We start from the raw sequence: 55994 nt of genomic DNA, 5'->3' as shown, positions 1-55994 counted from the left end.
CAAGCTGGCGCTGCACAAGGGAGCGTTGCGGCAATGCGGCATCCTGCGAAAGTGCCGCGATCAGCTTTTCCGTCTCCATGGTTCAATCCGCTTCCTGTGTTCTGAGCGCCGCAAGTTTGCGCAGCCCACGATGGAGCGCAACGCGCACGGCGCCCTCGCTCATCGACATCCGCCTGGCGACCTCGACAATCTCCTGGCCATCGAGACCGATGGCCTTGACTATCGCTCCCGGCTTGCCGCCCAGTCTTGAGACATAGCGTTCCAGGTCGGTTCGTGCTGTCGGGTCCTCGATCGTCGGCGCAGCGAGTGTTTCCGTAACGACGTCTATGTCCACCGACGCGCCGTGGCGTCCGCGACGCCTCATGACATCGACCGACTTGTAGCGCGATATCGCGCGTATCCACGGTCCGACCATTTCGGACTCACGCCAGGTGTGACGTTTGAGATGGATTGCGATCATCGTTTCCTGCACCACGTCCTCTACGTCCGACGGGCGGCCACCGACAGTTCTCACCACACCGTGGGCGATCTGCCTCAGGGCGGGAAGTAGCGTGCGATAGAAATCCGCGTATGCGGCAGCATCGCCGCGGTTTGCACGGCGCAGAAGATCTGCCAGGCGCGTCTCGTCCAAGGCCACCATTGCCTTCCTTTCGCTGCCGCGTACCGGATTGTTACATCCGCACCAGGCATCACTTGAAAAACACGAAGCCGTGAGCGCTGTAACACCGGCGCCATCTTCGACGAAAACGCAGATGTCGCGGGTTTGCCGCGTCGTTCGTTTCCGAAGGAGAGACCCGTGAAGCCAGATTATCGCATACTTGTCGCCGTTGGTTCGCTCACCGTCGCCATGGCACTTTCCGCCACGCCCAGCATGGCCCAGGAGGACATGGAGAAATGCTACGGCGTTTCGCTTGCTGGCGAGAACGACTGCGCCGCAGGACCGGGCACGACCTGCGCCGGCACCTCCACGACCGACTATCAGGGCAATGCGTGGACGCTGGTTCCGGCCGGCACCTGCGCCGATATCGAGACGCCACTTGGTATGGGCTCGCTCGAGCCGATCGAGCGGGACGCCTGACACGCGATCGGCAGGGGCCGCGTCGGCTTGCGCGTGGCCCCGCCCCATCGGGAGAATTGCATCATGATACCCGCTGCATTGCCGTTGGGCGTCGGTGTCGGCTTCAAGGCCCGACACTTCGCCGACATTATCGGGACGAGGCCCAACCTTGCCTTCGTCGAAGTGCACGCCGAGAACTTCTTGGGCGAGGGTGGACCGCCACACGCGCAACTATCGCGTCTGAGCGAAGACCTCGCTCTGTCGATCCACGGGGTGGGATTGAATATCGGTGCGCCGGCGCCTCTTGATCGTTCCCATCTCCAGCGTATCAAGCGTCTTTGCGATCGCTACCAGCCGGCGAGTTTTTCCGAGCACCTCGCCTGGTCCAGCCACGGCGAGAACCATTTTGCCGACCTGTTGCCCCTGCCTTATACGGCGGAAACCCTCGATTGGGTCTCGGCCCATATCGACGAGGTGCAGGATCTGCTCGGTCGCCAGATGCTCCTCGAGAATCCGTCGACATATCTCAGCTTCAACGACAGCACGATGACCGAAACCGATTTTCTCGGCGCGGTTGTCGAATGCACCGGCTGTGGATTGCTGCTTGATCTGAACAACGTTTTCGTCAGTGCCGTCAACCATGGCACAGCGGCGCGCGAGTATCTTTCCGCCATCCCGCTCCGCGCGGTGGGTGAGGTCCATCTTGGCGGACATCACGCCGATCGCCTGTCGGACGGCGCCACGCTTCTGATCGACTCGCATTCCGCTGCGGTTGCCGATCCGGTCTGGGACCTGTTCGAAACGATCATCGCGCAATGCGGAGCGCTGCCGACGCTTATCGAGTGGGACAACGACGTGCCCGAATGGCCGATCCTGTTCGGCGAGGCGCAACGGGCTGCCAACGTCATGGACCGGGCGGGACGTCATGCTGAAACGTCGAACAAGGTGGGTGAAACACATGCCGTCCTTTGCTGATGTTCAAGCAGCCTTCGCCGCGGCCGTCATTGGGCCGGACGTTGCATTGCCCGCAGGCGTTCTCGCCGACCCGGGCGGCCAGCAGGCGGAGCGTTTCGCGGTCCATCGAAACAACGTCGTCTCCGGACTGGTCGAACAGTTGGCGGCCAGCTTTCCTGTCGTTCGGCGATTGGTCGGCGCTGATTTCTTCCGCGCCATGGCACGCGCTTTCGTGCTCGCAACTCCGCCGCGGTCGCCGGCCCTGATGCGGTACGGTGATGGGTTTCCCGGATTCATCCAGCGATTTCCACCCGCATCGGCTCTCCCATATCTCGCGGATGTCGCGACGCTCGAAGTGCTGCGCGTTCACGCCTATCATGCAGCCGATGCCGTGCCTTTGACGTCTTCGGAAGCGATGCTGCATCTGGCCAAGGCCCGGCCCCGCCTGCGGCCCCACCCGGCTGCGATGGTGCTGCGCTCCCGCTTCCCCGTTTTCACCATCTGGCTTGCCAATCAGCCCGGTTCGTTGCCCGAGCGCATCCGCGCCACAAAGGCTGAGACCGTGCTGATCGCGCGGCCGGCGATGACCGTCAATCTCCACCTCATCGAAGAGGTCGTTGCCGATGTGTTCGACGCGCTGCCGCGCCGGGCTCTCAACGGCGAAGAGATCGGGGACGTTGCCGTGATCGGTCAACTCGCCAATTGGGGCGCGCTCATAAAGGACAGCCGGGAGACAAGGCAATGACGCAGTTGATTCCGACAGCCTCGGATTGGGGCTCGCGCATTCGCATGCTGTCCAGCCGGGGCCGCGGCGTTGCGCAAAGCGTACCCAGTTCCCTGCTATCGCTGGCAGCCCGGTTGGTTATCGCCTCGGTGTTCTGGGCGTCCGGCCGCACGAAGATCGATGGCCTGACGATCAAGCCGCAGACCTATTTCCTGTTCGAGCACGAATACGCGTTGCCGTTGATCGACCCTCGTTTGGCTGCCGTGATGGCGACCGTCGCAGAGCACTTCTTTCCGATCCTGCTCGTCATCGGCCTTGCCACGCGCCTTTCCGCGTTTGCCCTGCTTCTCATGACCCTGATCATTCAGGTCTTCGTCTACCCGGAAGCCTGGCAGATCCATGGGCTCTGGGCGGTGTGTCTCCTGCTGCTGATCAAGCACGGGCCCGGACGGTTTTCGATCGATCACGGGTTGTCGAGGCGAGGGACCGTTTAGGCGGGCAGGGCAGACGTCACATCAGATGCCCGCCAAGCCAAGTGATGAAGCGCGCTGGCTTGGCGGCGGGTGATCCTAGAACAATGTGCTCGGAAGCAGCATGCTGATGACCGGCACATAGGTCAAAATCGCGAGCGCGATCAGCATCAGGACGATTGTGGGCAGCGTGGCACGGAATACCTCGCCCAGTTTCATGTTCGCGACACCCATCGCGACGAAGAGATTGAGGCCGACCGGCGGTGTCAGCATCCCGACCGAAAGGTTCACCAGCATGATCACACCGAAATGTATCGGGTCGACGCCGACCTGCGATGCGATCGGCATCATCAGCGGGCCGAGAATGATGATGGCAGAGGCACTGTCCAGGAAACAGCCGGCAACCAGCAGGATCAGGTTGAAGAGCAGCAGGACCACAATGCCGTTGCTGGTATCGCTGAGAATAAAGCTGGCCAATTGCGAGGGTGCGCCCGTACTGGCAAGGAGCCAGGAGAAGGCTGAGGCGCCTGCAGTGATGAGGAGGAGGGGGCCTGAGATGAGCCCCGTGTTGCGCAGCACGGTCAGCGTGTCGCGAAATGAAATGCTGCGATAGACGACTGCGCCGACGAGCCAGCCGTAAAGACAGGCTGCTGCGGCGGACTCGGTTGGCGTGAAGACGCCCGAATAGATCCCGCCCAGCAGAATGACAGGCAGGCCGAGGCCCCAAGCCGCCTGCTTTACCGCGGTCACGACACTCGAGACGCTTGGCATGGCGTCACGAGGATATCCCTTCCGTGCGGAGTACCAGCTTGCATAGGTGATCAGGATGACGCCGATCAGCAGGGCGGGCAGCAAGCCTGCGGCGAAGAGTTGACCCACGGAGGTTCCGGTGACGGACCCGTATATGATGAGTGCGATCGAAGGCGGCACGATTGGCCCAAGCGTCCCGGCGGTCGTTATCAGCCCGATCGAGAAGTACTTGTCATAGCCCGCGTCCACCATTGCAGGGTAAAGGATCGATCCGATGGCGATCACGGTCGCGGGGCTTGAACCCGAGATGGATCCGAACATCAGGCAGGCGACGATTGCCGCTGCTGCCAGCCCCCCCGGCAGCCAGCCGACGACGGCCCGCGCAAGGTTGATGAGCCGCTCCGACAGGCCGCCAATACGCATGAGTTCGGCCGCCAGGATGAAGAACGGGATCGACATCAGCGAGAAATTGTTCATGCCCGAGAACATGCGCATCGGCACGAGGACGGGGTCGATGCCACCCCAGAAATAGAGCACGGCCGCCACTGACAGGGCCAGTGCTCCGAAGATCGGGAGGCCGAACAGAAGCAGGCCAAAGAATACGGGTACGAGTGCGCCTACCATGGAAGCATGCTCAGCTGGTTTTGATGTCGACTTGGGGTGGCGTGTAGCTGCGCCCTGCGATGAGTTCCTGAAGAACCAGCAGATAGCGCATGATCATCAACCCACCGGAGATGGGGATCACGGCATAGATATATCCGACCGGGATACGCAGTGCCGGCGAGAGCTGACCCATGCGGGCCGTATTCATGACCAGCTTGCTGCCGTACCACAGAAGAACGCCGGCAAAGACCAGACCGAGACAGGCCGCCCCGATCTGAAGGGCTCTCACAGCGCTCGGCGGTACGAAGGCATAGACCGCCTCAACGCTGATATGGGAGGCGTAGCGCACGCCCATTCCCATGGTCAGGAAGCTCATCGTGATGAAAGCGTAGAGGATGACCTCTTCCGACCAGTAGAGCGAGTTGTTGAAAACGTAGCGTGCGATGACTTGCGCGATTGCGACGAGAGTCGCGGTCAGTATCAATCCGGTGACGAGCGTGTTTTCGATCACGTCCACGATTTTATTCAGCCAGGTGATCATGTCCGCGCCCTCCTACGCTTATTCGCCGTTTGCCAGGGCGATCGCTTTGTCCATCAGCGCCGGCGTCACCTTCTCGCGGAACTCGTCGTAGATCGGCTTGGAGGCTTCGATGAAGGCCTCGCGACCTTCCGCCGAAAGCTCCTGGATCTCGATCTGATCCTCGATGTCCGCAAGGATCTTGGACTCGTCTTCCTGGGTGAACTTGCGGGCGGCGTCGCGGCCTACAATCATCGCGTCTTCAACGACGGTCTGTAGATCCTCGGGCAGACTGTCCCAAGCTTGCTTGTTCATGACCGCAGCGTAGGTGTGGTACGCGTGGCTAGTCAGCGTCATGTAATCTTGCACTTCGTAGAACTTCATCGAGGCGATGTTGGCCAGGGGATTTTCCTGCCCCTCGATGACGCCCTGCTGAAGGCCGTTGTAGACTTCGACATAGGCCATTGCGGTCGGGTTCGCGCCATAGGCTCGGTAGGTCGCCAGGATGGTCGGAGCCTGCAAGGTCCGCATCTTGATGCCGCTGAGGTCGTCCGGACCGTTGATCGGGCGAATGTTGTTGGTCATATGCCGAAATCCGGCGCCCCACATCGCGATGCCATGCAGGTTGTTTCCGTCAAGCGTCGCAAGCAGCTCGGTTCCGACTTCGCCGTCGAGAACCCGCTTCATGGCCGCTTCATCGCTGAGCAGGAACGGCAGATCGAACAGATACATCTGCTCGTTGAAGTTCGCGAGATTGCCCGTCGGCGGTATTGCTATATGGACGAGGCCCATCTGGGTCTGTTCGATGATCTCGACGTCCCCGCCCAGCTGAGCGGCCGGGCGAATATTGATCTCGATCCGACCATCGGAGTTCTCTTCGACTTCCTCCTTGAACACAACGGCCGCGCGGGCGTTGGGGGTGTCTTCAGTGAGGACGTGAGCGAAGGTGAAGCTGAAATCGGCGGCATGGGCCATGCCGCTGATCGAGGCGCCTACGGCCAGAATGATCGCTTTGCTGAAAAGTCTCATGGTCTCTCCTGTGGTTCTAGGGCTTCGAAGGGCGGATCAGGCCAAAGGCGCTTTCCCCAGTATCTCCGGACCGGATCCGATGACGTGTTCCATCGCCAGCGCAGCTGACAGAAGGCGGTGTTCCTGCTTGGGCGGTGCGATGACTTGCAGTCCGGACGGGATGCCAAAGGCGTCCAGCCCGGTGGGCAGCGTGACGGCGCACCATCCAAAAAGATTGACGAGGGCTGTGTTGCGCAGGGCCATCATGTTCGCCCGCTGATAGGTGTCCCGATCCGCGACATCGGCGATTGTCGGTGCGGTAATCGGGATTGTCGGGGAAACGAGCAGGTCGACCGTGTCGAAAACCTGCCCGGCCGTCCGGGCATACTGGGCCAGATTGACGATGCGCTGCAGATAATCGGAGGCCGTGATGCCATCCGCCGCTTCGACGCGTGCCAGCACCGATGGATCGAGCTGCTCGATCCGTTCGGGGAAATTGCGATCGAGAAACGCGCGAAGTTCAGGCGCCGCTAGGCCGCCTGCGCGAAAGATCGTCAGCGCCTCATCCACACACGCCAGCTTGGCCTTACTCAGATGCGCCCCTGCCTTCTCGACGAGTTGAAGCGATCGCTGGGTGTTCTCGGCAATCGAGGAATCGATATCATCCCAGACCATATTCTGAATGACGCCGATGCGAAGACCATGCATCTGGATAGGGGCGATGTCTGCCGCGCTCTCGACGTCGATCGCTGCGAAACCGTAGGCTAGATCCGCGATCGTTCGCGCCAGGAGCCCGGGCGTGTCCAACGACGGCGACAAGGGAATGATCCCTTGAAGCGACCAGCGACCATGCGTGACCTTCAACGCGGTCTGGCCGGTGAAGGACGCCGGAATGCGGACCGATCCCGCCGTGTCCGTCCCGAGCGCGAGCAGCGCGGAACCCTGCGCCAACGACACGCCGGCCCCGGCGCTTGATCCGCCGGGTATCCTCGGCGCATCGGGGGCTGACCACGGATTGACCGGAGTACCGGAATGCGGATTCGTGCCCAGACCACCGAAGGCGAATTCAACCGTGTGCGTCTTTCCAGTCACGATCCCCATTTGTGACTGGACGGCGCGAACCACCGGACCGGCGGCTTCCCATTCACGAGGAAAGGCCGCATTCGTGCCGGCGTAAGTCGAAAGGCCCGGCACGCCGAAGAGATCCTTGACCGAGATCGGAATGCCCATCAGCGGGCCGAGATCAATGCCCGACGCCACCAGCGTGTCCACGGCGATGGCCTGCTTTGCTGCGCGTTCGCCGGCCCAGGTCCGATAGGCGTTCAGCCTCCCCTCTGTCGCGTCGTAGCGCTCCGACGCGGCGCGCAACAAATCTGAAGGATTTGTGTCGCCGTCGCGAATCTCCGCTGCGATCTCCGACAGTGGTTTTGAGAACACTTCGCAGGCCCCTGATGCTGTGACACCGTTCTGTGACCATACGAGAATATTCCTGCCCTTCTACTGGCGAGCGCACGGAGGTGCGGCAACGATCAGGTGTACCATCGAACGCGGTTCCTCGTTTAGCCATTGTTTTTAAAGGGATATTTGTCATTCGTGGGTAGGGTCTCGAATAGCGAAGATGCCGGAAAGGCAACGCTGCGTTGCCCTTTGTGCGCTCGCCACAAGCGTCGGATTCCATAGGCTGCCGTCCTCACAACGCAAAAATGGGAGCCTAATCGATGCCGCATTCCACGGAAGCACGCCTCAAGGATATGGGGATCATTCTACCCCGCAGGCCGAAGCCGATCGGCAATTACGTTCCAGGGGTCGTGGTCGGGAACATTCTGTACACATCGGGAACGCTGGGCACTCAGCCCGACGAGAACGACAACGATGTGCTGCCATATGTGGGCAAGGTCGGATCGGACCTGACCATCGAAGAAGGGTATGCCTCCGCCCGCCTGATGGCGATCAATCACCTGGCGATGATGAAGGCGGTCCTCGGTGATCTCGACAGAGTGAAGAGGATCGTGAAGATGATCGGATACGTCTCTTGCGCTTCGGGTTTCACCGAACCGCACCGCGTGCTGAACGGCGCGTCCGATCTCTTCGTGGAGCTATGGGGAGAAGAAAATGGCAAGCACGCCCGCGCAGCGCTGACCCAGCACGAGCTAGGGCTGAACGCTCCTGTTGAAGCTGACATCACGATCGAGCTTCACGCCTGACGTGCCCGCAGACGTTCCAGCATGCTGGCATCCGAATTCTCGTACGTGGAGAAATTGGACGTCAGCATGTTGATGAAGGCGTCGCATGCAGGCGAGCGTCGCTGATCGCGGCGCACGATCGCATAGATGAATCGATGCTCGAAATCCGGGCAATCCAGGTTCAGCGGAACGAGTTCGCCTGCTTCCACCTCACGCAATGCGGCCTGAAGGGGAACGTAGACAATCGCGTTGGAACGTATCGCGTGGCGGATCAGAAAGTGCAGCTGATCCGCAACCATGATCGGCCTGGTTCGGCCTGCGAACTTCCGGAAGGCCCGGTTGAGCAGATGATGGATGCCGTAGCTGTCGTCGGGTATCACGCAATCGAAGCCGGCCAGGTCCGACAATTGCAAAGGTCTGCCGTCCGCAAGCGCATGAGAAGGAGGGACCAGGGCGAGAAGCGGTTGCCGCCACTGTCCCACGATCTCGATCATGGGATGCGAGAAGTGGTCGTAGACGAACCCGATCTGGCACATGTGTTTTTCGAGGGCCTCCAGAACGCGCTCACGCCCCCGGATGCGCATGCGAAAATCCACGGCCGGGAACTTCCTGCGAAATGCGAGGATCTGCTCCGACAAATAGGGGTCGGTGATTCCATCGACCGTCGCAATGGAGACGCTGCCGGATTTCAGCTTCCTCAGATCCGAGATTTCGCCCCTGATAAGATCGACCTGGTCGAGGATGGTCGCAAAATGGTTTGCCGCCAGTTTGCCCGCCTCGGTCAGCTGGACTCCGTTCGCGCGCCGATCGAGCAATGTGTCGCCGAACTCCCTCTCCAATTTTGCGATCTGTCTGCTGATTGCCGAGGGAGAAATATGCAGGCGATCCGCAGCAAGCCGGATGGATCCGAGGTGGAGCACCTCCAGAAAATATCTGCATGCGGTCAGGTTGATCATTCGGTGTCCAGGATGTGGGCTGCAATAAATGGCGCTTCAGGAGTAGATGAGCACACCGAGGGCGGCGAGCATACCCGCGGCGAGGACCGTGTATGCCGTGAACCGTCCATTCCAGCCATAGGCGAGCGCGCTCGAACTGCGGCCGATCAATCGGGACGAGACGAGCATGTTCGCGGTGAAAGGCGTGCCACACGCGGTGATCGTCCATCCCCAGCTCAACGCGATCGCCAGCCATATCTTGGCGCCTGGCGGCCAGATGGGATCGAGTATGCTCGCCGCGATGGTCACTGATGCCAGCGGATTGATGGCTGCGGTCCCACCGGCGAAAACGATGCCGGGCAGGAAGGATACGATGGCGGCGGCCTCTCCCGAACCCAGTGCCTGAACCACGCCGGACTGGTTCTGAACGAGATCGGCAGCGATCACGCCGATCATGGTGGCGCCACAGATGATGGCGAGCTCGTTCACCATGGCGCCAGCTGAAAGCGACAGTTCCCGCACGGTCGATCGCCGCTCGCCCTTTGTCAGCCATTCGGCCAGCCGCCAGGCAATGGTGAGGGTGAAGACTGCCAGAAAGATTCCCTCGATCAGTGGAAGGTCAAAGAGAGCGATCGCGACAACGGCGATGGCAAAAAGGAACAGGATGCGGGCCAGGACCCGCAGCAGTGCGCCGCGTTGGTTGCCGCTTGTCGCAGACGGCGGCGCAGTGCCTTGAGGCCCGCGCCTGTCGGCAAGATAGCCCGCCATGATGTAAAGCGCTGAGCCGGCAAGACCGAACGGCAGGATTTCCAAGAAGCTGATGCCGTCGATGTTCGAAAAGATCACCAGGATCGACATCGAAAGGGGCGACCACATCGCTGTGCAGGCGAAACCTCGCATGGCGGCGAGGGCGAGGGACCGCGTCAACGCCTCGCCGGCATCGCGAAAACGGCCCGCCAGCAGCGACATGACCAGCACCATGCTGCCGATCTGGAGGAAGAGCGCAAGCAGATGGGTCCCGAGAGAGACGAAGAGATAGCGCCGTCCCGGCGCGCGCGAAACGATGAACTGGGCGCCTTGGACCACGTCCGAAGATCGGCTTGCGATGCGGGCGAGGGACTGCAGCAGGACCAGTAGCGCGAAGAAGAACCCGGTCTGCTCGAATGCCGAATGTGGACGGAAATTGTTCAGGATGGCCGCCGCGCCGCCAGCCATCACCGCAATGGCGAGGATGACCGATCCGCTCTTTTTCAGCTCCCGCACATTCACGCTGAAATAGATGGCGAAAAGGCTTGGCCACACGATCTGAGGAGGCGACAGAGCAAGAATCTGCGCCAGAATAAGGACGAGTGCCGTGACGGCGATCATTCCGTTGATGATGGTTCTGGCCGCGCCAAGCGCGCTCGGGTCATTCATCGCTCGGAGATGGAGGGGTTGAAGAAGGAATTCAGCAGCGGTGGATAACTGTCCAGCGTCCGGCCGATGCGCGCCGCAGCGGTGCGCAATCCATCCAGTCGCCGTGCAACGATCTCGTCGATCGTCAGCCGCCCGGTGTACCCGGAGCTGTTGATCGCCGCGACAGTGCGGCCCAACCGGTCGCGCACCGGCACCGAAAGGGACGTGATGCCATAGTCGAGTTCGTCGCGGGCAGTCGCAAAGCCATCGGTACGCGCCGTGTCTACCGTTTCACGGAGCAATGCGTTGTCGCAGATCGTCCTGTCTGTCAGCGGACGCAGCACCACGCGGTCGAGATAGGCTGCGAGCGCCTCCCGGCTCAGCGACGCAAGCAAGACCTTGCCGAGCGACGTCGCGTAGGCGGGATAGACGGTGCCGACGGAGGCGATCATGCGGCTGGCGCGTTGTTCCGAATAGTGCGCGACGTAGAGAACGTCGTCTCCCTCGAGGACCGCGACGGAAGCGGCGTCGCCAAACGAGCCGACAAGCCGCCGCAGCTCTGGCAGCAGCAACTCCTCGATATTCGCTGCGTCGAGATAGGAGGCGGCGAGTTTGAGTACGCGAGCGCTCAACACGAATTTCCGCTGAACCTGACGCATATAGCCGAGCGTCACGAGTGTATGAAGGCTGCGGCGAGCGGCCGCCGGCGACATCCCGGTCGCGCGTGCGACTTCCGACAGGGTCATTTCGGGCCGCGCCCTGTCGAAAACTTCGAGAACGGAGAGGCCCTTGGCCAAGCCCTCGACAAAATCTCCACTCTTTTCCATCTACGGCCGTTCACCTGGAGCTATCGGACCTGAACCAGCATTCTCTCCCACGAGGTCGGCCACTGCAGTATCCTAAAGACCCATCTGGCGTATCGGCGCTCCGTCTCGCCATGCGCGGATCGCCTCTACCGTCTGGCGATAGAACAGGCTGAAGGTCTGTTCAGTGGTATAACCGAGATGGGGCGTGAGAATGAGCCGGCCGCTTTCGATGAGCGCTGGATCCAGGATCGGATGACCTTTCGGAAGGGGTTCCTCGTCGAAGACGTCCAGCGCGGCGAGCGCCGGGCGGCCGGCGCGCAGGCCATCAAGCAGCGCAGTCTGATCGATGATCGGACCGCGCGATGTGTTGACGAGAACGGCGCCGTCCTTGGCGGCGGCGAGCGCGTCACGGTCGATGAGCCCGCGGGTGCGGTCCGACAGAACGAGATGGATGGACACGGTGTCGCTGACGCGCATGAGCGTCGGGAGATCGGCGCAGCGCTCGACGCCGATGGCATCGCAGCGTTCCTGCGTGAGATTTTGAGACCAGGCGACGACCGACATGCCGAACCCGCGCGCGTGCGCCGCCATTTGCGCCCCGATCTTGCCGAGGCCGACGAGCCCGAGCGTCTGGCCCGCCAGATCGCGGCCGAGGCCCTTTTGCCAACCGCCCGCTCGAAGGCTGTCCGCCTCGGCAATGACCCTGCGGTTGGCAGCCAGGATCAGCGCCATCGCCAGTTCCGACGTGGCGTTTCCACGCAACTCGGTACCGCATACGATGACCCCCATCTCGGCGGCGGCGGCAAGATCGATGGAGAGGTTGCGCACGCCCGTACTGACAAGCAGCTTGAGGTTGGGCAACGCCTTGAGGACCGATGCCGGCATAGGCGTGCGCTCGCGCATCACGCAGATGACGTCAAATGGTCTCAGCCATTCGATCAGGCGCGCCTCGTCCTTGATCGTATCGTTGAAAACAGTGATGTCGCCGAGCCCTGACCAGTCCGCGAGTTGTTGCGAGACCCCGGCGTAGTCGTCGAGAACGGCGATGTTTAATCTATCAGGCACATTGCTATCAGCCATTTGCTTCAATCCCTCGTCGGATCGCTGGAACTCCAGTCGAGCGGGCCGTCGAAATAGCGCAATCCGCGGGCCTCAAGCTTCTCGCGCAGATTGATGATGTCGAGCGTGACATCGCCGGCCCGCAGCCGTTCGCGCATGGCATCTTCCTTTTCGACGCGCGCCCTGGCCGCGGCAAGCACGTCGTCGGCGCTCTGGCGGGGCACGATCACCACGCCGTCATCGTCGCCGACAACGACGTCGCCGGGTGTCACGAGGACGCCGCCGCACACGATCGGGACATTCACCGAGCCGACCGTTTCCTTGACCGTACCTTGCGCCGAAACGGCACGGGCAAAGACCGGCAGACCCTGCTTGCGCAGGACCGCAACGTCGCGCACGCCCGTGTCGAGCACCACGCCGACCCCGCCGCGCAGGCTGACGAATTCGGCCAGGATGTCGCCGAAATAGCCGTCATGGCATTCCGACGTGGGTGCGACGACCAGAACGTCACCGGGCTGCATCAGCTCGATTGCCACATGCAGCATCCAGTTGTCGCCGGGTGCGCAAAGCGCCGTCACAGCACTTCCGCCCATGGCGGCGCCCGGCACGATGGCGCCGATACGTGGCTTCATCAGCCCTGTGCGACCCTGTGCTTCATGCACCGTCGCCGTGCCCTGTTCGCCCAGCGCCCGCACCGTTTCAGCGGACGCCCGCTCGATCGTCCTGACCGCCTTGCCCATCATCTGTCTTTTCCCTGCGAGAGGTTCAGCCGCTTTCGGCCGAACTTGTTTCATTGAGCTTCGGCGTGCGAAGTGACGAAAATACCACCCAGGCGAGCATCGCCAGGGCAAAGAAGAGAAATACGGCGCTGATCGGGCGTTCGAGAAAAATCATGAAATCGCCTCGGCTGACCAAGAGGGCGCGGCGCATGTTCTCTTCCAGCAGCGGGCCGAGAATATAGCCGAGCAGCAAAGGCGCGGCCTCGAATCCTATGCGGATCATCAAGAATCCGACGAAGGCGAGTCCCGCCACGAGCATGACGTCGAAGGTGGATCTGTTCACGCTGTAGACGCCAACGGCGATGAGAAGGATGATCGAAGGGAACAGCACCTTGTAGGGTATCTGCAGGATGCGCACCCAGACCCTGATCAGCGGAATGTTCAGGATCAGCAGGAAGAAATTGCCGATCAGGAAGCTGACAACCAGTCCCCAGAACAGTTCCGGGCTTTCCGTCACGACGCGCGGACCCGGCTGGATGCCGTGGATCAAGAGGGCCCCGAGCATCAGCGCCATGATCGCATCGCCCGGGATGCCGAGCGTCAGCGTGGGGATGAAGGCAGACTGAGCGGCCGAATTGTTCGCCGCTTCGGGCGCCGAAACGCCCGCGATGCTGCCCTTGCCGAATTCCTCCGGCGTGCGCGAGACCCGTTTTTCGACCGCATAGGCCATGAAAGATGCCATTGACCCGCCGCCGGTTCCCGGAAGAACGCCGACACCGACGCCGATCCCCGAGCCGCGTAGCATGGGCCACCAACTCCGGCTCAGCTCATTGCGTGTCGGCATGAGCGAGCGGAACGACACGTCGTGCACCTTTGCGCCTTCGCCGGTGCGTCCAATGCTCGAGATGACCTCGACGACCCCGAACAGGGCCATGGCGATCACGATGATGCTGACGCCCTCGAAGAGCTCGGGAGTGCCGAAGGTGAAGCGCATGCTCCCGGTGTTGACGTCTATGCCCACAAGACCGATGGCGAGGCCGAGGATGACGCTGGCAAGACCCATCAGCGGTTTGCCCTGGCTGATCGAGCCGGCAGCGACCAGGCCGAGCACCATCATCGAGAAATAGTCGGCGGAATGGAAGGCGAGGGCCAGTTGCGCCAGCGGCGGTGCCATGAGGATGAGCACAACGATCGAAAGGCAGCTACCGAAGAAGGAGGCGATCGTCGTGATCATCAGCGCGGCGCCCGCGCGGCCTTTCTGCGCCATCGGATAACCATCGAGGCAGGCAACTGCTGACGAGGCCGTGCCGGGCAGGTTCAGGAGAATGGAAGCGATGGAACCGCCATACTGGGCCCCATAATAGATGCCCGCGAGAAGCACGAGCGAAGCCGTCGCCGGAACATGAAAGGTAAGCGGCATCAGGAGCGAGATTGCCGCGAGATGGCCGATACCTGGCAGGACGCCGACGATCATCCCCACCGTCACGCCGACGAAGCAGTAGGCGAGATTTTCGAGCGTCGCCGCCGTCAGCAGGCCGAGCTGGATGTTGGCCAGGACGTCCATCACAGATCCCATGCAACGAGAGGCAGGCGAACCGAAAGGCCCTGCGAGAACAATAGCCAGCAGCTGGTGACGACGACTGCAGCGACGATCAGCAATGTCGGAACCGACGACCGTCGGTCGGCAATCCCGGCCAGCACGACGGTAAACGCTCCGGCGGGCAAGAAGCCGACGCGCGGAAGAAGCAGGCCGAAAGAAAGGATGGCGAGCGGTATGATGATGAGCGCCCGCAGTCGGAAACCCTCCACGGGCTCGCGGGTATGTCGCGCGCCCCAGAGCAGGGCAAGCCCGATGAAGCCAAGCAATGCGCCAAGCCCGACGGGGAAGAAGCCCGACCCCATGCGTTGCGGCGTGCCGATACCGTAGTCGATACCGTGGATGATCAGAAACAGGCCGATGCCGATCGACACGACGCCGGCCAGGAAATCCTTCGACAGAACTGTGTGCAACGCCCGCTCCCGCTGGATGATTGACATTCGACCCGGCACAGCGCCGGGTCGAATGCTGCTCGAAGAGACAGGATCAGTTGGCGCGGATGTTGGCGTCCACGATGATCGTGGAGAACTGCTCGCGCAGATTGTCGAGCATGGCACCGAGTTCATCGGATTCCATGGGCACAACGATAGCCCCGCGTTCACCGAAGGTTTCGCGTGCTTCCTCCGAGTTCAAGAACTCCAGGGAATCGGCTGCGATCTTCTCGACGATCTCGTCCGGAACTTCGGCAGGTGCAAAGAGCGCAGCCCACTGGCCGGCCGCGACGTTCGGGATGCCGCTTTCGATAAGGGTCGGAATGTCGGGATGGGATTCGACGCGTTCCTCGCGCGCAAGGCCGAGAATCTTGAGTTCGCCGCTGTCGACGAACGGCCCGACCGATGACAAGGCAAGAACGCCCACCTCGGCTTCGCCCGATGCGATAGCCGTGGCTGCCGGGGCACCGCCACGATAGGGAATGTGTGCCGTGTCGAGCCCCATTTCCGCATTGATCCATTCCGGAACGATGTGGTTGAGCGAGCCAATGCCGGCCGAGCCGAAACTGAGTTCGCCGGGATTGGTCTTGGCGTATTCGACGTATTCGGCGGCGGTGTCGAAGGGGGTTTCGGAATTGGCGACGAGCACGAGCGGCGTGTCGCTGATCATGGTGATCGGCCGGAAATCCTCTGCCGGATCATAGGGTACGTCTTCGAACAGGTAGGGGTTGATGACATTGACCCCCATGTCCGAGACGAAGAGCGTGTAGCCATCGGGATCGGCATTGGCGACGGCCGTTGCGGCCACGAAGCCTGCGCCGCCGGTCCGGTTGTCGACGATCACCTCCTGATCCCACTTTTCGCTAAGGGCCTCGCCGAGGGTGCGCGCCGCAATGTCGGCGATACCACCTGCCGCATAGGGCACGATGATCGTCACCGTGCGATCGGGATATTCCTGGGCATGAGCCAACCCGGCGGCCGACGTCATCAGGGCGCAGAGCGCCACAGCAGCTACGTGCTTCATTGTTTCCTCCTCTCACGCGAGGAGCCTTGATCGCCGATAGGCGATGCCTCCTCGCTCTTCGCCGCCCTTCCGGCGACCTCCCATTTGTGCGGACACGCCGCACCCCTATTGGCTAAACCAAATCAAAATATGGGTCAACGCATTTGGCTTGATGTCCGAAAATCATGATGTTATGGCCAGTGACATTGGTCTCAATTGGTTCGATCAACGCATGGATGAGCATCACGGGGCATTGGTCCAGTTGCGGGCCTACCTTTCGCAACGCCAACTGAAGGTGAATTCGCGACTGCCGCCCGAGCGCGAGCTTAGTCAACTCGTCGGCGCCTCACGAGGAGAGTTGCGCAAGGCGCTCGCTATCCTCGAGGAAGAGGGGGCCGTCTGGCGCCATGTCGGCAAGGGCACCTTCGTCGGCGATGCGGTCATTACCGATACATACAATCTCGCCGCCGTGGCCCAGCGAACCAATCCGCAGGAGGTGATGCGCGCGCGCTTCGCCATCGAGCCGGTGCTGGCCGGCGAGGCGGCCCATCACAGCAGCCCGCTCGACATAGCCGCGCTGCAGAACTGCACCGCCAACAGCCGCGAGGCGGCAAGCTGGCGGCACTACGAGGCCTTCGACAACCGCTTTCACAAGCTCATCGCGGACGCAGCGAAGAACCAGGTGCTTTCCGCAATGTTCGACGTCCTGAGCGGCATCCGCCGCACGGTCGTCTGGGGTCTCGATCGAGAGGAGACAGACCGGCCGCCGCGCGATCACCATTCGTTCGACGAACACGATCGGATCGTCGAGGCGATCGAGAGGCGTGACCGGGCCGCCGCCGCCGCCGCCATGCTGCAGCATCTCGTATCGGTCGAGCGCTATCTTTTTGCGGCTTCGCGCGAGAAGGAATTCGCGATCCGGACCGCGCATGTCGGCGGGCCGGCCACCCATCTGTAACGCGCGCGCCGACCACGGCGCAGCATGAGAAGAACTGATACCGATTAAGGGAGGATCATCGTCATGACGGAACGCCAGAGGTTGCCGAAGGAAACGCTGGAGCGGTTCCGCGCCCTTTCCACCTCGACCGTATCTGATGCAATGGATCGGCTCGGCATCGCCGGCACCGTGGAGGGGCTCGGCCCGACGAACGAAGCGTCCAGCATTGCCGGTCAGGCCTTCACGCTCGCCTATCTGCCCGTTGGCGTCGATGGTGGCAGTGTCGGCGACTTCCTCGATCAGGTGGGTCCCGGTGATATCGTCGTCATTGACAATCGCGGCCGCACCGACTGCACGGTCTGGGGCAACATCATGACGGAGGTCGCCAAGATGCGGGGCGTGGAGGGCACGGTGATCGACGGCGTCAACCGCGACCTGGCGGAAAGCCGTGCCATCTCCTATCCGATCTGGTCCCGTCGCGGCTATATGCGCACCGGCAAGGACCGCGTCATGTTGGCCGGAATCAACGTGCCGGTGTGCCTGGGAGCCGTCCTTGTCTCGCCGGGCGATGTCGTCTGCGCCGACGAGAACGGCGTTGTCGTCGTGCCGCTTCAAAAGGCAGAAGCTGTGCTGGCGACCGCTCTTGCCATCGACGAAAAGGAGGAAGCGATTCTCGGGGATATCCGCAATGGCGTCGCACTCGGTGAAGCCCGCGCGCGTCACGGCTATCATTCACTCCAGACCCGCGCCGAATAAACTGTGCGCGTGCTGCTAGGATAACCCGAACGCCGCAGCGGGATAGGGTTTCGATACGAGTGGCAGATAGCGGGCGCCTTCGGAGCCGAGAAACGTGTCGAAGGCGTGCATTGCGGGCGAAAAGGTCCGGTCCCCATGGCTGACCGCATACCACTGGCGCCGGATCGGCATGCCGACCACGTCAAGGATCACGAGGCGGCCGAGTTCCACTTCCTGGGCGATCGTGTGGGCGGAAATGAAAGCGATGCCGAGGTCGGCCATGACTGCCTGCTTGATCGTTTCGTTCGATCCCATCTCCTGGCCCAGATAGTCGAGTCTGCCGGGTATGTCGCTCAGGAAGATCTCCAGCGAGATGCGGGTGCCCGACCCGGGTTCGCGGACGAGAAAATGTTCTGCGGCGATGGTTTCCTTCAAGATGTCGCGGCATCCCGCGAGGCGGTGGCCTGCGGATGCGACGATGACCAGCGGATGGTCGCCGAATAGCGCCGCGCGCACGGCGAACGTCTTTGGTGGGCGTCCCATCAACGCCGTGTCGATGCGATGATCGCGCAGAGCGGAGACAGTCTCCTCGCGGTTGCCCACCATCAGCGAAATCTCGATGCCGGGATGGGCTTTCTTGAAGCCGGCCATGAGCGCTGGAGCGAAATACTTGGCGGTGGAAACGGCACCGAGACGAAGATGACCGGCGCGCACGCCTTTGAGCGCGTCCAGTTCTTCATCCAGTTGCCGTAGCCGCTCGTCGACGAAGGTCGCTGCCTCGAAGACCAAGCGGCCTGCGTCGGTCGGTCGCATGCCGTCCCTCGTCCGATCGAAAAGCGGGAGGCCGGCATCGTCTTCTATCTGTTTCAATTGAAGCGTCACGGCCGGGGCCGTCAGGCTCAACGCCTTGGCGGCTCGGGCAACCGAGCCTTCCCGCATGATCGCTTCGACGGCCTTGAGTTGGCGCAGGCTCAACGTTCGCATGACATGACATTAAAAAATCTTAGCTATGCTGTAAAATAAATAAAATTTACTAACTGTCCTCCTCGCGGTCTGCTCGTGGTCAGGAGACGGTCGCCTCGGCGGCCGATGGGAGGACGGGGTATGGCCGCATCGACGCTGGACGCATTCCTGAACACGATGACGTCGGCAACCGAGCCGCTGCGCCGCGACAGTACAGAGATCGTGCGAGCGCTCACCAGCGCCGCAATCAAGATGCGAAACACCATCAATCAGGGTGCGCTCGGCGAAGCCTTTGCCGCCAATCGTTCGACGCAAAATGCCGATGGCGATCGGCAACGCGATCTGGACGTTTATGCCGACGACGTCTTCCTCGATGCCATGCGAAAGGCACCTGTTGCGCTCTATGCTTCGGAGGAACTGGAAAACCCCATTATCCTCGATCGTGACGCCAAACTGGCCCTCGCCATCGACCCGCTCGACGGTTCTTCCAATATCGACACCAACGTTTCGATCGGCACCATATTCTCGATTTCGCCGCTGATCGGACTGGTCGATGAGCAGCCCCTCGCGACGTTTCTTCAGCCCGGAAATCGCCAGATCACCGCCGGCTTCTTCATCTACGGGCCGCAGCTTTCGCTCGTCGTGTCATTCGGCAGCGGAACGCACATCTTCGTGTTTTCCAGCCGGCTCGGCACCTTCGTCGAAGCCTACCCGAGCCGCATGATCCCGCCGCGCGCGGTTGAGTTCGCGATCAACTCCGCCAATTACCGGCACTGGGATGAAGCGGTTCGGCTTTATGTCGACGATTGCCTGAAGGGTGCGGAAGGTCCGCGGGAGCGGGACTTCAACATGCGTTGGATCGCCTCTCTGGTCGCCGAATCCTACCGCATTCTGATCCGCGGCGGCGTCTTCCTCTATCCAGCCGATGGGCGACGGGGCTACGGCAGCGGACGTCTCCGGCTCGTCTACGAAGCCAATCCGATCGCATTCCTGATCGAACAGGCGGGGGGTGCGGCAACCGACACGGTCAGCCGTATTCTCGACCTTCAGCCCGCCTCGCTGCATCAGCGAACCCCGCTCGTCTTCGGCGCCTCGAAGGAAGTCGCCCGCATCGGCCGCTATCACACCGAGCCGAGCTTCATCGCCGAACGCTCGCCGCTATTCGGCCAGCGCGGCCTGTTCAGGGCTTGAAGACGATGTCGGCGAAGCATCCCATCATTTCGATTACCGGCTCGTCCGGCGCCGGCACGTCCACCGTGCAACACACATTCGCGCAGATCTTCCGCCGCGAGGGCATCAATGCCGCCTTCATCGAGGGCGACGCCTTTCACCGCTATGATCGCGTCGCTATGAGGGAAAAGGTGGCAAGGGAGGCCCGGAGCGGGAATCCGAACTTCACGCATTTCCACTCTGAAGCCAACGAACTGGAGACGCTGGAAGCCGTCTTCGAGGAGTATGGCCGCAAGGGTGCCGGGAAGACCCGGCACTATGTCCATGACGACAGCGAAGCGGAGACGTTCGGCTCACCCCCCGGTACGTTCACGGATTGGGAGGCCTTTCCCGAAAGCGACCTGCTCTTCTACGAGGGGCTTCACGGCTGCGTCGTCACCGACGTGCTCAATCTCGCGCAACATTGCGACCTGAAGATCGGCGTCGTGCCGGTGATGAATCTGGAGTGGATCCAGAAGATTCATCGTGACAAGGCGGCGCGCGGCTATTCGACCGAAGCTGTGATGGACACGATCCTGCGGCGAATGCCGGACTATGTGCACTTCATCACGCCGCAATTCTCGCTGACCGACATCAACTTCCAGCGCGTGCCGATCGTCGACACGTCGAACCCGTTCATCGCCCGCTGGATACCAACGCCGGACGAGTCGATGCTCGTCATCCGCTTCGCAAACCCGCGCGGCATCGATTTTCCCTATCTGCTGTCGATGTTGAAGAACAGCTTCATGTCCCGGGCGAACTCGATCGTCGTCCCCGGAAACAAGCTCGACCTCGCCATGCAACTCATCCTGACGCCGCTGATCCACAAGCTGATGGAACGCAAGCGGCGCATGTCGTGAGGAGGAGCGGAATGAATGCATTCGAGACGACCTCTGTGGATCTGAACGGCAAGACCGTCCTGGTCCTCGCCGATCTCGACTTCGGCATCGGCAACGAACTGATCGCGATGCTGAAGGCGCTGACGGCGGCGCAAGCGCGGGCGGTCGTGATGTCGGGGCTGGGAGATCCGCGCGGCGATATCAACCCGGTGCTGAGCCTCGGTTCGATCGCGCCGGAACTCAAGGATGCGACGGGTCGACCCGTCACCTTCGTTTCCGACTGCGTCGGGGCGATCGCGGAAGCGGGCGTCGGATATGTCGCGCATGGCGCGATCGCGCTGCTGGAGAATCTGCGCTTCCACCCCGGCGAGACCCGCGGCGAGCGGGCCTTCGCCAACCGTCTCGCGCTTCTCGGCGACTATTTCGTCGATGCGCGATCGCGGCCGGTAGCGGCAACGGCCGCCTCGGCTCGCGTGCTGCCTTGGCTGATGCCCGTGCTGACGCCGGCCGAGCCCGACGAACCGCAATTCTCACTCGAAGGGAGGTCCTGACCCATGTCCCGCATCACACTCCGCCAACTGCTCGATCATGCCGCGGAGCGCGGCTACGGCGTGCCGGCCTTCAACATCAACAACATGGAGCAGGGACTTGCGATCATGGAGGCAGCCAAGGCCTGCGACGCGCCCGTCATCATGCAGGCATCGCGCGGTGCGCGCTCCTATGCCAACGACATCATGCTGGCGAAGATGATCGACGCGCTGGTCGAGATGTATCCCAACATTCCCGTCTGCATGCATCAGGACCACGGCAACGACGAAGCCACCTGCCTGAGCGCAATCCGTCACGGCTTCACCTCCGTCATGATGGACGGGTCGCTTGAAGCCGACATGAAGACGCCGGCGAGCTACGAATACAATGTCGCCATCACCGAGCGCGTTGCCCGCATGGCACATTGGGTCGGCGTTTCGGTGGAAGGCGAGCTCGGGGTTCTCGGCTCGCTCGAAAGCGGCGAGGCGGAAGCGGAGGACGGACACGGCGCGACCGGCAAGCTGTCGCACGAACAGCTCCTGACCGATCCGGACCAGGCGGTCGACTTCGTCATGCGCACAAAGGTCGACGCGCTTGCGATTGCCTGCGGCACCTCGCACGGCGCCTATAAATTCTCCCGCAAGCCCGACGGCGAGATACTCGCCATGAAGGTAATCGAGGAGATCCACGCCAAACTGCCGAACACGCATCTCGTCATGCACGGCTCGTCGTCGGTGTCGCAGGAACTGCAGGACGTCATCAACCGGTTCGGCGGGACGATGCCGCAGACTTTCGGCGTACCCGTCGAGGAGATCGAACGCGGCATCCGCCATGGCGTCCGCAAGGTCAACATCGATACGGACTGCCGCATGGCGATGGCCGGCCAGATCCGCAAGGTCGCCTCCGAACGGCCGGAGGAATTCGACCCCCGCAAGTTCCTGAAGCCGGCCATGGATGCACTGGCCGAACTCTGCCGGGACCGGTTCGAGCGGTTCGGCACGGCCGGCAACGCCTCGAAGATCAAGCCGATCGGCCTCGACGACATGGCGAGGCGCTACGCAGACGGAAAGCTCGACCCGCAGACCCAATCCGCCAAGGCGGCCTGAACCAGGGAGACCATCATGAACGACCAGTCGATGACCGTAAGGGGCAAGGACCGCTACAAGTCCGGCGTCATGGAATACAAGAAGATGGGCTATTGGGAGCCCGACTACGAGCCGAAGGACACCGACGTCATCGCGCTCTTCCGGGTGACGCCACAGGATGGGGTCGATCCGGTTGAGGCTTCGGCCGCGGTGGCTGGCGAAAGCTCGACGGCGACATGGACCGTGGTGTGGACCGACCGGCTCACGGCGGCGGAAAAGTATCGTGCCAAGTGCTACAGGGTCGATCCGGTGCCGAACGCGAAGGGCGAGTATTTCGCCTACATCGCCTATGACCTTGATCTCTTCGAACCGGGCTCGATCGCCAACCTCACGGCGTCGATCATCGGCAACGTCTTCGGCTTCAAGCCGCTGAAGGCGCTTCGCCTTGAGGACATGCGGCTGCCGACGGCCTATGTGAAGACGTTCCAGGGACCGGCGACCGGCATCGTCGTGGAACGCGAGCGGCTGAACTGCTTCGGGCGGCCTCTGCTTGGCGCCACCGTCAAGCCGAAGCTCGGGCTCTCCGGCCGCAACTATGGCCGCGTCGTCTACGAGGCGCTGAAGGGCGGGCTCGACTTCACCAAGGACGACGAGAACATCAACTCGCAGCCCTTCATGCACTGGCGCGACCGATACCTCTACTGCATGGAAGCGGTGAACAAGGCGCAGGCGGAGACCGGCGAGGTCAAGGGCACCTATCTCAACGTAACCGCCGCAACCATGGAAGACATGTACGAGCGTGCCGAGTTCGCAAGGGAGCTCGGGTCGGTCATCGTCATGATCGACCTCGTCATCGGCTATACCGCGATCCAGTCGATGGCCAAGTGGGCGCGCAGGAACGACATGATCCTGCACCTCCACCGCGCGGGCCATTCCACCTATACCCGCCAGCGCTCGCACGGCGTCTCCTTCCGCGTCATCGCCAAATGGATGCGGCTCGCCGGCGTCGACCACATCCATGCCGGCACCGTCGTCGGCAAGCTGGAGGGCGACCCGGCAACGACCCGCGGATATTACGACATCTGCCGCGAGGAGAAGAACCCGATGCAACTCGAGCATGGCCTGTTCTTCGAGCAGGACTGGGCATCGCTCAACCGCATGATGCCGGTCGCTTCGGGTGGCATCCATGCCGGCCAGATGCACCAGCTTCTCGACCATCTCGGCGAGGACGTGGTGCTGCAGTTCGGCGGCGGCACGATCGGCCACCCGATGGGCATCGCCGCAGGCGCCACGGCAAACCGCGTGGCGCTGGAAGCGATGATCCTCGCACGCAACGAGGGCCGGGACTACGTCAATGAAGGGCCGGAAATCCTTCAGGCGGCGGCCAAGCACTGCCAGCCCCTGCGCCAGGCGCTCGACACCTGGAAAGATGTCACTTTCAACTACGCCTCCACCGACAGTCCCGACTTCGTGCCGACCGCGACCGCGGCGGAATAAGGAGAACCACCATGCGCATCACCCAGGGCACATTCTCGTTCCTGCCCGATCTCACCGACGACCAGATCCGTGCCCAGGTGCAGTATTGCATCGACAATTGCTGGGCGGTCTCGATCGAGTTCACCGACGATCCGCACCCCCGCAACACCTACTGGGACATGTTCGGCCATCCAATGTTCGACAACCCGGACGCGGCGGCGGTGATGATGGAACTGACCGCCTGCCGCAAGGCATATGGCAACCGCTATATCCGCATCGTCGCCTTCGATTCCACGCACGGCTGGGAATCGGTTCGACTGTCCTTCCTGGTCAACAGGCCCGAGAACGAGCCGGGCTTCCGTATGGAACGGACGGAGCACCGAGGACGGGCACAGCGCTATTCGATCCGGCCCTATTCATCGGATCGGCCGGCAGGCGAACGCTACGCCTGATTGCACTGAGCAATGCCGGCTGGCCGATCGGCCAGCCGGCACCTGTTAGCCGTGAATGGAGCGCCCCATGAATGTCAGGCCCGAACCCGTCGAGGGGACGGAAACGGTCGAAGAGCGTCCCAGCGCCGTCGACCTGAAGAGCGAATACGAAAGCTCCGGCGTCAAGGACGTCCTGCAGGAACTCGATCGCGAACTGATCGGCTTGAAGCCGGTGAAGAAGCGTATCCGCGAGACTGCGGCACTGCTGCTCGTCGAGCGAGCCCGCAAGCGGATGGGGCTGAACCATCGCACACCCACATTGCATATGAGCTTCACGGGCAACCCAGGCACCGGCAAGACGACCGTCGCCATGAAGATGGCCAATCTGCTGCACCGGCTTGGCTATATTCGAAAGGGTCATCTCGTCTCGGTGACGCGCGACGACCTTGTCGGGCAATATATTGGACACACGGCGCCGAAAACGAAGGAGATCCTGAAGAAGGCGATGGGCGGCGTCCTGTTCATCGACGAAGCCTATTATCTCTACCGTCCGGAAAATGAACGGGACTACGGCCAGGAAGCGATCGAAATCCTGCTACAGGTGATGGAGAACCAGCGAGACGACCTGGTCGTCATCATGGCGGGCTACGGCGACCGTATGGACAGGTTCTTCGCCTCCAATCCCGGCTTCCGCTCACGCATCGCCCACCACATCGATTTTCCGGATTACGAGAATGACGAGCTTCTTCGGATCGCGGAAATCATGCTTTCCGAGCAGAGCTATCATTTCTCCGATGAGGCCAGGAACGTGTTCGCCGATTATATCGAGGCGCGGCGCAACCAGCCGCATTTTGCCAACGCCCGCTCCGTCCGCAATGCACTTGACAGGGCCCGACTGCGCCAGGCCAACCGCATTTTCGAAAACTCTGACGGACCGCTCGACGCCAGCGCGCTTTCGCAAATCGGCGCCGAGGACATTCGCGCAAGCCGTGTCTTCGATGCTTCCCAAGAACCGGGATCGGCATCATGAGCCGCGACCTGTTGATTGCGCCCTCGATCCTTTCGGCCGATTTCTCCCGGCTCGGAGATGAGATTGATGCGGTCGCAAGGGCTGGTGCGGACTGGATCCATCTCGACGTCATGGATGGGCATTTCGTGCCGAACATCACGTTCGGCGCGCCGGTAATCAAGGCGGTTCGCGACCGAACGGCAAAGGTTTTCGATTGCCATTTGATGATAGCGCCGGCCGATCCCTACATTGCCGCCTTCGCGGAGGCCGGAGCCGACATCATTACGGTCCATGCGGAAGCTGGGCCGCACCTCCATCGCGCGGTGCAGGCGATCCGCGCTCTCGGCAAGCGGGCCGGCGTCTCCTTGAATCCGGCGACGCCGGTCAGCGCGATCGAATGGCTCTTGGACGATATCGACCTGATCCTGCTCATGACGGTCAATCCGGGGTTTGGCGGTCAGTCGCTCATTCGCCCCGTGATCGAAAAAGTGCGCCAGGCTTGCGCACTTGTCGGGAACAGACCGATCGATATCGAGGTCGACGGTGGCGTGACGCCCGAAACAGCGCCGGATCTCGTCGCGGCGGGTGCCAACGTGCTCGTCGCCGGCTCGGCGGTCTTCGCCGGACGAACGGAGCAAGCCTACGCCGGAAACATATTGGCTTTGAGAGATGCGGGGCTTGCCGCCGCCATGCGGAAGGCTTCATGACCGTGGGCGTCCGGCCCGGAACGAATGGCAGCGGATCGGTCGGGATGGTGCTTTTCGATCTCGACGGGACCCTCGTCGATTCCGCGCCGGATATCGCGCGCTCGGTGAATATCCTGATGAAGGACAACGGACTTTCGCCGCACAGTCTCCCGGCTGTCAGAAGCATGATCGGCCATGGCATCATGCGATTGGTGGAACGCGCCTTCGCTGCGCATGGCATCGTGCTGAGCGAGGACGCTTTGACGCGGCAGTACGATGCCATGATGGAAATCTACGCGACAAACCTCGTCGGGGAGACGAGACTTCGCCGAGGGGCCGGCGAGGCGGTGACAGAGTGCGCAAATCGGAAGCTCGTGCTTGGCTGCGTTACCAACAAGCCCGAGGGCTTCTCGCGCGCCATTTTGGCCCATTTCGGTCTCCTCGACATGATGGCGACGGTCATCGGCGGTGACAGCGGCTTTGCACGCAAGCCGGCGCCGGACATGCTGCTGGCGGCGGCAAGACACTCGACATTCGAGCCTGGAGAAATACTGCTCGTTGGCGATAGCGCCGCCGATCGCGACGCAGCGCGTGCTGCCGGCATGCGATGCGTTCTCATTGAGGATGGCTATTGCGATCGCAAGCTCAGTGACCTTGCGCCCGATGCCATCATCGCTGGCTTCGCGGAGCTCTTTTCGGTGATGGCAACGCTGGATCAGTCTTAGGGTCGGCCGTCTGTCAGCGAGCACGAAAACGCTGCGAGGCTTCAGGCTATTGATCCGCGTCAAGGCGTCTCAACGTTTAAGGATGTCTGCTGGAAGGAGATCTCCCAAAAGGCGGGCAGGGATGTGAGACGGTCACGGACATGGATACTTCTTGCAGACGGATCCACAGCGCGGCTGATCCGCCAACTTCGTCCTGATCGGCTGACAGGCGAGCGCGTTGCGGATCTTCTGTTCCATCACGAGCAAAAACCTCTCCAGGAAATCATGAGTGACCGGCCCGGTCGCAGCTTTTCCTCCACGAGCCGTCATCGCTCGTCGATGGAATATGGCTCCGACCCGGTCAAGGACCGTCATCGCGATTTCGCGCGCCATCTGGTTGAGCAACTGGCCCGGCATCGCGTCGGGGATGCCTTCGACCGTCTGATCATTGCTGCCGAACCGCGCATGCTGGGCTATATCCGGGAGTTCTTGGACCCTCGTCTTGCCGCCGTGGTGGCAGACGAAATACCGAAGGATTTCGTCAAATTGCCCCATGCCCGTCTGGTCGAGGCGATCACGGCCAGTACATCGATCGTTCCGTGAGACGTCAACCACGCCGTCCGCTTGACTTGGATCAACGAGCATTGCCGTTGCGGACTGATAAAGCGGGATCGGGCGGATATCAGCATTCTCATCGAACCCAGCCGGCAGCAGGAGATGCGGCTGCCTGGCGACACGGCACCATATCATGACGAAGATCGACGAAATGAACCGGCAGCAGTGCCATGCTCTCTTGAGAAGAGAGACGCTCGGGCGGCTCGGCTGCGCCCAAGATGGCCAGCCATATGTCGTGCCGGTGTCCTACGTCTTCGAAGAGGGCATCATCTACTCCTTCGCGACCTTCGGACAGAAGGTGGAATGGATGCGGCACAATCCATTGGTCTGCCTTGAAGTCGACAAGATCCGCACCCGCCTCGAATGGGAATGCGTTGTCGTCTTTGGGAGGTTCGAAGAGATACCGGCAGACGACGCCCATGAGAACGAGCGCCAGGTGGCCTGGGATATCCTGCAGCATCGGGCCAATTGGTGGGAGCCAGCTTTCACGCGAACCGTCACGGGTGGGCTGGAGCGAGAGCTTTCGCCGCTCTATTTCCTGATCCGCGTCGAGAGCGTGACCGGTCGCCGTATGACGCCACCAGGCCACGCTGGTCTCTGAGCGAAGGCAACGAGGTGCCCACGACGGCTTCGCTTTCAGGCGGCTCGGCCAGGATTCCGTCCTCGTTGCCGGCTAGGGATTTCCATCGGCAGAAGCTCTCGGCCGAAGCGATAAGCCGACCGGAATGCCCTAGATGACCGCTTCTTCCATGAATGGCTGGTTCAGCGGGATACGCTCGTAGCGCATGGGGGAAAGGTCCAGTGTCTGGAATCGCCCGGTCAGGATGAGTTCGCTGACCGCGCGGCCGACCGCCGGTGACTGCTGAAGCCCGTGCCCGGAGAACCCGTTGGCAAACATGAAATTCGCGACTTCGGGATGAAAGCCGACAATGCCGTTGTGGTCGAGCGTGTTGTACTCGTAGTGGCCGGTCCAGCTTCGCAGAACCCTCAAGGCCTCGAACGATGGGATGCGGTGCCACAGCGCCGGCCATATCCGGTCATCGAATTCCTCATGACGAATGGAGAAATCGTCGTAGTCGGCGGGGCCGTTGTCGAGTGGCGTGTTCCCCGCAAGAAACAACGAGCCTTCGGGTCGCACGAAGGTGCCCGACAGGTCGATAACGTTTGGCATCGGACCCGGAATGGCGATGCTGCTGGCGAAAACGAAACTGTACCGTTTGAACGGAAAGACGGGGATGGAAAGTCCGGCCATTTCAGCCACCTGCCGCGCACGCGGACCAGCCGCGTTGACAAGCACGCCGCACGACACGCGATCGCCTGTCGAGAGCCGCACGGACTTTACCTTGCCGTCCTCCAGATCGATGTCGGTAACGGCATTGTCAACATAATCGACCCCACTGCGGCGGGCGGCGCGGCGCAGTCCGTTGAGCAGCCCCATGGAATCGAACCACCCTTCTGCCCGCGCCCCCCACGAGGCACCCCCGAGATCATCGGCGTTGATCCAGGGGAAGCGATCCTTCAGCGGGCCGGGTTCGAGAAACACCGTGTGGGCACCAAGGCTGCGCTGTCGCTCAACGCGCTCGCGGGCCGCATCCACGCCCTGCGGAGACCAGCAGTAAAGATATCCATGCTCCTTGAAGCCGAGATCGGGGGCGGGCTCGCCCGGATAGAATGGGGCCATCCGCTCTTCGAAATTGCGGATGAACTCGACAACGAACTGGCTGATCAGGACATTGATCGGGTTTGAATATTGCTGACGGATCGCGCTGGTTGAAAGCGCGGTGGATGAATAGGCGTAGCTGGCATCCCGCTCGACGACCAGAATTGAAGGGCGTTCGCCGGTTTGTTGGCTGAGCCAATAGGCAATGGACGAGCCGACCGCGGCGCCGCCGACAATCACGATGTCATAGGTGTTGCGTGCGGGAGGCTGGTAAGGTGGAGCGGCCATTGGAAGGGCATTGGTAGCACGAAACATCGAGCAGTGCGACCAATGCCGAGGGCGCGCGGTGGTCCGGCACGGTCCTCACCATTCTGCGACAGAGCCGTCGCGGTGTCGCCAGAGCGGGTTGCGCCAACGGTGCCCCGTCTTGGCCTGCGACTTGACGAACGCCTCGTCGATTTCGACACCAAGGCCGGGCCCGTCCGGGATCGCGACATAGCCGTCTTCGTAGCGGAAGACATCCTTGTTGACGACGTAGTCGAGCAGATCACTGCCTTGATTGTAGTGGATGCCGAGGCTTTGTTCCTGGATGAAGGCATTGTAGCTGACAGCGTCGATCTGCAGCGACGCCGCGAGCGCGATCGGTCCAAGCGGGCAGTGCGGCGCCAGCGCAACATCGTAGGCTTCGGCCATGGCGGCGATCTTGCGACACTCGGTGATGCCGCCTGCGTGCGAAAGATCCGGCTGGAGGATGTCGACAACGCCGTCGGCAAGCATCGGCTTGAAGTCCCACCGGCTGTAGAGCCGTTCCCCGAGCGCGATCGGCGTCGTGGTGGCGCGCGCGACTTCCGCCAGTGCCTCCCGATTTTCGCTCAGCACCGGCTCCTCGATGAACATCAGCCGGTAGGGTTCCAGTTCCTTGATCAGGATCTTCGCCATCGGCCGATGGATGCGGCCATGGAAATCGACGCCGATGCCGATATGGGGACCGACGGCCTCGCGGACGGAGGCGATTGTCGCGACGGCCGCGTCGATGCGCGCGTGGCTGTCGACGATCTGCATCTCTTCCGACCCGTTGAGCTTGACTGCCGTGAAGCCGCGCGCGACGGCATCGCGGGCATTGGCGGCGACATCAGACGGTCGGTCACCGCCGATCCAAGAATAAACCCGGATACGGTCTCGGCAGCGCCCCCCAAGCAGCTCGTATACGGGCACGCCGAGCGCTTTTCCCTTGATGTCCCAGAGCGCCTGGTCGATGCCCGCGATCGCGCTCATCGTGATCGGGCCGCCGCGGTAGAAACCGCCGCGATACATCACGTTCCAATGGTCCTCGATGCGAAAGGGGTCCTGTCCGACGAGATAGTCCGACAATTCGTCCACTGCCGCCTGAACGGTATGCGCCCGGCCTTCGACCACCGGCTCACCCCAGCCGTGGATGCCCTCGTCCGTTTCGATCTTGAGGAACAGCCAGCGCGGTGGGACGATGTATGTGGTGAGCTTTGTGATCTTCATGTCAGGTCCTGTTTCAACAATGCTGTCTGCGCATCCACGCGAGCGGTCGTGGGTGCGTGGAGTTGAGATTCAATCCGTTCAACGGCGCCGCGAGATGCTGGTTTGCTCGATCATGAGCGCACGCCGATATCCAGTCGTCGGGACCGCCTGGTGCTGTCACGCTCCATGAGCTGGAATCCGAGATCAACGACCGGATGTTCCGGCCGCTTGCCGTCAAGCGCGTCGATGATGAGCGAGACCGCACGCCGCCCCATTTCATGGCGATGTGTTCGCACGCTCGTGAGCGAAGGATAGGTGCACGCCATCATCTCGATGTCGTTGAAACCAGCAATGCCGAACGCGTCGGGCACGCCTAGCCTGCGCCGCTGGCATTCGAAAAGCGCACCAAGCGCGATGTCGTCATTGTTGCAGAAAACGGCATCGGCATCCGGGCACTGACTGAGGAGATCCCCGAGCATCTGCCCGCCCAGCGTGACGCTTGACGCTGCGACGGTGGTGATCGCCAGACCCTGATGATCGAGCCCCGCAGCCGCCAGCGCGGCCCGATAGCCTTCGTATCGGCGCTGCGTGCGCGGATCCATTCGTGCCCCCAGAAAGCCCACACGGCGATATCCGTTCCGCACAAGATGATCCGTCGCCGTGCGAGCGGCTTCGAAATGCGAAAAACCCACCATCATGTCGATCGGATCCGGGCTGATCTCCATGATCTGGACGACCGGACAATCCAGATCCTGAAGCATGCTTTTGCCTGCTTCGGACTGATCGATACCCGCGACGATCATGCCGGCCGGCTTCTGGCTGCGGAAGATGCGGATCAGCTTTTCTTCCTCGGCGATCCGGTAGCGGGTATTGGCGAGCTGGATGTCCAGCGAGGTCTCCTCCGTCGCATCATAGATGCCACGCAAGACGGCGGAGAAGACCTGGTTCGTGACGGAGGGGATCAGTACGCCAACGACGTTGGTACGTTTCGAGGCAAGGGCGCTTGCCGCCGGATCGGGGAGATAATTGAGCGCCTCCACCGCCACCTTCACGCGTTCGCGCAAATCCGGCGACACCATTTGCGGTCGCCGAAGCACCCGCGAAACGGTGATAGCGCTGACACCAGCGCGCGCCGCAACGTCGGAGAGCGTTATGCCTTTGTTTTGTCGCTGTTTCTTTCCCATCCGATTCGAATTTATGCGAAAAGCATGATAACGGCAACTTGACAAATGATTGCGCTATCATTCATCACTGCCTACCAGGTATCGCTATTGGGAGGGAAGTCACAGATGGCAGGACATGGCACCGGCGCCAAGAGCGACGGCCGCTTCATCCTTGTCATGGGTGTATGCGGTTCTGGGAAGAGTTCGCTGGCCAATGCGCTTGCCGACGCGCTGGGCGGCATCTTCATCGAGGGCGACGCGTTCCACCCTGCGGAGAACATCGCCCGCATGTCGGCGGGACAACCGCTGACTGATGCGATGCGGAAACCGTGGCTGGTTGCGATCGCCAGGGCTGCAAGGCTGAGTGCGAGCGGCGCCGGACCGGTGGTCATTGCCTGCTCGGCGCTGAAGCGAAGCTATCGCGATATCCTGCACGGCGAGCTTACGGGGCTGCGCGTCGTTCACCTTTCGGGTGAGCGAAGCCTGATCGCCGAGCGCATGACGGCCCGCCGCGACCATTTCATGCCGTTGTCGATGCTGGACAGCCAGCTTGCCGATCTTGAGCCGCCCTCATCGCAGGAAGCCGTGATCGTCGACATCGCCAATCCACCGGCCGCCATTCTGCGCGGTCTTGTCGATACCTTCCGGGCGGAGCAGTCTGTGTCCGGAGGGGATGCCGCGTCCGAAAACATTCGGGCGTAACCTACCAATAACAATCGGAGGAGAGACCATGACAAACAACCTCAAGACGCTTCTCATCGCATCGACGGCTTTCGTCGCCCTGGGTGCGGCAGCACATGCACAGGAATACTCATTCCAGTTCCAGTCGAGCGATCCGTCCGGCAACCCGAATTTCGAACTGCAGCAGACCTGGGCGGAAGCGGTCAGCGAAGCGACCGACGGCCAGGTCGAAATCGAGTTGCTGCCGGTCGGGGCGGTCGTCGAGCACAACGAGACGCAGGACGCTGTCGCAGCGGGCATTCTGGACGGTCACATCACCGATACGTCCTATTTCTCCGGCAAGGATCCGGCGTTCGGCCTGATCGCCAACCCGGTCGGCGCATGGTCGGACCCGCAGCAGATGTTCGACTTCATGGAGAACGGCGGCGGCAAGGAGCTGATGAACGAGATACTGGAGCCGTACGGTCTCCACTTCATCGGCGCCACGACGCCTGGTCTTGAAGCATTCGTCTCCGCGGTTCCGATCGATACCGTTGCCGACCTTGAAGGCGTCAAGGTCCGCGCTCCGGAAGGGCTGGTCCAGCAAGTCTTCGCCGCTGCCGGCGCCGCGCCCGTCAACCTGCCGAGCTCGGAGGTCTTCACGTCGATCGACAAGGGCGTGATCGAAGCTGCCGACAACACGGTGTTCTCGACCAACCAGGCTGCCGGCCTTCATGATGTGGCACCGCACCCGGTCTATCCGGGCTTCCACTCCATGCCGCTGGTCGAGATTTCGATGAACAAGCAGCAGTGGGACGAACTGCCGGACGACATCAAGCAGGCCTTCGAAGAAACCGTCAAGGATTTCGCTCAGCGCCAGGTTGCTGCACTTGCCGAGGCCGATGAGAAGGCCGTGGCCGAAGCCAAGGAAGGCGGCGAGATCACCATTCACGACTGGTCCGATGAAGAGCGCGCCAAGTTCCGCTCGATCGCGACCGGCGAGTGGGAAAAGGTGGCGTCCGGCTCGGAGAATGCGCAGAAGGTCTACGACACGCTGACGACCTATCTCAGCGAGAACAATCTGCTCGGCGAATGATGCCAACCGCCGGCGGGCTTGCCCGCCGGCTTTTTTGACGCGGGAGGCGACGATGGCCAAGGACGATGCGGACCTGGTTGAGGAACTGGAGGGGCCGACGGGTCCCATTGAAGAGGCCGGACCGCTCGGCCGGGTCATCGACCGCATCGCCATCGTCTTTGCGATCGGCATCCTGCTCGCCATGGCGGTGCTGATCTTCGAGATCGTGATGCGCTACGGTTTCGGGTCACCCACCCTCTGGGCGCACGAAACCAGCATTTTCCTCTCCGCAGTCGCCTTTGTGTTCGGCGGCCTTTATTGCGTGGCCCACGACAAGCATATCCGCGTGGTCCTGATCTATGACCAGCTCGAGGCCAGGGGGCGACGATGGATGGACATCGTCATCTCGCTGATCTGTTGTCTTTCGGCGGGCTTTTTCGCCTACGCAGCCTGGCTCATGGTCAGCCGCGCCGTCTGGGCGCCGGACGGGCGCATTCGCCTTGAAGGAACGGGCAGCGCCTGGAATCCGCCGACGCCGGCCCTGCTCAAGGTGTTCCTCTTGGTCGTGCTCGTCGTCATGGCGCTTCAGTTCGTCATTCTCGCTGTCAACTATGCCCGTCGCGGAAGGCGCTCGTAATGTTTGATCTTTCCGCACTTGGTATCGAGTTCGGTACGCTGGCCATGTTCGGCCTGCTGCTGGCGCTGCTGGTCACCGGCATGCCGCTTGCCTTCGTCACACTGCTCGTCGCACTTATCTTCGCGCTCGGCTGGTTCGGCCCGATGGCGGTTCCGCTCATCACCAGCCGCGTCTACTCGTTCGTCTCGTCCTTCGTTTTCGTTTCCGTGCCGATGTTCGTCTTGATGGCGGCCATCCTCGATCGCTCGGGGATAGCGCGCGATCTTTTCGACGCCATGCGTCTGATCGGCGGCCGCCTGCGTGGCGGGGTGGCGATCCAAACCATATTCGTCGCGGTCATTCTGGCCGCCATGAGCGGCATCATCGGTGGCGAGATCGTGCTTCTGGGGCTCATCGCGTTGCCGCAGATGTTGCGGCTCGGGTATGATCGGCGCCTTGCCATCGGCGTCGTCTGCGCCGGTGGGGCGCTGGGCACCATGGTTCCCCCGTCGATCGTTCTCATCATCTACGGCCTGACGGCGAACGTTTCGATCGGGGCGCTGTTCACCGCCGCCTTCATACCCGGCTTCATGCTGGCCAGCTTTTATGTGGCATATGTCCTAATCCGCGCGTACCTCGACCCGTCCAAGGCGCCGATACCCGAGCCGAACGAGATGACGACGCGCGAAAAGCTGTCGCTGCTCAAGGGCGTCATCCTTCCCATCCTCGTAGTGGTATTCGTTCTGGGGTCAATCTATGGCGGCATCGCTTCCGTCACCGAGGCCTCGGCGATTGGGGTGCTCGGGGTCATATTGTCGACAATCGTACGCGGCGAATTCTCTCTGACCCTCATGAAGAACGCCGCGCTTCAGACGCTGTCGACCGTTGGCATGATCGTCTGGATCGGCATTGGTGCCAGCGCGTTGATCGGCGTGTTCAACCTGATGGGCGGCATCGACTTCGTCAGCAATGCGATCTCGGGCATTTCCGAGAACCGGTATGTCGTCCTCATCTTCATGATGATCATTCTGTTCGTCCTCGGCATGTTCCTCGACTGGGTGGGCATCGCGCTCCTGACGCTGCCGATATTCGTGCCGATCGTCATGGAACTCGGCTTCGATCCGGTCTGGTTCGGCGTTCTGTTCTGCATGAACATGCAGATGTCATTCCTCTCGCCACCCTTCGGGCCGGCCGCCTTCTACCTGAAGTCTGTGGCGCCCAAGGATATCTCGCTCGGAGAAATCTTCCGCTCGTTGTTGCCATTTATCGGGCTTCAGGCTCTGGCGCTGGCGATGTTGATCATCTTCCCGGGCATCACTGGCCGATAATAGCCGCCGATCCATGAAGACGAGAAACCTCCCGCTCCGCTGAAACAGCGGAGCGGGACGCATTCTGTCGTCTGGATGCCGGCGGTTGTGCGCGCGTTGCACAAAGCTTCATCGCTCTTGCCGAAAATTTCTTCTTGCCAAGTTCACGTGCAGCCCCTTCAATGGACCAAATTTGAATTGGTACGAACCATTGGGTCCGGCACTTGGGCGATCAAGAAGGCGTCGACAACTCTAGTATTGCGCTTGAGCGACTGAGGGCGCTGGTAAACCGGGCATTCTCGGGGCGCGAGGGGCGTCTTCCGACCGAGCGGGCGCTGGCGGACCAATTCGGCATCAGCCGTCGCTCTGTCCGACGCGCGCTGGAGGTTCTGGAAGCTGAGGGGCGGGTCTGGCGCAAGCAGGGTTCGGGAACCTATGCCGGTCCGCGGCCCGAACCGGTGGCGACCGAGATCGGACGGATTGCGGCCGACACCGATTTCATGGAGGTGATGGAAGCGCGACTGAGAATCGAACCGCAACTGGCGCAGCTTGCCGCGCTGCGGGCCAAGCCGGCCGCCGTGGATCGCATGCGTGACATCAACCAGCGCCTCAGGGAGAGCGGTGATTCCGACGAGCGCGAGTTGTGGGACAGTGCGCTGCACCGCCAGATCGCCCGCAGTGCCGGCAATCGTGTTCTGCTCACGCTGTTCGATATCGTTGACAGCGTGCGTCAGAACCAGGCTTGGCAGACCATAAGAGCCCGCGCCCGAAGCGATGCCGCGATGCGCGCCTACGTCGATCAGCACGAGGCGATCGTCGAAGCGATCGGCAAGCGCGACCCCGTAGCTGCCGGGATCGGCATGCGCGAACACCTCATGACGCTCAACGACAATCTGATCCGCCAAACCTCACTGGAGAGTCTGAGCGATGCAAGCTGACACGTCGCCTGATGCATCGATCGGCGCGCCGGCTGAGCCGGTTCTCGCTGTCGAAGATCTGACCATCCGGTTCCACGGCCAATCGATCGACATGATCGATGGCGTCGATTTTTCCATCGAGAAGGGAAAGACCCTGTGCCTCGTGGGTGAAAGCGGCTGCGGAAAGTCCGTGACATCGCTGGCCGCTATGGGCCTTCTCTCACGCAAGGCCGCCACGATCAGAAAGGGGGCGGTCCGTTTCAAGGGGCGGGAGCTCTTGGCGCTTTCCACGCGTGAGATGGAGAAGCTGCGCGGCGGCGATATGGCCATGATCTTCCAGGAGCCGATGACGTCGCTGAACCCGGTCTTCACGGTCGGGGAACAGGTGGCCGAAGCGGTTCGGCGTCACCGTCGCTGTTCCAGGAGCGAGGCGCGCGAGCGCGCTCTGGAGATGTTCCGTCGCGTGCGCATTCCGGCCCCGGAGAAGCGTCTCGACGACTATCCGCATCAACTCTCCGGCGGGATGCGTCAGCGAGTGATGATCGCGATGGCTCTGGCCAACGACCCGGCGCTCCTGATCGCCGACGAGCCGACGACGGCGCTCGACGTTACCATTCAGGCGCAGATCCTCGACCTGATGCGTGAACTTCAGGAAGAGACCGGCGCCGCTCTTCTGCTGATCACGCATGACCTTGGCGTGGTCGGTGAAATCGCCGACGATGTTGCCGTCATGTATGCAGGCCGGGTGATCGAAAAGGGCACTGTGCAGGCGGTGTTCTCGGACCCGCAACACCCTTATACGCTTGGCTTGATGGGCTCCATGCCCTCGCTGTCGGGCGGTCGCGGTCGCCTCATGACGATCGCCGGTTCGGTCCCGCCGCCCGCTTTGATGCCTGCCGGTTGTCGCTTCGCCACCCGTTGTCCCTTTGCCGATGATCATTGCCGGACTCATCGCCCCGAAACCACAGTCACGGCCGATGGCCACGGCTTCGCCTGTTTCAAGGCACCGCTCGAAATGCTGGTCGGGGGAGAAGCCGCTTGAGCGCAGACACCATCATCGAGACCCGCGATCTTAAACGGCACTTCAAGAGCGGCGGAGGATTTCTTCGCAAGGAGACCACCATCCATGCGGTCGACGGCGTATCGTTGGCGGTGCATCGAGGCGAGACATTCGCCATTGTCGGAGAGAGTGGTTGCGGCAAGTCGACACTCGCCCGGCTGTTGTTGCGGCTGATCGAGCCCAGTGCCGGGGATGTCATCTATAATGGCCGGAACCTGACTGAGGCCGATCCGGCATCTCTGCGTCAGCTGCGCGGTGAAATGCAGTTCGTCTTCCAGGATCCCTATTCGTCGCTCAATCCACGCATGACGGTCGGAAAGATAGTCGGCGAACCGCTGGAGGTTCACGCGGCCCTGACGTCCGCTGAGCGCCGCGCCAGGGTCGCAGACCTGCTGGAGAAGGTGGGGCTGCGCGCCGAGCATGCCAGCCGATACCCGCACGAGTTCTCGGGTGGCCAACGCCAGCGCATCGGCATTGCCCGCGCGCTCGCATCGGAGCCGAAGCTGCTGATCGGCGACGAGCCGGTGTCCGCGCTCGACGTGTCAGTCCAGGCTCAGATCGTCAATCTCGTCGAGGACCTTAAGGCGGAACTCGGTTTGACGCTGATCATCATCGCACACGATCTGGCCGTCATTCGGCACATGAGCGATCGGATCGCGGTGATGTATCTGGGTGAAGTCGTTGAACTGGCTGAAACCGATGCGCTCTACGCCGAGCCGCTTCATCCCTATACGCAAGCCCTGATGCAGGCGATCCCCAAGCCCGACCCGGCGGCGCGTGTGACCCGCGAGCCGTTGTCGGGTGACATTCCGTCACCGGCAAACCCACCATCGGGCTGCCGTTTCCACACCCGCTGCCCCCATGCGGCAGACCGGTGCACACAGGAAAAGCCGATGCTCGAGGACGCGGGAGGCGGGCGGCGCGTTGCCTGCCACTATTGGCGCGAACTGCCGCGCCCGGACTTCTCGGCGGTGGACACCTCCTCGCGCAGCGACGCAGCCATCCGACGTTTCGAGCTTTATCGCCAGTTCAGCGAAACTGGCGGAGGGAAGACGCGGCGATGAACCGCGCGAGAGTGACAACGATAACGGCAAACGACAGGAGAACTAGCAAGATGACATTGAAACGTCTCATGGCGACGCTGCTCGCCTCGGCCGCACTGACCGGTTCGGCAATGGCGGTCGATCTACGGATCGGCCTTCAGGAAGATCCCGATGTGCTTGACCCTGACCAGTCGCGGACTTTCGTCGGCCGCATCGTCTACACATCGCTCTGCGACAAGCTTGTCGACATCACGCCGGACCTCGAATACGTGCCGCAACTCGCGACCGAATGGTCCTGGTCCGAGGATGGACGTCAGTTGACCATGCAGTTGCGTGAGGGCGCGACGTTCCACGATGGTACGCCGTTCAATGCCGAGGCTGTGGTCGCCAACATCGACCGCTCGCAGAACCTCCCCGAAAGCCGGCGCCAGAGCGAACTGGCATCGGTAACGGGAGTGGAGGCGACCGGTGAGTACGAAGTGGTCTTCACGCTCGAAGCGCCAGACGCCACTTTGCTGGCCCAGCTGTCCGACCGTGCCGGCATGATGATTTCTCCGACGGCTGCCGAAGAAGCCGGGCTGGATTTCGGCAACAACCCGGTATGCTCCGGCCCCTACCAGTTCGTCGAGCGCGTTCAGCAGGATCGCATCGTGCTTGAGAAGTTCGCCGACTACTGGAATGCGGACAACTACCATTTCGACAGGGTCACATATCTGCCTATCCCCGACACGACTGTACGTCTCGCCAACCTCCAGGCCGGTGATCTCGACATGCTGGAGCGTCTAGCGCCGAGCGATGCGCCGGCCGTGCAGCAGGATGAGAGCCTGATCTATGAGGACATCGTCGGCCTTGGCTATCAGGGCATCACGGTCAACATCGACAACGGACCGAACGGCGACAACCCCTTCGGCAACGAGGCGAAGCTGCGTCAGGCCTTTTCTCTGGCGATCGATCGCAACGCCATAAACGAGGTCGTCTTCCAGGGCACCGCGTCGCCCGGCAACCAGCATGTCCCGCCGTCGAGCCCCTGGTATGTTCAGGACTTTCCTGTTCCCGAGCGCGATGTCGAAGCCGCCCGCGCCCTTCTGGAGGAAGCCGGTGTCGACCGCATGGCGGTTGAAGCGCAGGTGCCCAACAATCCGGTGCAGCAGCAGATGATGCAGATGGTTCAGGCTATGGTCGCCGAAGCCGGCTTCGATCTGAGCCTGAAAGCGACCGAATTCGCCAGCATGCTCTCCGCCCAGACGGCTGGCGACTACCAGCTCAGCCAGGTCGGCTGGTCCGGCCGGACCGATCCCGATGGCAACATCCATCAGTTCGTCACCTGCGAGGGCGGCATCAACGATTCCAAATACTGCAACGAGGAGGTCGACCGCCTGCTCAACGCCGCGCGCGAGACTAACGAGATGGAAGAGCGCAAGGCGCTCTATGCCGAGGCGCAGGCAATCCTCAATGAGGATTTGCCGATCATCTATCTCTACCATCCGAGTTGGATCTGGGCGCTCGACAACACGATCGAAGGCTTCGTCGCCTATCCGGACGGCATGATCCGCCTGGAAAACGTGACAATGGCCGAATAACGGTCCATCCGTCGCCGGGGTGACGACCATCGTCGCCCCGGCGCTTTTTCCGCCTATTGGAGCTCGGGCATGCTCTCCTATATCGGCCGCCGGCTTTTGATCGCCATTCCGACGTTGATCATCGTTTCGATCTTCGTTTTTTCGCTGCAGAAAATCCTGCCCGGCGATCCGGTGTTGGCCATGGCCGGCGAGGATCGCAACCCCGAAACCCTTGAGTACCTAAGGGAGAAATACCGGCTGAACGACCCGGTCATTCATCAGTATTTCTATTGGATCGGCGGCGCGCTTCAGGGCGATCTCGGCATATCGCTGAGGACCAACCAGCCGGTGACGCAACTGATCGCCGCGAAGCTGCCGGTCACGATCCAACTCGCCATCATGTCAATGATATTCGCTTTCGCGATCGGCATCCCGATGGGGATACTCTCGGCAGTGAAGAAGGGTACCGTGCTCGACTATGTCGCGAATATCGTCGCGCTTTCGGGGCTTTCGATCCCGAACTTCTGGCTCGGAATCATGCTTATCCTGCTGGTGTCGGTCAATCTCGGCTGGCTGCCGGCGTCCGGCTACGAACCGTTCTTCCGCGACCCCATCCGTTCGCTCGAAACCATGATCATGCCTGCCTTCGTGCTCGGCACCGCGCTTGCCGCCACCCTGATGCGCCACACCCGCTCCGCCATGCTGGGCGTCTTGCAGGCGGATTATGTGCGCACCGCCCGGGCCAAGGGACTTTCAGAAAAAGCGGTCATCCTGAAACACACCTTCCGCAATGCCGTGCTGCCCATCGTCACGCTGAGTGCGCTGCTTTTCGGCGAACTCCTCGCCGGCGCCGTGCTGACGGAGCAGATATTCACCATTCCTGGGTTCGGGAAATTGATCGTCGATGCCGTCTTCAATCGTGACTATGCCGTCGTGCAGGGAGTCGTTCTTTGCACAGCGATCGGCTTCATCCTGATGAACCTCGTCGCCGACGTGCTGTATGTGCTGCTTAATCCCCGCATGAGGCAGGCGCTATGACCGTGATCCCCGAAACCGGCGCCGAAACGCTGGGCCGACAGGAAAGCCGCGCCTGGAAGAAGCTGAAGTCGAACAAGATCGCGATATTCGGTTTCGCGATGGTCATGTTCTTCATTGTCATCGCGGTGCTTGCTCCGGTCCTTCCCATTGCCGATCCGAATGCGACGAGTTGGACCGCGATCCGCCAGCCGCCTTCGGCTGCGCATTGGCTCGGCACCGACGAGATCGGCCGCGACATCTTCTCACGCATGATCTGGGGTGCGCAGGCGTCGCTTCTGGCCGGTGTGGTTTCGGTCGCCATCGCGGTCACGCTCGGCGTGCCATTTGGTCTGATTTCCGGCTACTTCGGCGGCTGGACCGACCAGATCATCCAGCGCATGACCGATGCCTTGCTGGCGATGCCGTTCCTGATCCTTGCGATCGCGCTTGCTGCCTTTCTCGGCCCCAGCCTGACGAACGCGATGATCGCCATCGGGCTGTCTGCCATGCCGATTTTCATTCGGCTGACGCGCGGACAGGTTCTTGCCGTCAAGACAGAGGACTATGTCGAGGGCGCCCGGGCGATTGGTCTAAGTCACGGCAAGATCATCCGTCGCTATATCCTGCCAAACGTCTTTCCGCCGATTCTCGTGCAGGCCACCTTGACCGTCGCGACGGCGATCATCGCCGAAGCAAGCCTTTCCTTTCTGGGCCTGGGTCAGCAGCCGCCGTCCCCGAGTTGGGGATCGATGCTTAACACGGCGAAGAATTTTCTGAGCCAGGCGCCCTGGATGGCCCTTTGGCCGGGCATCGCGATCTTCATGGTCGTGATCGGATTCAACCTTCTAGGCGATGGTCTGCGCGATGCGCTCGACCCGCGCGAAAACTGACAGGAACGGAACGCAGATGACAAGATTCACGACACGACCGGAAATCCTCGGAACATTCGGTGTCGTCGCGTCGACGCACTGGATCGCGTCGGCCGTCGGCATGAAGATGCTGGAGGCGGGCGGCAACGCATTCGATGCGGCGGTGGCCACCGGTCTCACATTGCAGGTGCTGGAGCCGCACCTGAACGGGCCGGGCGGCGACATGCCGGCTGTCCTCTATTCCAGGAAGCACGACAAGGTCGAAGTGATCTGTGCGCAGGCGCCGGCGCCGCGTGGGGCAACCATCGAGCACTATCGCGGGCAGGGGCTGGACGTCATTCCGGGCGATGGCCTGTTGGCGACCGTCATTCCCGGCGCCTTCGACGGCTGGATGCTGATGTTGCGCGATTATGGCCGCCTGCCGCTGCGCACGGTGCTTGAACCAGCCATCCACTATGCCGAAAAGGGCCACCCCGTGCTGCCCCGCGTGGCAGCGACGATCGCAGGTCTGGCGGACTTTTTCCAGACCGAATGGCCGTCATCCTTCGAGACGTGGCTGCCTGGCGGCAAGGCGCCGGAACCGCACGCGAATGTCCGCAACCCGGTGTTGGCCGAAACCTGGAAGCGCATCGTCGCCGAAGCAGAGGCAAGGCAGGGGCGCGACGAGCAGATCGAGGCGGCCCGTGCAGCTTTCTACAAGGGGTTCGTGGCGGAAAAGATCGCCTCTTACCTGGAGACGGCCGAAGTCATGGATGCCAGTGGCCACCGGCACAAGGGCGTGCTTTCGGCTGATGATCTTGCCAGCTGGCAGGCGACGGTCGAGGCACCGACGACGCTCGACTATCACGGCTGGACGGTTGCCAAGACGGGTCCTTGGGGGCAGGGGCCAGTGCTGCTCCAGTCACTGGCGATCCTCAAGGGCATCGATCTTGGCGCCATGGGCACCAACAGCGCCGACTTCGTCCATCATGTCGTCGAAGCGATGAAGCTCGCCTATGCCGACCGTGAAGTCTATTACGGCGACCCGGACTTTGCCGAGGTGCCGCTCGATCGTCTGCTTTCGGAAACCTACAATCACGAGAGGCGCAAGCTGATCGGCCGCGAGGCCAGCCGCGATCTTCGCCCCGGAACGGTAGCCGGTTTCGAAGATCAACGCGCCCGTGCGATGGCGATCCTGGAGCGCTACAGCCCGACCGGGCAGGACGTCTATGAGCCTACAATGGCACATCTGTCCGAAAAGCGGGGCGACACCGTCCACATCGACGTCATCGACAGCGAGGGCAACATGGTGTCGATCACACCGTCCGGTGGATGGCTGCAATCGTCGCCAACGATTCCGGGCCTTGGCTTCTGTCTCAATTCGCGCGCCCAGATGTTCTGGCTCGAAGACGGGCTTCCGACTTCGCTGGCGCCGGGCAAACGCCCGCGGACAACGCTGACGCCCTCTCTGGCACTGCACGAGGGACGGCCTGCCATGGCATTCGGCACGCCTGGCGGCGATCAGCAGGACCAGTGGCAACTCGCCTTTTTCCTGCGTCACGTCCACCACGGACTCAATCTGCAGGAGGCGATCGACCTGCCGCTTTTCCATACGACGCATTTTCCTAGTTCCTTCTATCCGCGTTCGCGTCAGCCGGGTCACATAATGGTGGAGGAGACGATCGGCGCTGAGACGCTCTCCAGCCTGCGCGCGCGGGGACACGAGGTCAAAGCCGCCGAGCCGTGGACCGTCGGCCGGCTGACCGCCGCCAAGCGCGATGCGGATGGATTGCTGCGCGCGGCCGCCACACCACGGCTGATGCAGGCCTACGCGATCGGGAGGTAGCGTCGTGACATATTCGATCGTCGCCCGCGATGCCGCGACCGGACATCTTGGAGTTGCTGTCGCCAGCCGGTTCTTCTGTGTCGGCGGTGTTGTGCCGCATGTTCGGGGAGGGGTGGGGGCGGTGGCCACCCAGGCTTTCGTCAATCCAACCTACGGCACAAACGGGTTGGCCATGCTGGAGCGCGGGGAAGCACCAGATGCGATCGTCGAGCGGCTGACCGGACGCGACGACGGAAGCGCGCAACGTCAGATGCATCTGATCGACGCGAGCGGCCGCAACGCCGCCTTCACGGGCGGCAAATGCATCGATTGGGCCGGGCACGAAATCGCTGAAGGCGTTTCCGTCGCCGGAAACATGCTGACAGGTCCGCAGGTCGTGGCTGAGACAATGCGGACCTACCGGGCCGCGGTGGACAAGCCGCTCGCTGAGCGGTTGCTGCTCGCGATGCAGGCGGGCGAGGATGCAGGTGGCGACAAGCGCGGCAAGCAATCCGCCGCGCTCGTCATCTACCGCGATCAGGATTATGCCTGGCTCGACATTCGCGCCGACGATCACGGCGATCCGCTGGAAGAGCTGCGCCGTCTCTATCGCGTCGCGAAGGAACGGTATCTGCTCGTCGCCGAGACAATGCCCACGCGGCAGAACCCCCACGGCTTGGTGGACCGCAGCGAGATCGATCGGAAAATCGCGGAGCTTGAAGCGGAACGCAGGGATGCTGGCCAGGCCAGTGCATCCCTGGCCACTGCGCATCCCTGATGAGCGTGCTGACATCGCGCGCGATATGTCTCGGGCCATTGAACGGCTTGTCGCATCGATCGCGAGGTCTGGTCGCCGGCTGCGGTTCGGTCTATGAGGGCGGTTCCCCGAGCTGGTATTGGGAGGCCGGCTGACCCTTGACAATCGAGCCGCATCGCATTTCACGACGCATGTTCGGTCAGTTGATGACCTTCGTGGCCGTTGCCGAAATCCTCAATTTCAGGCGCGCAGCCGAAGCTGTGGGTCGGTCCCAACCTGCGGTAACCGCGCAGATCAACCAGCTCGAAGAGTTCCTTGGCGTGAAGCTGTTCGTGCGTTCCACGCGGCAGGTACGCCTGACGCCGGCGGGGATGGAACTGCTGGAACGTTCCAAGAAGCTGCTCGCGGAGACGAGCCGGCTGATCAATGACATCCAGTCCCAGGAGGGGCTGTCGATCGGCCAGGTCGTCGCGTCGTTCTCCCCGACAATCGCCGTCAGCCTCATCCCGAGGGTGCTATCGGCCTTCGAACGCGACTATCCCGGAATTCGTGTGCTGTTGCGGGAGGACCTTGGTGCGGAGATGTTCGCCGCCGTTCAGTCCGGCAGTGTCGATTTCGGCATCGGCCCCTATAGCCGCGTTCCCAACAGCCTCGATTTCCGGCCGATCTTTCAGCAGGAATTCTTCCTCATTCTGCACCGCTCGCATGAGATCGCCAAACGCGGTCATGCCTGTGTGCGTGATCTTGCCGACCTCAACCTGCTGCTGTCGACCTTCGGCTCCACCGCCCGTGAGGTCCTTGACCAGGCGACGCTGGCCGAAGGTCTCGCGGTTCAGCCGAAATACGAGGCGTTGCAATATCAGACGCTTTTCGCGCTGGCTTCAGCAGGTTTCGGCGCCACAGTGATGCCCAAGGTCAACCCGGACATCCTGGCCGCGCTTTCGCTCGATGCCGTCCCATTCCGGGACCGCAAGCTGGAACGACCGATCGGCATCATCGTTCGGCGCGAGGAAAAGCTTGCGCCGGCGGCCGAGGCATTCATCCACCGGCTGCTGACGATCGCGCAGGAAGATCACAAACTTTCTGGACTGACGGATTGGAGCAAAGATGAGTGATCGGCAAAAGACGATCGTCGTTACCGGAGGAACGCGCGGCATAGGGCGCGCAGTTTGCCTCCTGGCGGCCGAGCGCGGCTATGATGTCTGCTTCAACTATAGGACCGGCAGTGAGGCGGCCCAGGAACTGGTTTCGGCGATCGAGCATAAAGGACGGCGCGGTCTCGCCGTGGCGGCGGATCTGTCCGATCCGAGCGGCGTCGACCTGCTGTTCGAGGCGGTCGACCGGTTCGGAGGGCTCACGGGTCTTGTCAACAATGCCGGCATCACCGGACGCACGGGTTCCTTCCTCTCCACATCGGCGCAAACCATCCGTGAGGTCTTCGAGATCAATGTCTTCTCGCTGATGGAATGTTGCCGGCGGGCGGCCTTGAGAATGGCGACCAGCCGTGGTGGCAATGGCGGCGCCATCGTCAATGTATCGTCCGGCGCAGCGCGTACCGGCTCGCCCAACACCTATGTCTGGTACGGCGCGTCCAAGGCCGCCGTCGACACCTTTACCGCAGGGCTTGCCGCCGAGGTCGCGGGCGACGGGGTGAGGGTCAACGCGCTTTCTCCGGGTGTGACCGATACGGGCATCCACGCGTCCGGTGTGCGCGCCGATTTCGACAAGGTGCTTGCGACCATACCACTCGGTCGCATGGCAACGCCGAATGAGATCGCCGAGCCCATCTTGTGGCTGCTGTCCGATCAGGCGTCCTACGTTACCGGGGCGGTCTTGCGCGCTGGTGGTGGACGTCTCTGATAATTTTTTTGGATTAATCCATAAAAACTTTTTCTATTGTTTGCCGCTCTCCGCTGGGCTTAGATCGCGTCACTGGGAGAGAGGAAAACACTGCGACATGAAATTGTATTGCTCTGCAAATTCGCCTTATGCGCGAAAGGTTCGCGTTGTTGCTGTTGAATTGGAAGTATTCGACAAGATTGAATTCGTCGAAACCAACCCTCGTGACGCAGAAACAGGGTTCTGGGATTTGAATCCGGTGGGAAAGATACCAGCGCTGGCCCTAGGCGACGGTCAGGTAATCTATGATTCACCTGTCATCTGCGAATATCTGGACGACCAGTATGGTGAGGGAACACTGGGTGGAAGCGGCTCGTCAATTTGGCGCATCAAGACATTGGTTGCCCTCGCAGACGGCATGATGGATGCCGCAATGGCAGCCCGTCTCGAAGGAATGCGGCCCGAGAACGAGCAGTCGCCGGCTTGGATCGAGAAGCAGTTGGCAACGGTCGATCGCGGGTTTGATGCCCTTCAAGACTGCGTTGATGAGCTTGATGGAGAGGTAGACCAGGCATCGATCGCGGCCGCGTGTGCGATTTTCTGGATCGGCTTCCGCCATCCGCAGCGCGACTGGCTTGCGGGCCGTGAGGATCTGGCAAACTGGCATCGTCGCTTCAGTGAACGTCCCTCGATGAAAAGGACCGCGCCCGACGCCGGTCTTTGAAGGACTTCGAAGAAATCTGAAAGGGAGGAGAGAAGAATGAGAAGCAATGCTAAACAGATACTGATGGCATCCGCAGCGCTGATCGCCCTTGCTTGCCAAGGGGCGAAAGCGCAGGACGCCGTGGAACTTTCCGTTGTGCACGGCAGCCCGAACGGCCACGTCATCTCGGCCCAGGGCGTCGACGTCTGGATGGCCTGCATGGAGGAGGCAGGGGTATCGGACGTCACATTCCGCTACTATCCGGCCGGTCAGTTGTCGGCCACGCCGGAACTGCTCAATTCGCTCAATTCCGGCATAGCCGATCTCGCACCGGTCCCGATCGGCTACGTGACCGACAAGATGCCACTCAACGGCGTTTCGATGTTGCCGGGTCTGGGCTCGACCGCGACGGAGATCATCACCGCCTACTCCGAAGCGGTGAAGGAAGGGCCGCTGGCCGAGGAATTTGCCAGCAACAACATCAAGCCGCTCTGGGTCATGGCGTTTCCACCTTACCAGATGGTGTCGATGGACGGGCCGATCCGCTCGGAGAGCGACTTCCAGGGCAAGGTCATCCGGTCGGCAGGCGGCAGCATGAACCTTGCCATTCAGTCCCTGGGCGCGTCTCCCGCGGAAATCCCGGTTGGCGACATGTATGTGGCGCTCGAGCGCGGCACGGCCGACGGCACCATTTCGGCTTTGTCGAGCCTGAAGCCGTTCAACGTGCATGAACTCATGGGCGCAACGAGTACGAACGGTGCCTTTGGCACATTCTCCAACGTGTTCTCCATTCGCACCGATCGGTGGGAAGCGCTTTCGCCGGAGACGCAGCAAGCGATGACCGAATGCGGAGCGAAAACCGAGGAATCGGTCGCCGCTTTCATGGACGAGGAAGCCGTCCAACTGGCGGAGGAATTCGCTGAGCTCGGCGCGGAAGTCTACGAGTTCACCGAAGAGGAGATGGGCGCAATCAACGAGAAGCTTGCCCCCGTCAGCGAAGACTGGGTCTCGCGGTTGAGCGACCGCGGCCTGCCTGCAGAGGAAGTTTTCGCGGATTACAGCGCAAGGCTCGGCGCTGAATAGGCCGTAGGAATTGGAGGGTGAGGCGATGACGAACGCATTGCACGCACGCATCGATCGCAGTCTCGCTATTGTCGAGAATGTCGCTGCGATCGGCGCTGGTGCCGCCATGCTCGGCACGATGGTCCTCGTATCGATCGATGTCGTGATGCGATATGTGTTCTCCAACCCGCTCACCTTCCAACTCCACCTCGTGCAGTTCTATCTGCTCGTCTCGATGCTCATGCTCGCGTTGCCTTGGGGCTATCGGAATGGCGGGGCGATACAGATCCAGTTGCTCACATCCGTCCTGCCGGATCGGATCGTGAACCCGATGGTACGGATCGGCCTCATCGCGGCGTCGGTTTATCTCGGCGCGCTCGCCTACCAGGGCTACAAGGCTTTCATTCAGGCGTTGACGCGCGGCGAAGTCGTCATGGGCGTCATCGACTGGCCGGTGGCGTGGTCGTGGGTCTGGATCCCGATCGGATGCGGATTGCTCGCCCTTCGGCTGGTTGTCGACGCGACCGCCCCGCAGTTGCGTCCCATCGGCACCCACGAATAGCTGCGTCATCATCGCAAAAGCGCTTCAAGCCGCCGCTTGGAAGTGAGGATTTATGGATATCGCAATCGGCATCGGACTGCTTTTGGCGTTGATCCTGCTGGGCATCCCGGTCGGCTTCGCGCTCGGGATCGCAGGCGCGATCAGCCTATTCATGATCGCCAATCCGAATGTGGTTTATGGACTGCTTCACCAGGTCGTCTACCACGCCGCGTCGAACTATGTGCTGCTCACCATTCCGATGTTCGTGCTCATGGCCGAGTTCCTCGGCACTGGCGGGATCGCGCGCGATCTGATGATCGCCTGCAATCGCCTCATGCGGCGGGTGCGGGGTGGGCTCGCAATGGCATGCGTGCTCGCCGGTGCGATCCTCGCGGCCGCCTCCGGCAGCAGCACCGCATCGGTTGCGAGCATTGCCAGCTCCGCCTTTCCGACGATGAAGGCGCTTGGATACCACAAGGGTTTCTCGGTCGGCACCATCTCGATCGCGGGGACGCTGGCCATTCTCATCCCGCCGTCGGTCGCATTCATCATTTACGGAATCATCACCGAGGAATCGATCGGCCGTCTGTTCATGGCTGGCCTCGTACCGGGCATTTTGACCGCGCTGGGCTATATGGTCACGATCGCCCTTTGCGTCTGGTATCGTCCCGATCTTGCTCCGATGAGCGTGGCTGACGGCGAGCGCGCCGACGCCGTTGCCCCCTCGAACCTCTCGGCTGCCTCCGTTGCAGACCGTTCCTCTGCGCGTGCGGTGAAGCTGGAGCAGCACGGGCGGGTGTGGCCTGTCGTCGGACTGATCGTGGTCGTGCTGGGTTGCCTTTACGGCGGCATTGCAACGCCGTCCGAGGTGGCTGCCATCGGTGCCTTCGGCGCACTGATCATCGCCATCGCCCTCGGCCGCCTGACGCGTGCCGGATTCATCACCGCGGTTGGCAACACGCTGCGCACGTCTTCCATGATCGTCACGATCATCTTCGGTGCCCTGCTGTTCGGATACTTCATGTCCTACACCCAGGTAACCACCGCCCTCCTGGAATGGATTCGCGATTCTGGCATGTCACCGATGGTCGTTCTCTTGATGATCGTCGGCTTCTACCTCGTCCTTGGGATGCTGATGGATCAGTTCGCGATCATCGTGCTCACCGTGCCGATCACCTACACGCTGATGACCGGCCTCGGCTTCGATGGAATCTGGTTTGGCGTGATCATTGTCAAGACTGCCGAGATCGGCCTGGTGACGCCGCCGATGGGCCTCAACATATTCATTGCTTCCTCGGCGACCGGCGTCAGCACAAAGGAAGGATTCATGGGTGTTCTTCCGTTCGTCGCGATGGAGGTCGTGATCCTCGCGCTGATGATCGCCTTCCCCCAGATCGTCCTTTTCCTTCCCGACATGATGTGGTGATGCGCTTGCGCCGGCACATCTCAAATGGAGACTTTTGATGCAGTTGATCAGCTTTGAGGCCGACGCGGCGGTAAGGATCGGCGCGATCCGCGATGATGACGTCGTCGACCTCGGCGCGGCCTTGCTGAGCGCCGGTAGCGGGGCGCCCCCGCACGCGGAAAGCGTGTTCTCCGACATGGCGGCCTTCCTCGCCTGGAGCGATGGCGATTTTCGGGTTCTCGAGCCCGCCGTGGCCGCGGCATCGGGCAGTGCCGTGCGGCCGCTGGCTGATGTCCGCATCCTCGCGCCGATATCGCGGCCCGGCAAGATCATAGGCGTCGGCCGAAACTACGGTGCGCACGCCGCCGAGGGAGGGCTTGGCCGACAGGAGGAGCCGCGCCTTTTTGTGAAAATGGCGACTTCGGTGATCGGACCGGAAGAGGCCATCATTTGCCCCAAGGGCATCGTCAAGCTCGACTGGGAGGTCGAGCTTGCTGCGGTCGTCGGCCGTACCATGAAGAACGTAGCGCCGGGCGACGCGCTCGCCTATGTCGCCGGCTACACGCTGCTGAATGACATTTCAGCACGCGAGTATCAGTTCGACGTCGCACCGCCGCAGACGACCTTCGCCAAGAGCATGGACACCTTCACGCCGATGGGGCCTTGGCTCGCCACCGCCGATACATTCGACGGCGCCGGTGACCATGACCTGCGTTGCTACGTCAACGACGTCCTCATGCAGGACGGCAATACGCATGACATGATCTTTTCGACGGCCTACATCCTGTCCTACATCAGCCGTTTCGTCACGCTGGAGCCAGGTGATGTCATCGCGACGGGCACGCCCTCCGGCGTGGGTCATTTCCGCGATCCCCCGGTCTATCTGAAGGCTGGTGACACAGTGCGCTTGGAGAGTCCGGGCCTGGGCGCGCTGACGAACCCGGTTGCTGCCTCTCGATGAACAGGCTGCGCAACATCGAGATATTCCTGGAGGTCGCGCGCGCGGAGAGCTTTTCAGCCGCCGCCCGCCAGCTTGGTGTTTCGCGTGCCACCGTCACGAAGAATGTCGCGGCACTTGAGCGCGCCGTCGGTGCCCGGCTGCTCAACCGCGACACGCAGAATGTGAGCCTGACAGAAGCCGGCCGCACCTACTTGGAACATGGTGGTCGGATAGTTCAGGAACTCGACCGCCTGACCGAAGATCTGGCGGAAGAGACCGATGAGTTGCGGGGAACGATCCGGATCGGGTCGCCCCCCTCGTTCGGGGCGCAGCATCTCGTCCCGTTGATCGCCGCATTTCGCATCCGTCATCCACGCATCGAATTCGCGCTGCTGATCGACGACGGTGAAAGCAATATCGTAAAGGAAGGTTTCGATCTTTCGCTGCGGATTGCGCCGAGCCTGCGTGACATGAGCCATGTCGCGCAGCTGATGCTGCGTGTTCCACAACTCCTCGTCGCAGCCCCCACCTATCTGGCCCGCGCCGGACGGCCTGCATCTCCGGGCGATCTGGCAGCCCATCGCTGTCTCGTGCACATACTGAAATCGCCGGTGGACCATTGGACGCTTGAAGGGCCGGACGAGACACTCTCGGTCCGGGTCGGAAGCGGCCTGCGCTCTGATTTCGGCGAGGTCCTGCGCCAGGCCGCGGTAATGGGTGAGGGCATATCGCTGCATCCGAGCTACATGGTCGATGACGATATCGTTGAGGGTCGTCTGGTGATCGTCCTGCCGGCCTGGCGGCCGGAAAGCCTTGCGATCTATGCGCTCTACCCGCAGCGGCGCTTTCAGCCTAGGCGCGTGCGTCTCTTTCTGGATTTCATGAAGAACTGGCTGCGAAGCGAGGTCGATTGGTCGGCCTTGCCGGTCAAGGCGGCGTGACCCGTGTTTCCTTTGGCGAAACAAGCAAGTGAAGCTGCCTTGGCTTCCAAGAATACCGGGCGCTGATAGTCTCGTGTGTATCTTGAAGGCACCGAGCAACACTGAAGCGGTCGATCAAAAAAGACAAATAATCATACAAGCGCGGGAGAGCGTCGAGAAATGTCCGAAGTAGAAATGATCAGGGTCGATGGTGCGGCGATCAAGGCGCAGTGTGAGGCCATCCTTGTCGGCTGGGGCATGGATGCCGAGACGGCAACGGTGACGGCCGAGGTTCTGCTGGATTGCGATCTGAGAGGCATCGACACGCACGGCATCTCCCTGCTTGCGCTCTATGCCGGCTGGATTCGTGGCGACGGCTTCTCGCTTGCAGCCAAGCCGGAGATCGAACGCGACGGACCGTCCTATGGCTTGATCAACGCGCATGGCGGGCTTGGCTTCGCCGTTTCCGTCCAGGCGGTGGAAATGGCTGTCAAAAAGGCACGCGCGACCGGCATCGCGGCAGTGGGTGTGCGAAATTCCCATCACTTCGGTGCGGCAGGCTACTATGCGCGCCTGGCCGGGCGTGCCGGCCTGGTCGGCCTCGTTGCGACGTCGACCAAGGTCGTATGCCTCGTGCCGCCCGGCGCCTCGAAGCCGGTCCTTGGCACCAATCCCTTGGCCTATGCGGTGCCGCGCAAGGATGCGGAGCCGATCGTCTTCGATATGGCAACGTCGACCGCGGCCGGCAACAAGGTGCGCATGCATCACCTGAAATCTCTGCCCGTACCCGAGGGCTGGGTGGTCGACGGTCAAGGGCAGCCGGTCACGGACCCGCATGAAGCCTACAAGCTTGTCTATGAGCCGGGCGAGGGCGGCCTGACGCCACTGGGCGCGTCACCCCATCTCGGCAGCCACAAGGGCTACGGCCTGGCCTTGCTCGTTCATTTTCTCGGGGGCGCATTGACGGGCGGTACCTTCGCCGGATCGGTGAACGGCCGCGAGGGAAAGCCCGAGGGCGACAATATCGGTCACTTTTTCATCGCGATCGACCCTGAGGTGTTCCGCGGCGTCGATGCATTTCTCGCCGATGTCGAAGATGTTTCCGAGACGCTCAAGTCCACCCCGTCGGTCGATCCCAACCGGCCGGTGATGCTGCCAGGCGATCTTGAAGAGCGCGTGCGCGGCGAAAGGCTGAAGGACGGCGTGCCGCTCGCGCCAGCGCTCGTCAAGCAACTGTCCGCAATCGCCGACGAACTCGGCGTTCCATTTCAACTCATCGACAAGAACGCAGCGGTCAACTGACCCGACAGACCATTCCAGGAAGGAGAAATCTCATGAGCAACGTCGTCCCAAGCGGGGAGATCCTTGGCGCACGCATCGAGGGCATCGATTTGTCGAGGCCGCTCACGGATGAGGATTTCGACCTGATCTTGAAGACCCTCGGCGCTTATGGCGTGGTCTGCTTTCCCAAGCAGGATCTGGATGCGCCGGGGCTCAAGAACTTCGCCAGCCGGTTCGGCGAACTGGAGATCAACGTCGCCAATTCCTATCAGGAGCCTGGCCACCCGGAAGTGATGATCCTGTCCAACATCGTCGAGAACGGCAAGCCGCTGGGGATCGCCGACGCCGGTCAGGACTGGCACACCGACATGTCGTACAGCAAGACGATCGCCTTTGCGAACGTGCTCTATGGTATCAAGATCCCACGCCGCAACGGCCAGCCCCTCGGCTGCACGGAATTCGCCAACATGCATGCCGCCTATGAGGATCTGCCTCAGGAGATCAAGGAACGTCTGGACGGCATGACGGCGACCCACGACTTCAACAAGTTCTGGGAGATGATGCGCCGCGAAAAAGGCTCTTCCCGCCCGCCGCTGACACCCGAGCAGCGTGCCAAGAAGCCACCGGTGTCACATCCGGTTTTCCTCACGCATCCGATCACCGGAAAGAAGGTGCTCTATGCCAATCCGGGATACACCGTGAAGATCAACGAACTGCCGCAGGCCGAGAGCGACGAGATTCTTGCTTTCCTGTTCAAGCACCAACTCGACCCCAAATATCAGTACAAGCATCTTTGGAACGAGAACGACGTGCTGATGTGGGAGAATATCGGCACGTTGCACAACGCCGTCGCCGATTACCGGCCTGACGAGCATCGCTACATCAAGCGCTGCCAGGTGATGGCGGATTGGATTTTCCAGTCGCCGATGGCCAAGGCCGTTGGCGCCGACCGTATGGTGTGAAGGAGGTGGCATTGTTCTACGACACGCCGAACGGCCACGGACTCCCATGGGACCCCTTCAAGGCAATCATCTCGCCGCGGCCGATCGGCTGGATTTCGACCGTCGACCAGAAAGGGCGCGCCAATCTGGCGCCCTATTCCTTCTTCAACGCCATGGCGAGCCGCCCCAACATGGTGGGCTTCACCAGTGAAGGCCTCAAGCACAGCCCGCGCAATGCCCGCCATACGGGCGAGTTTGTCTTCAACCTGGCGACGCTGCCGCTCATGGAGGCGATGAACAAGACGTCGACCGAACTCGATGACGACTCCAACGAGTTCGAGTTCGCGGAACTGGAAATGGCGCCGTCGCGTCATGTCCGGGCGCCGCGCGTCGCCGCCAGCCCGGCCTGTCTGGAGTGCAAGGTCGTCCATTTCACCGAGTTCGAAGACATCGAGGGGGCGAAGACCGATCGCTTCCTGGTCGTCGGGCAAGTGGTCGGTGTGCATATCGATGAGGCGTTTATAGCCGATGGCCGCTTTGATGCGGTGAAGGCGCAGACGATCGCCCGCTGCGGCTATCGCGACTATGCCCTTGTCGATGAACTGTTCGAACTTCTCAGGCCGACCGATCCGGGTGTGTTCGTGGACAAGAAGTGACTGCCGGGGCGGCAATGGCGGATCGCAGAAGCATGGCGCTGACCGTTCTTGCCCTGGCGTTCTTGTTCAACTTCATCTCACGCGGCCTTGCTGACAGTTTTCTCGTTTTCATGCTCGCCTTCGAGAAAACCTTCGGCTGGTCGCACGCCGCGCTCGCCGGCGTTTATTCGGTCTACCTGCTGACATTGGGCGCTTGTGCCCCCATGACCGGAATGCTGATAGATCGGCTCGGTCCGCGAGCGGTCTATCTGGTGGGGCTCGTTCTTCTCGCCGCGTCGTTGTGCGCGGCGTCCTTCGCCAACTCGCTGCTGGGCATATATCTCAGCCTTGGGCTCGGCACCGGCATGGCGTGCTCAGCGCTCGGCATGGTGCCCGCTGCCGCGCTCATCGGGCGTTGGTTCGATCGAAACCTCTCGACGGCGCTCGGCTTTGCTTATGCAGGCTTCGGCTCGGGCATATTGTTGATGGTGCCGCTGTCGCAATATCTGATCGATGCGATCGGTTGGCGCGAAACCTATCGTTGGTTGACGGCAGCGCTGCTTGTCCTGATCCCGATCGTAGCATTCCTGCCGTGGCGTCTCCTGAGCCAGGGCCGCGGCTTGGCGAGCGGTGATTCTGCGCGACAGAGTGATACGGACCTGGGCCCGACCCCGGTGGATCTGCATTGGACGATCCGCAGCGCCGTGCGCAGCAGTCCGTTCTGGCTTCTGGTCCAGGTCTTCTTCTTCACGGCCGCAGGCATGCACTGCGTCATCGTTCAAACGGTCGCTTATCTGGTGGAGAGCGGCTATCGTGCGATCGACGCAGCGGCCGCATTCGGAACGGCGGGGATGCTGTCGATCGTCGGCGTTCTGGCCACCGGCGTTCTTTCCGACCGGTTCGGCCATCGCCGCGTGGCGCTTGCAAGCTTTGCAGGCACGATGAGCGGCATGGTGGCCCTCTACGCTTCCGGCAAACTGGCGGCCGCCGGGCTTCTGGCCGTCTACATTCTGGCCTTCGGCGTCAGCCAGGGCGCGCGCGGGCCAATCGTTTCCGCGCTCGCCAACCGCATCTTCCGCTCCGGCCCGGCTGCCTCGATCTTCGGACTCATCTTCATGCTGATGTCCTTCGGCTCGGCGCTCGGCGCGTGGGTGTCCGGGCTGCTTCACCAAATGACGGGCAGCTACGATATGGCGTTCGTCTTTTCGGCGCTTTGCCTTCTCATCGCCGCTGCCCCCTTCATCTTTCCCTCTCCGATCGCCTCCGGCATGAAGGAGCGCTCCTGATGCCTTTTGGCGATC

At 61.9% G+C, this 55994-nt stretch carries 61 protein-coding genes (2 of these 61 running past the window's edge); 42 read left to right on the top strand and 19 right to left on the bottom strand.

The genetic code is table 11. The features are described from left to right. Together CN673_RS07420 and CN673_RS07415 are read right to left on the bottom strand one after the other, a co-directional pair. Positions 1 to 79: the 5' end (the start) of an NrsF family protein gene (locus CN673_RS07420; protein WP_099865566.1), read on the bottom strand. 560 nt of this gene lie to the left of the window's left edge; 79 of the gene's 639 nt are visible here — the first part of the coding sequence; its start codon is at positions 77 to 79; the stop codon falls past the left edge of the window. Positions 80 to 82: 3 nt separating this feature from the next. Then, on the bottom strand, positions 83 to 640 hold the full coding sequence (locus CN673_RS07415; RefSeq protein ID WP_099865565.1) for a sigma factor: 558 nt from the start codon (positions 638 to 640) through the stop codon (positions 83 to 85). Between the two features lie 156 nt (positions 641 to 796). Between CN673_RS07415 and CN673_RS07410 the strand changes: the two genes are divergently transcribed. The 4 genes from CN673_RS07410 to CN673_RS07395 all read left to right on the top strand — a co-directional run bounded on the left by CN673_RS07410 (position 797) and on the right by CN673_RS07395 (position 3229). After that, positions 797 to 1078 carry a BufA1 family periplasmic bufferin-type metallophore gene (locus CN673_RS07410; protein ID WP_503128219.1) on the top strand — a complete coding sequence of 94 codons (282 nt, stop codon included), beginning with the start codon at positions 797 to 799 and terminating at the stop codon, positions 1076 to 1078. 63 nt (positions 1079 to 1141) lie between these two features. Continuing rightward, positions 1142 to 2032 carry an MNIO family bufferin maturase gene (gene bufB, locus CN673_RS07405; RefSeq protein ID WP_099865564.1) on the top strand — a complete coding sequence of 297 codons (891 nt, stop codon included), beginning with the start codon at positions 1142 to 1144 and terminating at the stop codon, positions 2030 to 2032. After that, positions 2016 to 2756: an HvfC/BufC N-terminal domain-containing protein gene (locus CN673_RS07400; RefSeq protein WP_157928825.1), complete on the top strand. Its 741-nt coding sequence runs from the start codon at positions 2016 to 2018 to the stop codon at positions 2754 to 2756. Before bufB ends, CN673_RS07400 begins: the two co-directional genes overlap by 17 nt. After that, positions 2753 to 3229 carry a DoxX family protein gene (locus CN673_RS07395; RefSeq protein WP_099865562.1) on the top strand — a complete coding sequence of 159 codons (477 nt, stop codon included), beginning with the start codon at positions 2753 to 2755 and terminating at the stop codon, positions 3227 to 3229. Before CN673_RS07400 ends, CN673_RS07395 begins: the two co-directional genes overlap by 4 nt. Positions 3230 to 3304: 75 nt before the next feature. Here the strand turns inward: CN673_RS07395 and CN673_RS07390 are convergent, their stop codons facing one another. From CN673_RS07390 to CN673_RS07375, 4 genes are read right to left on the bottom strand one after another with little or no spacing between them, the layout of a single operon-like run. Next, positions 3305 to 4579: a TRAP transporter large permease gene (locus CN673_RS07390; protein ID WP_099865561.1), complete on the bottom strand. Its 1275-nt coding sequence runs from the start codon at positions 4577 to 4579 to the stop codon at positions 3305 to 3307. A gap of 10 nt (positions 4580 to 4589) precedes the next feature. Then, positions 4590 to 5099: a TRAP transporter small permease gene (locus tag CN673_RS07385; RefSeq protein WP_099865560.1), complete on the bottom strand. Its 510-nt coding sequence runs from the start codon at positions 5097 to 5099 to the stop codon at positions 4590 to 4592. Between the two features lie 18 nt (positions 5100 to 5117). Beyond that, the gene (locus CN673_RS07380) at positions 5118 to 6104 is read right to left on the bottom strand and encodes a TRAP transporter substrate-binding protein (protein ID WP_099865559.1); all 987 of its coding nucleotides are present in this window, start codon (positions 6102 to 6104) and stop codon (positions 5118 to 5120) included. A 36-nt stretch (positions 6105 to 6140) separates the two neighbouring features. Beyond that, entirely contained in the window at positions 6141 to 7520 is a 1380-nt protein-coding gene (locus CN673_RS07375) for an amidase (protein ID WP_099865558.1), read from the bottom strand. Positions 7521 to 7801: 281 nt separating this feature from the next. On the opposite strand from CN673_RS07375, the gene CN673_RS07370 reads away from it, so the two are divergent. Further along, the gene (locus tag CN673_RS07370; protein WP_099865557.1) at positions 7802 to 8287 is read left to right on the top strand and encodes a RidA family protein; all 486 of its coding nucleotides are present in this window, start codon (positions 7802 to 7804) and stop codon (positions 8285 to 8287) included. Here CN673_RS07370 and CN673_RS07365 read toward each other — a convergent pair. The 8 genes from CN673_RS07365 to CN673_RS07330 form a co-directional block, all read right to left on the bottom strand. Further along, the gene (locus tag CN673_RS07365) at positions 8278 to 9222 is read right to left on the bottom strand and encodes a LysR family transcriptional regulator (protein WP_099865556.1); all 945 of its coding nucleotides are present in this window, start codon (positions 9220 to 9222) and stop codon (positions 8278 to 8280) included. The two genes, CN673_RS07370 and CN673_RS07365, sit on opposite strands and share 10 nt — an antisense overlap. A 36-nt stretch (positions 9223 to 9258) precedes the next feature. Then, on the bottom strand, positions 9259 to 10617 hold the full coding sequence (locus CN673_RS07360; protein ID WP_099865555.1) for a hypothetical protein: 1359 nt from the start codon (positions 10615 to 10617) through the stop codon (positions 9259 to 9261). Beyond that, complete coding sequence (locus tag CN673_RS07355; protein WP_099865554.1) at positions 10614 to 11423, bottom strand: IclR family transcriptional regulator domain-containing protein; 810 nt, start codon at positions 11421 to 11423, stop codon at positions 10614 to 10616. Before CN673_RS07355 ends, CN673_RS07360 begins: the two co-directional genes overlap by 4 nt. A 72-nt stretch (positions 11424 to 11495) precedes the next feature. Then, positions 11496 to 12482: a D-2-hydroxyacid dehydrogenase family protein gene (locus CN673_RS07350; protein ID WP_099865553.1), complete on the bottom strand. Its 987-nt coding sequence runs from the start codon at positions 12480 to 12482 to the stop codon at positions 11496 to 11498. 5 nt (positions 12483 to 12487) lie between these two features. Continuing rightward, a complete protein-coding gene (locus CN673_RS07345; RefSeq protein WP_099865668.1) occupies positions 12488 to 13201 on the bottom strand; it encodes a 4-carboxy-4-hydroxy-2-oxoadipate aldolase/oxaloacetate decarboxylase in 714 nt (237 codons plus the stop codon). Positions 13202 to 13226: 25 nt separating this feature from the next. After that, entirely contained in the window at positions 13227 to 14744 is a 1518-nt protein-coding gene (locus tag CN673_RS07340) for a tripartite tricarboxylate transporter permease (RefSeq protein WP_099865552.1), read from the bottom strand. Further along, the gene (locus CN673_RS07335) at positions 14744 to 15190 is read right to left on the bottom strand and encodes a tripartite tricarboxylate transporter TctB family protein (RefSeq protein ID WP_157928824.1); all 447 of its coding nucleotides are present in this window, start codon (positions 15188 to 15190) and stop codon (positions 14744 to 14746) included. Before CN673_RS07335 ends, CN673_RS07340 begins: the two co-directional genes overlap by 1 nt. Positions 15191 to 15263: 73 nt before the next feature. After that, a complete protein-coding gene (locus CN673_RS07330) occupies positions 15264 to 16232 on the bottom strand; it encodes a Bug family tripartite tricarboxylate transporter substrate binding protein (RefSeq protein ID WP_099865550.1) in 969 nt (322 codons plus the stop codon). A gap of 172 nt (positions 16233 to 16404) precedes the next feature. Between CN673_RS07330 and CN673_RS07325 the strand changes: the two genes are divergently transcribed. Both CN673_RS07325 and CN673_RS07320 read left to right on the top strand, forming a co-directional pair. Beyond that, entirely contained in the window at positions 16405 to 17169 is a 765-nt protein-coding gene (locus CN673_RS07325; RefSeq protein WP_245409813.1) for a FadR/GntR family transcriptional regulator, read from the top strand. Between the two features lie 63 nt (positions 17170 to 17232). Continuing rightward, positions 17233 to 17904, top strand: a complete 672-nt coding sequence (locus tag CN673_RS07320; RefSeq protein WP_099865549.1) for an RraA family protein — start codon at positions 17233 to 17235, stop codon at positions 17902 to 17904. Between the two features lie 15 nt (positions 17905 to 17919). Here the strand turns inward: CN673_RS07320 and CN673_RS07315 are convergent, their stop codons facing one another. Beyond that, positions 17920 to 18867 (bottom strand): LysR family transcriptional regulator, encoded by a 948-nt coding sequence (locus tag CN673_RS07315; protein WP_099865548.1) that lies wholly within the window; start codon positions 18865 to 18867, stop codon positions 17920 to 17922. A 120-nt stretch (positions 18868 to 18987) separates the two neighbouring features. On the opposite strand from CN673_RS07315, the gene CN673_RS07310 reads away from it, so the two are divergent. The 11 genes from CN673_RS07310 to CN673_RS07260 all read left to right on the top strand — a co-directional run bounded on the left by CN673_RS07310 (position 18988) and on the right by CN673_RS07260 (position 28029). Beyond that, positions 18988 to 20037, top strand: a complete 1050-nt coding sequence (locus tag CN673_RS07310) for a class 1 fructose-bisphosphatase (protein WP_099865547.1) — start codon at positions 18988 to 18990, stop codon at positions 20035 to 20037. Between the two features lie 5 nt (positions 20038 to 20042). Beyond that, a complete protein-coding gene (locus CN673_RS07305) occupies positions 20043 to 20915 on the top strand; it encodes a phosphoribulokinase (protein ID WP_099865666.1) in 873 nt (290 codons plus the stop codon). A gap of 11 nt (positions 20916 to 20926) precedes the next feature. After that, complete coding sequence (pgk, locus tag CN673_RS07300) at positions 20927 to 21445, top strand: phosphoglycerate kinase (RefSeq protein ID WP_099865546.1); 519 nt, start codon at positions 20927 to 20929, stop codon at positions 21443 to 21445. Positions 21446 to 21448: 3 nt separating this feature from the next. Further along, positions 21449 to 22528 (top strand): class II fructose-bisphosphate aldolase, encoded by a 1080-nt coding sequence (gene fba / locus CN673_RS07295; protein WP_099865545.1) that lies wholly within the window; start codon positions 21449 to 21451, stop codon positions 22526 to 22528. Positions 22529 to 22543: 15 nt separating this feature from the next. Continuing rightward, on the top strand, positions 22544 to 24004 hold the full coding sequence (locus tag CN673_RS07290) for a form I ribulose bisphosphate carboxylase large subunit (protein WP_099865544.1): 1461 nt from the start codon (positions 22544 to 22546) through the stop codon (positions 24002 to 24004). An 11-nt stretch (positions 24005 to 24015) separates the two neighbouring features. Next, on the top strand, positions 24016 to 24435 hold the full coding sequence (locus CN673_RS07285) for a ribulose bisphosphate carboxylase small subunit (RefSeq protein ID WP_099865543.1): 420 nt from the start codon (positions 24016 to 24018) through the stop codon (positions 24433 to 24435). Between the two features lie 67 nt (positions 24436 to 24502). Next, complete coding sequence (cbbX, locus tag CN673_RS07280; RefSeq protein ID WP_099865665.1) at positions 24503 to 25444, top strand: CbbX protein; 942 nt, start codon at positions 24503 to 24505, stop codon at positions 25442 to 25444. Then, positions 25441 to 26130 carry a ribulose-phosphate 3-epimerase gene (gene rpe, locus CN673_RS07275; protein WP_099865542.1) on the top strand — a complete coding sequence of 230 codons (690 nt, stop codon included), beginning with the start codon at positions 25441 to 25443 and terminating at the stop codon, positions 26128 to 26130. Before cbbX ends, rpe begins: the two co-directional genes overlap by 4 nt. After that, on the top strand, positions 26127 to 26834 hold the full coding sequence (locus CN673_RS07270; protein ID WP_099865541.1) for an HAD-IA family hydrolase: 708 nt from the start codon (positions 26127 to 26129) through the stop codon (positions 26832 to 26834). Before rpe ends, CN673_RS07270 begins: the two co-directional genes overlap by 4 nt. 123 nt (positions 26835 to 26957) lie before the next feature. After that, positions 26958 to 27416, top strand: coding sequence for a host attachment protein (locus CN673_RS07265; protein WP_157928823.1), 459 nt, complete (start codon positions 26958 to 26960; stop codon positions 27414 to 27416). A gap of 145 nt (positions 27417 to 27561) precedes the next feature. After that, positions 27562 to 28029, top strand: coding sequence for a pyridoxamine 5'-phosphate oxidase family protein (locus CN673_RS07260; protein WP_099865539.1), 468 nt, complete (start codon positions 27562 to 27564; stop codon positions 28027 to 28029). Positions 28030 to 28158: 129 nt separating this feature from the next. On the opposite strand, the gene CN673_RS07255 is transcribed toward CN673_RS07260, so the two are convergent. The 3 genes from CN673_RS07255 to gntR form a co-directional block, all read right to left on the bottom strand. Beyond that, on the bottom strand, positions 28159 to 29376 hold the full coding sequence (locus tag CN673_RS07255) for an NAD(P)/FAD-dependent oxidoreductase (RefSeq protein ID WP_099865538.1): 1218 nt from the start codon (positions 29374 to 29376) through the stop codon (positions 28159 to 28161). Between the two features lie 75 nt (positions 29377 to 29451). After that, on the bottom strand, positions 29452 to 30600 hold the full coding sequence (gene dgoD / locus CN673_RS07250; RefSeq protein ID WP_099865537.1) for a galactonate dehydratase: 1149 nt from the start codon (positions 30598 to 30600) through the stop codon (positions 29452 to 29454). Positions 30601 to 30710: 110 nt separating this feature from the next. Continuing rightward, a complete protein-coding gene (gene gntR / locus CN673_RS07245) occupies positions 30711 to 31763 on the bottom strand; it encodes an HTH-type transcriptional regulator GntR (protein WP_099865536.1) in 1053 nt (350 codons plus the stop codon). Positions 31764 to 31868: 105 nt separating this feature from the next. Here gntR and CN673_RS07240 point away from each other — a divergent pair, with 105 nt between their 5' ends. The 24 genes from CN673_RS07240 to CN673_RS07125 all read left to right on the top strand — a co-directional run bounded on the left by CN673_RS07240 (position 31869) and on the right by CN673_RS07125 (position 55979). Further along, positions 31869 to 32444 carry a gluconokinase gene (locus tag CN673_RS07240; protein WP_099865535.1) on the top strand — a complete coding sequence of 192 codons (576 nt, stop codon included), beginning with the start codon at positions 31869 to 31871 and terminating at the stop codon, positions 32442 to 32444. Between the two features lie 28 nt (positions 32445 to 32472). Beyond that, positions 32473 to 33498 carry a TRAP transporter substrate-binding protein gene (locus CN673_RS07235; RefSeq protein WP_099865534.1) on the top strand — a complete coding sequence of 342 codons (1026 nt, stop codon included), beginning with the start codon at positions 32473 to 32475 and terminating at the stop codon, positions 33496 to 33498. A 52-nt stretch (positions 33499 to 33550) separates the two neighbouring features. Then, positions 33551 to 34114, top strand: coding sequence for a TRAP transporter small permease subunit (locus CN673_RS07230; RefSeq protein WP_099865533.1), 564 nt, complete (start codon positions 33551 to 33553; stop codon positions 34112 to 34114). Further along, positions 34114 to 35421, top strand: coding sequence for a TRAP transporter large permease (locus CN673_RS07225; RefSeq protein WP_099865532.1), 1308 nt, complete (start codon positions 34114 to 34116; stop codon positions 35419 to 35421). Before CN673_RS07230 ends, CN673_RS07225 begins: the two co-directional genes overlap by 1 nt. Positions 35422 to 35624: 203 nt before the next feature. After that, positions 35625 to 36338 (top strand): FadR/GntR family transcriptional regulator, encoded by a 714-nt coding sequence (locus CN673_RS07220; RefSeq protein ID WP_099865531.1) that lies wholly within the window; start codon positions 35625 to 35627, stop codon positions 36336 to 36338. Continuing rightward, a complete protein-coding gene (locus tag CN673_RS07215) occupies positions 36328 to 37359 on the top strand; it encodes an ABC transporter ATP-binding protein (RefSeq protein ID WP_099865530.1) in 1032 nt (343 codons plus the stop codon). The genes CN673_RS07220 and CN673_RS07215 overlap by 11 nt, the downstream gene beginning before the upstream one ends. Beyond that, positions 37356 to 38441: an ABC transporter ATP-binding protein gene (locus CN673_RS07210; protein ID WP_099865529.1), complete on the top strand. Its 1086-nt coding sequence runs from the start codon at positions 37356 to 37358 to the stop codon at positions 38439 to 38441. The genes CN673_RS07215 and CN673_RS07210 overlap by 4 nt, the downstream gene beginning before the upstream one ends. Before the next feature lie 50 nt (positions 38442 to 38491). Next, entirely contained in the window at positions 38492 to 40000 is a 1509-nt protein-coding gene (locus CN673_RS07205; protein ID WP_099865528.1) for an ABC transporter substrate-binding protein, read from the top strand. A 69-nt stretch (positions 40001 to 40069) separates the two neighbouring features. Further along, positions 40070 to 41017, top strand: coding sequence for an ABC transporter permease (locus CN673_RS07200; protein ID WP_099865527.1), 948 nt, complete (start codon positions 40070 to 40072; stop codon positions 41015 to 41017). After that, complete coding sequence (locus tag CN673_RS07195) at positions 41014 to 41886, top strand: ABC transporter permease (RefSeq protein WP_099865526.1); 873 nt, start codon at positions 41014 to 41016, stop codon at positions 41884 to 41886. The genes CN673_RS07200 and CN673_RS07195 overlap by 4 nt, the downstream gene beginning before the upstream one ends. A gap of 16 nt (positions 41887 to 41902) precedes the next feature. Next, the gene (locus CN673_RS07190) at positions 41903 to 43690 is read left to right on the top strand and encodes a gamma-glutamyltransferase family protein (protein WP_099865664.1); all 1788 of its coding nucleotides are present in this window, start codon (positions 41903 to 41905) and stop codon (positions 43688 to 43690) included. A gap of 4 nt (positions 43691 to 43694) precedes the next feature. Continuing rightward, positions 43695 to 44447, top strand: a complete 753-nt coding sequence (locus CN673_RS07185) for a DUF1028 domain-containing protein (RefSeq protein WP_099865525.1) — start codon at positions 43695 to 43697, stop codon at positions 44445 to 44447. A 137-nt stretch (positions 44448 to 44584) separates the two neighbouring features. After that, positions 44585 to 45541, top strand: a complete 957-nt coding sequence (locus CN673_RS07180) for a LysR family transcriptional regulator (RefSeq protein WP_157928822.1) — start codon at positions 44585 to 44587, stop codon at positions 45539 to 45541. Next, entirely contained in the window at positions 45534 to 46286 is a 753-nt protein-coding gene (locus CN673_RS07175) for an SDR family oxidoreductase (RefSeq protein ID WP_099865523.1), read from the top strand. Before CN673_RS07180 ends, CN673_RS07175 begins: the two co-directional genes overlap by 8 nt. Before the next feature lie 97 nt (positions 46287 to 46383). Beyond that, the gene (locus CN673_RS07170; RefSeq protein WP_157928821.1) at positions 46384 to 46989 is read left to right on the top strand and encodes a glutathione S-transferase N-terminal domain-containing protein; all 606 of its coding nucleotides are present in this window, start codon (positions 46384 to 46386) and stop codon (positions 46987 to 46989) included. A 36-nt stretch (positions 46990 to 47025) separates the two neighbouring features. Further along, positions 47026 to 48051 (top strand): TRAP transporter substrate-binding protein, encoded by a 1026-nt coding sequence (locus CN673_RS07165; RefSeq protein WP_198585923.1) that lies wholly within the window; start codon positions 47026 to 47028, stop codon positions 48049 to 48051. A 25-nt stretch (positions 48052 to 48076) separates the two neighbouring features. Further along, complete coding sequence (locus CN673_RS07160; RefSeq protein ID WP_157928820.1) at positions 48077 to 48592, top strand: TRAP transporter small permease; 516 nt, start codon at positions 48077 to 48079, stop codon at positions 48590 to 48592. A 52-nt stretch (positions 48593 to 48644) separates the two neighbouring features. Continuing rightward, a complete protein-coding gene (locus CN673_RS07155; protein ID WP_099865519.1) occupies positions 48645 to 49997 on the top strand; it encodes a TRAP transporter large permease in 1353 nt (450 codons plus the stop codon). 37 nt (positions 49998 to 50034) lie between these two features. Next, complete coding sequence (locus tag CN673_RS07150; protein WP_099865518.1) at positions 50035 to 50937, top strand: fumarylacetoacetate hydrolase family protein; 903 nt, start codon at positions 50035 to 50037, stop codon at positions 50935 to 50937. Further along, entirely contained in the window at positions 50934 to 51857 is a 924-nt protein-coding gene (locus CN673_RS07145) for a LysR family transcriptional regulator (protein WP_099865517.1), read from the top strand. Before CN673_RS07150 ends, CN673_RS07145 begins: the two co-directional genes overlap by 4 nt. A gap of 159 nt (positions 51858 to 52016) precedes the next feature. Further along, a complete protein-coding gene (locus CN673_RS07140) occupies positions 52017 to 53138 on the top strand; it encodes an Ldh family oxidoreductase (protein ID WP_198585922.1) in 1122 nt (373 codons plus the stop codon). Positions 53139 to 53170: 32 nt separating this feature from the next. Then, positions 53171 to 54079, top strand: a complete 909-nt coding sequence (locus CN673_RS07135) for a TauD/TfdA dioxygenase family protein (RefSeq protein WP_099865516.1) — start codon at positions 53171 to 53173, stop codon at positions 54077 to 54079. Between the two features lie 11 nt (positions 54080 to 54090). Continuing rightward, a complete protein-coding gene (locus CN673_RS07130; protein ID WP_099865662.1) occupies positions 54091 to 54714 on the top strand; it encodes a flavin reductase family protein in 624 nt (207 codons plus the stop codon). Positions 54715 to 54728: 14 nt separating this feature from the next. Further along, positions 54729 to 55979: an MFS transporter gene (locus tag CN673_RS07125; protein ID WP_099865515.1), complete on the top strand. Its 1251-nt coding sequence runs from the start codon at positions 54729 to 54731 to the stop codon at positions 55977 to 55979. Between the two features lie 13 nt (positions 55980 to 55992). Here the strand turns inward: CN673_RS07125 and ligM are convergent, their stop codons facing one another. Beyond that, a protein-coding gene (ligM, locus tag CN673_RS07120) for a vanillate/3-O-methylgallate O-demethylase (RefSeq protein WP_099865661.1) crosses the window boundary here: on the bottom strand, positions 55993 to 55994 show a 2-nt sliver of it. Its footprint extends 1402 nt past the window's final position; just 2 of its 1404 coding nucleotides fall inside the window; the start codon falls outside the window, past its right edge — the gene reads right to left on this strand; its stop codon straddles the right edge of the window (only 2 of its three bases are visible, at positions 55993 to 55994).

Origin of the sequence: Neopararhizobium haloflavum (assembly GCF_002750855.1) — a bacterium.
Lineage (GTDB): Bacteria > Pseudomonadota > Alphaproteobacteria > Rhizobiales > Rhizobiaceae > Georhizobium > Georhizobium haloflavum.
Note: the sequence above shows the minus strand (reverse complement) of the source record. Positions and strands in the feature narration are given on the sequence as shown.

What these genes read in the sequence shown, in the direction of transcription:
- CN673_RS07360 (WP_099865555.1), bottom strand. Translation starts at nt 10,617, where the DNA reads ATGAATGACCCGAGCGCGCTTGGCGCGGCCAGAACCATCATCAACGGA.
- CN673_RS07350 (WP_099865553.1), bottom strand. Translation starts at nt 12,482, where the DNA reads ATGGCTGATAGCAATGTGCCTGATAGATTAAACATCGCCGTTCTCGAC.
- CN673_RS07305 (WP_099865666.1), top strand. Translation starts at nt 20,043, where the DNA reads ATGTCGGCGAAGCATCCCATCATTTCGATTACCGGCTCGTCCGGCGCC.
- CN673_RS07365 (WP_099865556.1), bottom strand. Translation starts at nt 9,222, where the DNA reads ATGATCAACCTGACCGCATGCAGATATTTTCTGGAGGTGCTCCACCTC.
- CN673_RS07150 (WP_099865518.1), top strand. Translation starts at nt 50,035, where the DNA reads ATGCAGTTGATCAGCTTTGAGGCCGACGCGGCGGTAAGGATCGGCGCG.
- CN673_RS07325 (WP_245409813.1), top strand. Translation starts at nt 16,405, where the DNA reads ATGGCCAGTGACATTGGTCTCAATTGGTTCGATCAACGCATGGATGAG.
- CN673_RS07255 (WP_099865538.1), bottom strand. Translation starts at nt 29,376, where the DNA reads ATGGCCGCTCCACCTTACCAGCCTCCCGCACGCAACACCTATGACATC.
- CN673_RS07215 (WP_099865530.1), top strand. Translation starts at nt 36,328, where the DNA reads ATGCAAGCTGACACGTCGCCTGATGCATCGATCGGCGCGCCGGCTGAG.
- CN673_RS07230 (WP_099865533.1), top strand. Translation starts at nt 33,551, where the DNA reads ATGGCCAAGGACGATGCGGACCTGGTTGAGGAACTGGAGGGGCCGACG.
- rpe (WP_099865542.1), top strand. Translation starts at nt 25,441, where the DNA reads ATGAGCCGCGACCTGTTGATTGCGCCCTCGATCCTTTCGGCCGATTTC.
- CN673_RS07385 (WP_099865560.1), bottom strand. Translation starts at nt 5,099, where the DNA reads ATGATCACCTGGCTGAATAAAATCGTGGACGTGATCGAAAACACGCTC.
- CN673_RS07160 (WP_157928820.1), top strand. Translation starts at nt 48,077, where the DNA reads ATGACGAACGCATTGCACGCACGCATCGATCGCAGTCTCGCTATTGTC.
- CN673_RS07235 (WP_099865534.1), top strand. Translation starts at nt 32,473, where the DNA reads ATGACAAACAACCTCAAGACGCTTCTCATCGCATCGACGGCTTTCGTC.
- CN673_RS07270 (WP_099865541.1), top strand. Translation starts at nt 26,127, where the DNA reads ATGACCGTGGGCGTCCGGCCCGGAACGAATGGCAGCGGATCGGTCGGG.
- CN673_RS07370 (WP_099865557.1), top strand. Translation starts at nt 7,802, where the DNA reads ATGCCGCATTCCACGGAAGCACGCCTCAAGGATATGGGGATCATTCTA.
- pgk (WP_099865546.1), top strand. Translation starts at nt 20,927, where the DNA reads ATGAATGCATTCGAGACGACCTCTGTGGATCTGAACGGCAAGACCGTC.
- CN673_RS07345 (WP_099865668.1), bottom strand. Translation starts at nt 13,201, where the DNA reads ATGGGCAAGGCGGTCAGGACGATCGAGCGGGCGTCCGCTGAAACGGTG.
- CN673_RS07320 (WP_099865549.1), top strand. Translation starts at nt 17,233, where the DNA reads ATGACGGAACGCCAGAGGTTGCCGAAGGAAACGCTGGAGCGGTTCCGC.
- CN673_RS07285 (WP_099865543.1), top strand. Translation starts at nt 24,016, where the DNA reads ATGCGCATCACCCAGGGCACATTCTCGTTCCTGCCCGATCTCACCGAC.
- CN673_RS07260 (WP_099865539.1), top strand. Translation starts at nt 27,562, where the DNA reads ATGACGAAGATCGACGAAATGAACCGGCAGCAGTGCCATGCTCTCTTG.
- CN673_RS07205 (WP_099865528.1), top strand. Translation starts at nt 38,492, where the DNA reads ATGACATTGAAACGTCTCATGGCGACGCTGCTCGCCTCGGCCGCACTG.
- CN673_RS07395 (WP_099865562.1), top strand. Translation starts at nt 2,753, where the DNA reads ATGACGCAGTTGATTCCGACAGCCTCGGATTGGGGCTCGCGCATTCGC.
- CN673_RS07225 (WP_099865532.1), top strand. Translation starts at nt 34,114, where the DNA reads ATGTTTGATCTTTCCGCACTTGGTATCGAGTTCGGTACGCTGGCCATG.
- dgoD (WP_099865537.1), bottom strand. Translation starts at nt 30,600, where the DNA reads ATGAAGATCACAAAGCTCACCACATACATCGTCCCACCGCGCTGGCTG.
- CN673_RS07355 (WP_099865554.1), bottom strand. Translation starts at nt 11,423, where the DNA reads ATGGAAAAGAGTGGAGATTTTGTCGAGGGCTTGGCCAAGGGCCTCTCC.
- CN673_RS07140 (WP_198585922.1), top strand. Translation starts at nt 52,017, where the DNA reads ATGTCCGAAGTAGAAATGATCAGGGTCGATGGTGCGGCGATCAAGGCG.
- CN673_RS07390 (WP_099865561.1), bottom strand. Translation starts at nt 4,579, where the DNA reads ATGGTAGGCGCACTCGTACCCGTATTCTTTGGCCTGCTTCTGTTCGGC.
- CN673_RS07380 (WP_099865559.1), bottom strand. Translation starts at nt 6,104, where the DNA reads ATGAGACTTTTCAGCAAAGCGATCATTCTGGCCGTAGGCGCCTCGATC.
- CN673_RS07195 (WP_099865526.1), top strand. Translation starts at nt 41,014, where the DNA reads ATGACCGTGATCCCCGAAACCGGCGCCGAAACGCTGGGCCGACAGGAA.
- CN673_RS07125 (WP_099865515.1), top strand. Translation starts at nt 54,729, where the DNA reads ATGGCGGATCGCAGAAGCATGGCGCTGACCGTTCTTGCCCTGGCGTTC.
- CN673_RS07165 (WP_198585923.1), top strand. Translation starts at nt 47,026, where the DNA reads ATGAGAAGCAATGCTAAACAGATACTGATGGCATCCGCAGCGCTGATC.
- CN673_RS07340 (WP_099865552.1), bottom strand. Translation starts at nt 14,744, where the DNA reads ATGGACGTCCTGGCCAACATCCAGCTCGGCCTGCTGACGGCGGCGACG.
- CN673_RS07200 (WP_099865527.1), top strand. Translation starts at nt 40,070, where the DNA reads ATGCTCTCCTATATCGGCCGCCGGCTTTTGATCGCCATTCCGACGTTG.
- CN673_RS07170 (WP_157928821.1), top strand. Translation starts at nt 46,384, where the DNA reads ATGAAATTGTATTGCTCTGCAAATTCGCCTTATGCGCGAAAGGTTCGC.
- CN673_RS07135 (WP_099865516.1), top strand. Translation starts at nt 53,171, where the DNA reads ATGAGCAACGTCGTCCCAAGCGGGGAGATCCTTGGCGCACGCATCGAG.
- CN673_RS07415 (WP_099865565.1), bottom strand. Translation starts at nt 640, where the DNA reads ATGGTGGCCTTGGACGAGACGCGCCTGGCAGATCTTCTGCGCCGTGCA.
- CN673_RS07310 (WP_099865547.1), top strand. Translation starts at nt 18,988, where the DNA reads ATGGCCGCATCGACGCTGGACGCATTCCTGAACACGATGACGTCGGCA.
- CN673_RS07190 (WP_099865664.1), top strand. Translation starts at nt 41,903, where the DNA reads ATGACAAGATTCACGACACGACCGGAAATCCTCGGAACATTCGGTGTC.
- CN673_RS07145 (WP_099865517.1), top strand. Translation starts at nt 50,934, where the DNA reads ATGAACAGGCTGCGCAACATCGAGATATTCCTGGAGGTCGCGCGCGCG.
- CN673_RS07240 (WP_099865535.1), top strand. Translation starts at nt 31,869, where the DNA reads ATGGCAGGACATGGCACCGGCGCCAAGAGCGACGGCCGCTTCATCCTT.
- CN673_RS07175 (WP_099865523.1), top strand. Translation starts at nt 45,534, where the DNA reads ATGAGTGATCGGCAAAAGACGATCGTCGTTACCGGAGGAACGCGCGGC.
- CN673_RS07400 (WP_157928825.1), top strand. Translation starts at nt 2,016, where the DNA reads ATGCCGTCCTTTGCTGATGTTCAAGCAGCCTTCGCCGCGGCCGTCATT.
- cbbX (WP_099865665.1), top strand. Translation starts at nt 24,503, where the DNA reads ATGAATGTCAGGCCCGAACCCGTCGAGGGGACGGAAACGGTCGAAGAG.
- CN673_RS07330 (WP_099865550.1), bottom strand. Translation starts at nt 16,232, where the DNA reads ATGAAGCACGTAGCTGCTGTGGCGCTCTGCGCCCTGATGACGTCGGCC.
- CN673_RS07290 (WP_099865544.1), top strand. Translation starts at nt 22,544, where the DNA reads ATGAACGACCAGTCGATGACCGTAAGGGGCAAGGACCGCTACAAGTCC.
- CN673_RS07155 (WP_099865519.1), top strand. Translation starts at nt 48,645, where the DNA reads ATGGATATCGCAATCGGCATCGGACTGCTTTTGGCGTTGATCCTGCTG.
- bufB (WP_099865564.1), top strand. Translation starts at nt 1,142, where the DNA reads ATGATACCCGCTGCATTGCCGTTGGGCGTCGGTGTCGGCTTCAAGGCC.
- gntR (WP_099865536.1), bottom strand. Translation starts at nt 31,763, where the DNA reads ATGGGAAAGAAACAGCGACAAAACAAAGGCATAACGCTCTCCGACGTT.
- CN673_RS07315 (WP_099865548.1), bottom strand. Translation starts at nt 18,867, where the DNA reads ATGCGAACGTTGAGCCTGCGCCAACTCAAGGCCGTCGAAGCGATCATG.
- fba (WP_099865545.1), top strand. Translation starts at nt 21,449, where the DNA reads ATGTCCCGCATCACACTCCGCCAACTGCTCGATCATGCCGCGGAGCGC.